Origin of the sequence: uncultured Sphingomonas sp. (assembly GCF_964237335.1) — a bacterium.
Lineage (GTDB): Bacteria > Pseudomonadota > Alphaproteobacteria > Sphingomonadales > Sphingomonadaceae > Sphingomonas.
In genome coordinates, this window is sequence record NZ_CAXSHM010000003.1 from 55,653 (window position 1) to 110,987 (window position 55,335).

The window sequence follows — 55,335 nt, forward strand, 5'->3', positions numbered from 1 at the left end:
CCGCCGAGGCTTCGGGCTCGATCGGCCGCTATCCGATCGCCGACTTCTACCTCACCAACGCGGTCTGCCGCGCGAGCCCCACCATGCAGCGCTGCTCGGCGGAGATCGTCCACGGCGACACGTTCGCGGAGGCGGCGGAATAGCGATGGGGCTCGTTTACCAGCATATCCGTATCGCGAATGCGGCTCGACCCGAGTTGGAAGAGGTCGATGCCAAAGCCTTGGTCGATTCGGGCGCGGCGGAACTGTGTATATCCCGCCTCATCCAGTTACAGCTGAAGTTGGAACCGTTGGAGCAGCGAGTTGTAACCTACGCAGACGGTCGCAAGGAGAACGTCGATTACGTTGGCCCGATACGGGTCGAGGTGTTCGGCCGGCACGCATATACCGGTGCCATGGTCGTTCCGGGTGATACGGTTCTTCTGGGCGCGGTACCGATGCAGGTGATGGACGTATTGATCGATCCTGCACGGCATCAACTGATCCCCAATCCCGACTATCCCAACGTTCCCGGCGCGCTTGCGATGGGCTTCAGGACCGACCCCGCATGACTTCATGGTTCACCGGCTTCGCGCCGTTCAGCGTCGCATGGACGATCGCGACGATCATCGACATCCTCGTCATCGCGTTGCCGCTGATGCTGGCGGTTGCGATGATCATCTACGCCGATCGCAAGATCTGGGCGGCGATGGCGCTGCGACGTGGGCCCAATGTCGTCGGGCCCTTCGGCCTGATGCAGAGCTTCGCCGACGGGCTTAAGGTGTTCTTGCAGGAGACGATCATCCCGACCGCGGCCAATCGCGGCCTGTTCCTGATGGCGCCGATCATCACCTTCACCGTCGCGCTGATCGTGTGGGCGGTGGTGCCCTTCTCCGGCGGTGCGGTGCTGGCGAACATCAACGTCGGGCTGCTGTACATCCTGGCCGCGTCGTCGCTCGGCGTCTACGGGATCATCCTCGCGGGCTGGGCGTCCAACTCCAAATACCCCTTCTTCTCCGCGATCCGCGCGGCGGCGCAGATGATCAGTTACGAGGTCGCGATCGGCTTTGTGCTGATCTCGGTCGTGCTGTGGTCGGGCAGCTTCAACCTGCGGACGATCGTGGAGGCGCAGCGGGGTCAGTGGTTCGGCGCAGTAAACGGTTTTGGATTCAACCCGTTGTTGTTTCCAATGGCGGTGGTGTTCCTGATTTCATCGCTTGCCGAAACGCAGCGCGCGCCGTTCGATATCGCGGAAGCGGAAAGTGAACTAGTTGCAGGGTATCAGACCGAATATAGCTCGATGAGTTTTGCCCTATATTGGTTGGGTGAGTATGCCAACGTCATTCTGATGTGTACGTTGAACGCGACGCTATTTTGGGGTGGTTACCTCGCCCCAATAAATATCCCCTTCCTTTTGTTTTTTCCGCACATTGTTGTTCCCGGCATCCTCTGGCTATTCGTGAAGATGCTGTTCTTCTTCTTCGTCTTTTCGTGGATCAAGGCGACGGTGCCGCGCTATCGCTACGACCAGTTGATGCGGCTTGGCTGGAAGATATTCCTGCCGCTGTCGCTGTTCTGGGTCTTCCTCGTCTCGGGCGTCCTGATGTGGATGCGCGTCGGAGTTTCCACATGAGTCCTGCACAGATCATCAAGTCGTTCACCTTGTGGGAGTTCGTGAAGGCGCACGCGCTGACGTTGCGATACTTCTTTAAGCCCAAGGCGACGATCAACTATCCGTTCGAGAAGAACCCGATCTCCCCCCGGTTCCGCGGCGAGCATGTGCTGCGACGCTATCCGAGCGGCGAGGAGCGGTGCATCGCGTGCAAGCTGTGCGAGGCGATATGCCCGGCGCTGGCGATCACGATCGAGTCCGAGCCGCGCGACGACGGCAGCCGCCGCACGACGCGCTACGACATCGACATGACCAAGTGCATCTTCTGCGGCCTGTGCCAGGAAGCGTGCCCGGTGGATGCGGTCGTGGAGAGCCCGAACCTCGATTATTCGACCGAGACGCGCGAGGAGCTGATCTACAACAAGCAGAAGCTGCTCGATAATGGCGATCGTTGGGAAAGCGTGGTCGCCGCGAACCTTGCCGCCGACGCGCCCTATCGCTAGGCGGCGCGGCATGGGGTGCGTGATGAGCTCGATATCAGTCATGCCAGCGAACGCTGGCATCGCCTCGCAAGCGGGGCACCGCCGGTCGCAAGAGATCCCGGCGTTCGCTGGATTGACAGCCAGAGGCGTGTGATGCAGGCGATCGCCTTCTACCTGTTCTCGATCATCGTGCTCGTGTCGGGCGCGCTCGTCATTACGTCGCGCAACCCGGTGCATGCCGTGCTGTGGCTGATCCTGGCGTTCTTCAACGCCGCCGGGCTGATGGTGCTGGTCGGCGCCGAGTTCATCGCGATGCTGCTCGTCATCGTCTACGTCGGCGCGGTCGCGGTGCTGTTCCTGTTCGTGGTGATGATGCTCGACGTCGAGTTCTCGACGTTGCGCGGGCGTGTGTCGGGCTATCTGCCGGTCGGATTGGTGCTCGCCGTCGCGCTGGCGGCGGAGGTGGTGATCGGCGTCAATGCCTATGATGCGGGCGGACTCCAGATCGCGCACCGTGCGGCGCCGATCGCTGGCGCGACGCCCAACATCCAGGCGCTCGGCAATATCCTCTACACTCGGTACCTGTTCGTGTTCGAGGCGGCGGGTCTCGTGCTGCTGGTCGCGATGGTCGGCGCGATCGTGCTGACCCACCGCCAGCGCGGCGGTGTCCGGCCGCAGAACGTCAGCCGCCAGGTTTCGCGCCGGCCGCAGGATGCGACGCGCAACGTCAACCAGCCCGTCGGTGAGGGAATCAAATTATGAGCCTCATCCGTCATCCCAGCGAACGCTGGGATCGCGTGCCGGTCAGCCGTTTGCTCTTTCAACGAGACCCCAGCGTACGCTGGGGTGACGACATGAGGACTGGTGCATGATCGGCCTCGTCCACTATCTCGTCGTCGCGGCGATCCTGTTCGCGCTCGGCGTGTTCGGGATCATCATCAATCGCAAGAACCTGATCGTCATGCTGATGGCGGTCGAGCTGATCCTGCTGGCGGTGAACCTGAACTTCGTGGCCTTCTCCGCCGCGCTGCACGATCTGGTCGGCCAGGTGTTTGCGATGTTCGTGCTGACCGTCGCGGCGGGTGAGGCGGCGATCGGGCTGGCGATCCTCGTCATCTATTTCCGCGGGCGCGGCACGATCGCGGTCGACGACGCCAGCCAGATGAAGGGATAAGGCGCGCGTGACCTCGATCCTGTTCATCGTCTTCCTGCCGCTGCTCGCCGCGATCGTCGCCGGGTTCGGCAACAAGTCGCTCGGCGCGGTGCCGGCCAAGGTCGTGACGACGGCGATGCTGTTCGTCGCGGCGGCGCTGAGCTGGGGCATCTTCGCAGGCTTCCTTGCCGGCTCGTCGCCCGCCACCGTCATACCCGTGCTGCACTGGATGACGTCGGGCGACTTCACCGTCGACTGGGCGCTGCGCGTCGATGCGCTCACCGCGGTGATGCTGGTCGTCATCACCAGCGTCTCGGCGCTCGTCCATCTGTATAGCTGGGGCTATATGGACGAGGATCCGGACCAGCCCCGGTTCTTCGCCTATCTGTCGCTGTTCACCTTCGCGATGCTGATGCTGGTGACGGCGGACAACCTCGTCCAGATGTTCTTCGGCTGGGAAGGCGTCGGACTCGCGAGCTATCTGCTGATCGGTTTCTGGTTCCGCAAGCCGTCCGCCAACGCCGCGGCGATCAAGGCGTTCGTCGTCAACCGCGTCGGCGACCTCGGCTTCATGACTGGCATCTTCGGCACGTTCCTGGTGTTCGGCACCGTCTCGATCCCGGCGATCCTCGCGGCCGCGCCGCACGTGGCGGGCCATTCGACGATCGGCTTCCTGTGGTTCCGCGCCGACACGATGACGGTGCTGTGCCTCCTCTTGTTCGTCGGTGCGATGGGCAAGTCCGCGCAGATCGGCCTCCACACCTGGCTGCCCGACGCGATGGAGGGGCCGACGCCGGTCTCCGCGCTGATCCACGCGGCGACGATGGTCACGGCGGGCGTGTTCATGGTGTGCCGCCTGTCGCCGATGTTCGAGACGAGCCACACCGCAATGACGGTGGTGCGCTTCGTGGGCGCGGCGACTTGCCTCTTCGCGGCCACGATCGGGCTGGTGCAGACCGACATCAAGCGCGTGATCGCCTATTCGACCTGTTCGCAGCTCGGCTACATGTTCTTCGCCGCGGGCGTCGGTGCCTATGGCGCGGCGATGTTCCACCTGTTCACCCACGCCTTCTTCAAGGCGCTGCTGTTTCTGGGCGCGGGCTCGGTCATCCACGCGATGCACCACGAGCAGGACATGCGCTATTACGGGGGTCTGCGGAAGAAGATCCCGATCACCTTCTGGACGATGATGGCCGGTACGCTGGCGATCACCGGCGTCGGCATACCGGGCGTGTTCGGCCTGCCTGAGATCGGCTTCGCGGGCTTCCATTCGAAGGACGCGATCATCGAGCTGTCCTACGCCGCCGGCCAGCCGGGTGCCTGGTTCGTCGGCGTGCTCGTCGCGTTGCTGACGAGCTTTTATTCATGGCGGCTGATGTTCCTGACCTTCTGGGGAACGCCGCGCTGGGCCGCGTCCGAGCATATTCAGCACGCGCTGCATGCCCATGACGATCATGGCCACGACCATTCGGAGGAGGGCCATGGCGCGCCGGTGCCGGAGGCGGAGGATGCGGGCGACGCACCCTCGATCCATGGCCCGGCGCAGCAGGACCTGCCGGCGGGCACCGGCGGCTATCATCCGCACGAGAGCCCATGGGTGATGACGGTGCCGCTGGTCCTGCTGTCGCTGGGGGCGGTGTTCGCCGGCTACCTCTTCCACACGACCTTCGTTGGCGAGGCTGCGGGCGCCGACTTCTGGCACGGCGCGATCGCGTTCAACCAGCGGCTGATGGCGTCGATCGAGGGCATTCCGCTGTTCGCCAAGCTCGGCGCGTTCGTCGCCATGCTGTTGGGGTTCACCGGTGCATGGCTCGCCTACATCCGCACGCCATCCTTGCCCTCGGCGGTGACGGAGCAGTTCGAGGTTGGTTACCGGTTTCTGCTCAACAAATGGTATTTCGACGAGCTGTACCAGCTGCTGTTCGTCCGCCCGGCCTTCGCGATCGGCCGGCTGTTGTGGCATCGCGGCGACGAGCAGACGATCGACCGCTTCGGGCCCAACGGCTCGGCCGCGGTGGTCGCGGCGACGAGCCGGCTCGCGGTGCGCTTTCAAAGCGGCTACCTCTACACCTATGCGTTCGTGATGCTTTTCGGGCTGACGGCGGCGCTCACTTGGGCAATCACGCGATGAGCGGCTTTCCGATCCTGTCCATGATGCTGCTCGTGCCCGCCGTCGGGGCGTTGGCCTGCCTGTTCGTATCGCCGCAGGTCGCGCGCTGGACGGCGCTGATCGCGACGCTGATCGACCTTGTCCTCGGTGTCGTGCTGTGGAGCGGGTATGACATCGGCGGCGCGCAATGGCAGTTTACCGAATATTCGCCGATCTTCGGCAGCTTCGCCTGGGCGCTCGGGATCGACGGGTTCGCGCTGATGCTCATCATGCTCAGCGTGTTCCTGATGCCGATCTGCATCGGCGCGAGCTGGAACGCGATCACCACCCGCGTGCCGGAATATATGGCCGCGTTCCTGCTGACCGAGACGCTGATGGTCGGCACGTTCGCGGCGCAGGACCTGTTCCTGTTCTACGTCTTCTTCGAGGCGGGACTGATCCCGATGTTCCTCATCATCGGCATCTGGGGCGGCGCGAACCGGATCTACGCGAGCTACAAGTTCTTCCTGTACACGCTGCTCGGCTCGATCGTGATGCTGATCGCGATGCTGTACATGGCGCATGATGCGGGCACGACGAGCATCCCGGTGTTGATGGCGCACGATTTCCCGCGCGGCGTGCAGCTATGGCTCTGGCTCGCCTTCTTCGCCTCGTTCGCGGTGAAGATGCCGATGTGGCCGGTCCACACCTGGCTGCCCGACGCGCACGTCCAGGCGCCGACCGCGGGATCGGTGATCCTGGCGGGTGTGTTGCTGAAGCTCGGCGGCTACGGCTTCCTGCGCTTCTCGCTGCCGATGTTCCCGGATGCGTCGTCGCGGCTGTTCCCGCTGATCTTCGTGCTGTCGGCGATCGCGGTGGTGTACACCAGCCTCGTCGCGCTGGTGCAGAACGACATGAAGAAGCTGATCGCCTATTCGTCGGTCGCGCACATGGCGATCGTCACGATCGGCCTGTTCGCCTTCAACCGGCAAGGCATCGACGGCGCGATGATGATGATGCTCAGCCACGGCCTCGTCTCGGGCGCGCTGTTCCTGTGCGTGGGCGTGATCTACGACCGGCTGCACACGCGTGAGATCGCGCGCTACGGCGGGCTGTCGATCACCATGCCGCATTATGCGATCTTCTTCCTGCTGTTCACGATGGCGTCGATCGGCCTGCCGGGCACCAGCGGCTTCGTTGCCGAGTTCCTGTCGCTGATGGGCAGCTATCAGCTCTCGACCTGGGCGGCGTTCATCTGCACCACGAGCATCATCCTGGGCGCAGGCTATATGTTGTATCTGTACCGGCGCGTCGTGTTCGGCGAGATCCGGTCCGACGAGGTTCGCGCGATGCCCGACGTCTCGCGGCGCGAGCTTGCGCTGCTGATCCCGATCGCGGCGGTCGTGATGTGGATGGGCATCTACCCTGAAAGTTTCATGGCCCCGATGCGGAAGGATAGTGCGACGCTGATCGCGCGGCTCGACCGCAGCCGGCCGACGGGCGACGCGTCGCCGACCGGGCGCCGCGTGGAGACGGCCGCCCTCGCCCGGCCCACCGTCGGCGGGGAGGCACGCTGATGGGCCTCGCTTCCCAGTTCGCGATGGTCCTGCCCGAAGAGGTGCTGTCGCTCGGCGCGATCGCGTTGATGCTGGTCAGCGCCTGGGGCGGTGCGGCATCGACACGGATCGTATCCTGGGCGGCAGTGGCGGTGCTCGCGGGCGCCAGCATCGCGCTGCTCGGGCCGGCGACCGGTGGCGGCGCGGCGTTCGGCGGCCTGATGCGCGCCGACGCGTTCGCCGGGTTCGCGAAGGTCGTGATCTTCTTCGCATCTGCAGCCGCCATATTGATGGCACCCGACTTCTTCGCGCGTACCGCGGGAGACGATCTGAAGCCCGAATATCCCGTGCTGATCCTGCTATCGGCGGCGGGCATGTCGATCATGGTGTCGGCGGGCGACCTGCTGACGCTGTACGTCGGCCTGGAGCTGCAGAGCCTCTCGTCCTACGTGCTGGCGAGCTTCATGCGGCGCGACCGGCGCTCGGCGGAGGCTGGACTCAAATATTTCGTGCTCGGCGCGCTGGCGAGCGGCATCCTGCTCTACGGCATCAGCCTGGTGTACGGGTTCGCGGGATCGACGCTGTTCGGGCAGATCGCCCAGTCGTTCGCCGCCGCGCCGCATGGCAGCGCGGCGTTCCTGGGGCTGACGATCGGGCTCGTGTTCGTCTTCGCGGGCCTTGCGTTCAAGATGTCGGCGGTGCCATTCCATATGTGGACGCCCGACGTGTATGAAGGTGCACCGACGCCTGTGACGGCGTTCTTCGCTTCCGCCCCCAAGATGGCGGCGATCGCCTTGGCGGTCCGCGTCGCAATGGTGGCGATGGGGCCGGCGGTCGGTGAATGGCGGCAGATCGTGATCTTCGCCAGCCTCGCGTCGATCCTGCTCGGTGCCGTGGCGGCGATCGGCCAGACCAACGTCAAGCGGCTGCTCGCCTATTCGTCGATCAACAACGTCGGCTTCGCGCTGATCGGTCTGGCGGCGGGAACGCCGCAGGGCGTCGCCTCGGTGCTGCTGTATCTGACGGTCTATATCTTCATGACGCTCGGCGCGTTCCTGGTGGTGCTCCAGATGCGCGGGCCGGATGGCGAGCCGATCGAGGACATCGCCAGCCTGTCCGGCCTGTCGCGCACGCGGCCGGGCCTGGCGCTCGCGATGGCGATGTTCATGTTCTCGCTCGCCGGCATCCCGCCGCTGCTCGGCTTCATGCCCAAGTTCGCGGTGTTCCAGGCGGCCACGAACGCAGGGCTGCTCGGCTTGGCGGTCGCGGGTGCGGTCGCCTCGGTGATCAGTGCCTATTATTACCTGCGCATGGTCAAGACGATGTATTTCGACGATCCGGCGCCCGCGTTCGCGCCGTCGAACAGTGCGGTCGAGGGCGGGATGATGGCGGTCGCGGCAGTGGCGGTATCGCCGCTCGGCTATCTGGCGCTCCCGCTGCTCTACGGGTGGAGCACGGCGGCGGCGCAGTCGCTGTTCTGAGGCGACGACGCTGACTGCGGTTCGTACCGTCCCGGTCGCGGGATCGACCAACGCCGACCTGATCGCCCTCGCTCGCGCGGGCGAGCCGGAGGGCGACTGGTTGCGTGCCGAACGCCAGGAGGCGGGGCGGGGGCGTCAGGGGCGTGCCTGGTCGTCTCCGCCCGGTAATCTCTATGCAAGCACGATCATCCGCCTGCGTCCGAGCGACCCGTCGGCACCTTCGCTTGCCTTAGTTGCCGCCGTCGCGTTGGCCGAGGCCATCATCGTCGCGAGCGCGGGCAGCCTGCCGATCGGGCGGGACGGCCTCATCGTCCGCTGGCCCAACGATCTGCTGGTGGATGGCGCGAAGCTGTCTGGCATCCTGCTCGAACGGACGGACGACGCCGTCGTGATCGGCTTCGGCGTCAACGTCGCTCACCATCCCGAGCTGGCGGATCGCCCGACGACCGATCTCAAGGCGATCGGCATCACGACGACGCCCGAGGCTCTGCTGGCGTTGCTGGTGGAGCGGCTGGCCGCCTGGCTGGAACGCTGGCGGGGCGAGGGCACCGGCGCCGTGCAGGCCCGTTGGCTGGCGCTCGCTCAGCCGATCGGGACTCCGCTCACGGCGCGCCTGCCGGACGGGACGATGGTCGAGGGCGTGTTCGACGGCCTGTCGATCGATGGCGCGCTGCGGCTTGGCTTGGCCGACGGGACGTGCCGTGTCATCCACGCCGCCGACCTCACCTCGCTCTGACGGACACCGCCGCCATGCTGCTCGCCATCGACGCCGGCAACACCAACATCGTCTTCGCGCTCGTGGACGACGAGACGATCAAGGCGCGCTGGCGGATCGCGACCGACGCGCGGCGGACCGCGGACGAATATGCGGTGTGGCTGAGCCAGTTGCTCCAGCTCGAAGGATTCGAGCGTGCCGCCGTCACCCGCGTCATCATCGCAACGGTGGTGCCGCGCGCGCTGCACAACCTTCAGACGCTCGCGCGCAAATATTTCGCCACGGAGCCGTTGATCGCCGGCGTCGCGCCCGCCCTATGGGGCATCGCGCTCGACATCGACGAGCCGCAGAGCCTGGGCGCCGATCGCGCGGTGACGGCCATCGCCGCGCATGCGCGCCACCCGGGCGATCTGATCCTGATCGATTTCGGCACCGCGACGACGATCGACTGGATCGATTATCGGGGCGCCTACAAGGGCGGGATCATCGCGCCCGGCATCAACCTGTCGCTCGACGCGCTCGTCAGCGCCGCCGCGAAACTGCCGCGGATCGCGATCGAGGCGCCCGCGACGACGTCGGTGATCGGCCGCAACACTGCCGATCAGATGTTGATCGGCATCTATTGGGGCTATGTCGCGCTCATCGAAGGATTGGTGGAGCGGATGCGCGGCGAGATCGGGCGACCCGCGACGGTGGTCGCCACCGGCGGCCTCGCCATCCTGTTCGAGGCACATACGAGCGTGTTCGACGTCGTGGAACCCGACCTGACGATCACGGGGCTGGCGATCCTGGCCGCGCGCGCCCATATATAGGCGGACATTTCTGCGGGCATCGCCCGCATCTTCCGCATCATTCCGCCCCACCGGGGCTTTCTGACCCGCAAAGCTGGGGCAATCACGCTAGGACATCAATGACTTCCAAGAACGAACTGCTCTTCTGCGCGCTCGGCGGCTCGGGCGAGATCGGCATGAACGTCAACCTGTACGGCTATGGCGGCAAGTGGGTGATGGTCGATTGCGGCATCACCTTCGCGGACGCGGCTTATCCCGGGATCGATGTGATCCTGCCCGACCTGCAATTCATCGAGGAGCGGCTGGACGACCTCGTCGGCATCGTCCTGACCCACGGGCATGAGGATCACATCGGCGCGCTGCCCTATCTCGCCGAAGATCTGGGCGTGCCGTTGTACGCGACGCCGTTCACCGCTGGCCTGATCCGCGGCAAGCTGGAAGAGGAGCGGATCGCCGATCGCGTGAAGCTGAGGATCGTCGAGACGGGCAAGCCGTTCAAGGTCGGCCCGTTCGACTTCACCATGGTGGCGATGTCGCATTCGATCCCCGAATCAAGCGCGCTCATCATCGACACGCCGGTGGGCCGGGTGTTCCATTCGGGCGACTGGAAGCTAGATGCCGCGCCGATCATCGGCAACCCCGCGAACGAGGCCGAGCTGACCGCGATCGGCGACGCCGGCATCGACGTGCTGATGTGCGATTCCACCAACATCTTCAACAAGAACGCGTCCGGCTCCGAGAGCGAGGTGCGAAAGGGGATCGAGGAGGTCGTGCGCGCCGCGCGCGGCCGCGTCCTGGTCACCAGTTTCGCCTCCAATGCCGCCCGGCTGTCGACGCTGGGCGAGGTGGCGCGCGACACCGGCCGCGCGATCTGCGTCACCGGCCGCTCGCTCGACCGTATCCTGAAGGTCGCCAAGGCGACGGGCTACCTCAAGGATTTCCCGGAGACGATCGATCCCGAGACGGCGATGCGCATGTCGCCGTCCAAGGTGCTGATCGTCGCCACCGGCGGCCAGGGCGAGGTGCGCGCGGCGCTGGCGCGGGTCGCGGACGGGTCGCACACGATCAAGCTGAGCCTGGGCGACACCGTGATCTTCTCGTCCAAGGAGATCCCGGGCAACGAGGTCGCAATCGGCCGTATCCAGAACATCCTGGCCGGCAAGGGCGTTCATATCGTCACCGAGCGTCAGGCTCCGGTCCATGTCTCGGGCCATCCGGGTCGCCCGGAACTCGCGGCACTGTACCGCTGGCTTCGGCCCGACCTGCTGATCCCCGTCCATGGCGAGATGCGCCACCTGACCGAGCATGCGCGGTTCGCGCGCAGCGAGGGGGTTCCCCAAGCGCTCGTGCAGACCAACGGCGATATCGTCCGGCTGCTGCCCGGCGATGCGGCGAAGGTCGGCGATGCGGCGGTCGGCCGGCTCGTCCTCGATGGCGACGTGATCCTGCCGGCGGACGGCACGACGATCAACGAACGGCGCAAGCTCGCGCTAAACGGCCAGATCTCGGTCGCGCTGGCGGTCGGCCGTGACGGTCGTCCCGTCGGCCAACCGCAAGTGCGATTGCAGGGCATACCAGTGGAAGAGGACCGCGAGCCGTTCATCGCCGACGTCGTCGAGGCGGTGGCGGAGGCCTCGCGTGGGCGGGACAAGGATCGGGTGCGGGAGAACATCCGCCAAGCCGTGCGCCGCGTCGCGACGCGCTGGACGGGCAAGAAGCCGATCGTCGACGTGCTGATCGTCGGCTAGGGGGTCTGCCATGCGGTGGACCTCGGCGGTGGCGATCTACTTCCTGTTCTGGGCGATGTCCGTCTTCCTCGTGCTGCCGTTCGGGGTACGCACGCACGAGGAGGCGGGCGCGCGCCGTGTACCGGGACAGGCGGACAGCGCCCCGCACGAGTTCCGCCCATGGCTGATCGCCCGGCGGGTGACGATCGTCGCCACGGTGCTGTTCGCGCTGTTCCTGCTGAATTATTACGCCGGCTGGATCACGCCCGAGATGTTCATGATAACCAACGTCTAGGTCAGCGCAGCCGCTCGATTGCCTGCGCCAGCGCGACGTACAGCTTGCCCATGTCCGACGACAGCAACGTCACGCCGAGCGGCGAGCCGTCGCGTTGCGCCAGGATCGTGCGCAGCATGGCCTCGAAATCATGGATGTAGCGGTTTACCTGGTCGCGGAAGTCCGGCCGGTCGTCGTACAGCCGCGCGATCGACCGCGCGTCGCCCGCGTCCAGCAGGCGGACGGCGCGGCGGGTGAAGACGCCGCGGTCGCCCTTCAGATAAGCGGCCCAAGCGCTGTCCGACACTTCGGGGGCGAAGCTGGCAGCGATGTCGATCGAGGCGGAGTTCAGCGACTCGATCAGCAGCGACACGCGTCGCGAGAAGCTGTCCCGGTCCGCGACCTCGCGTGCCGCCCGCGCATCCTCCAGCCGCGTCTCGACGAGCGCGGTCGCGTCGTCGAGTTCGCGCAGCCGTTCGGCGAGGCGGCCCGACGCGCGATCGGAGGCGGCGACCGCCGCGTCGGCGGCGGCGGTAATGGCGCTTACTTGCCGGTCGACCGTGCCGCCCGCCGCCCGCGCCAAGGCGGCGGCGCCCTCGGCCTCCAGATGGTCCGCCGCGTCGGCGATCACGGTCGTCAGCGTCGCGCGGGCCTTGTCCGCGGCGGCCGACGCGGTGTCGCGGACCCGCAGCATCGCCTCCACAAGCCGTGGCGCGGCCTCGTCGGCGAAGCGATTGGCGCGCGCGACCGTCTCGTCCACGACCATGCCGAGCGCGTCCGCCTTCGCGCGCCCGCTCGCCAGCGTGTCCAGCAGCGTCCCCGATAGTTGATCCACCGTCGCGCGCTGGCCGGCGATCACCTGCGCGATCGCCTCGATCGCGTCGTGGGTGCTTTCGGCGGCGGTGACGAGCGCCAGAAGCTCGGGCCGAGACTGGACGACGACGCGCTGGCTGGCGACGATCCGCGCGTCGAGCCGATCGAGCGCGTCGGGCAGCGTCTCGTCGACCTCGCGCGTCGCGGCGTCCAGCGCGGTCAGCAGCGTCTCCGCCGTGCCGATCGCGCGCCCGGCCATTGCGTCGCCGGTCCGCAGCGCCTCGGTCATCGCATCCGCCGAGCCGCCCAGCGCGCTGATCGACGCGGCGAGCAGCTGCGACCGGTCGACACCCTGGGCATGCAGCCGATCGAGTCGATCGCCGACGCGCGCGATCCCGCTTTCCAGGCCATCGACCAGCTCTTCGCCAGCTCCGCGCTGCGCATCGAGACGCCGTGCGATCCGCTCGATCACCAGCTCGATCACCTCGACCCGGGCAGCCAGCGCTTCCGCGCTCTCGCGCGCGGCCTGGTCAAGCGTGTGCTGGTGCGTGCGGACCATCGCCAGCATCGCGTCGCCCTGCGCCTCGATCCCGCGGCGGGACTGGTCGACGGCATCGGCGGTGCGCCCGAGCAGCGCGTCGACCGAGGCCGCCATCGCGGAGGTCACCGCCTCCAGCCGTGCGCCGGCCGTCTCGCCGGTCGCCTCCATCCGCTCGATATGCGCCGCCAGCCGCCGCGCCGCGCCATCGGCGAGGTCGTCCGCCGCCTGGCCGCGCACCGCGAGCGCCGCGACCTGAGCGTCGAGGGCGGCGACCTGGTGGCTCGTGTCCGCGCTGATCCGGTCGAGCCGTTCGGCCGCCTCCGCGATCTCGGCCCGTGCGCGCGGCAACGTGGCGAGCAGGACGCCCAGTCGCGCCTGAGCCTCACCGGTCGCACTGGCGAGCGAGGCGGAATGGGTGTTGGCCTCGGCGATCTCCTCAGCGAACCCGCGCCCTACCGACGCCAACCGGTCGGCGGTGCCGTCGCCGATCGCGGCCAGCGCGTCGGCCTGTTCGGCGAGCTTGATGCGGCTGGTGTCGATGGTGGCCGCAAGCGTCGCGACGGTCCGCTCCAGGCTCGCCGCTTCCGCGCGCATCGCGGCCGCCGTATCGCCGAACCCGCGCGCCTCCGCCAGGCTGCTCCGGCGCAGGACCAGCCAGCCGATGCCGACCAGCGCCGGCACGGTCGCGAGCGCGGCCACGAACTCGACCACGCCTGCGCCATCCATCCGCGCGAGCGCGTCCTGCGCCGCCCAGAGCGCCACGCCGATCCACGCCAGGACGCCAAGCCCAACGGCGGCGGGCGCGACCCACGGCGTTCGATTCGGCGTGTCGGACCATGACGCCGACCACGGCTCGTCGCGGTCGGGCGCGAGCATCGTGTGCGCGGCGAGATCGAGCGGTCGTCCGTCGTCGCGGGCGCCGTCCTGCCCGGTGCCGTCCGGCTCCACGCGCCAGTCCCTGATTGACGAACCCCCGTTCATGGCGGGGGGTGTATCATGTTTCCCGCCAACCGGAAGCGGCAGATCGTAACCTCGTCTTCACCTTCCGCTTCCTACCATGCGCCATGGCCTATGATCCCGGTGCGATCGATGCGACGTTGGCGGCGGCCGTCGGGGACGAGCCGGCGCTGATCGCGGAGTTGCGCCTGGCGTTCCTGGAGAGCGCGCATCGCGCGTTCGCCGCACTGGAGGCTGCCCACGACGACGAGGCGTGGCGTGTGGCCGCATCGCGGCTCAAGGGCCTCGCCGCGAGCTTCGGCGCGGTGCGGCTTATGGCGCTGGCCGGCCTGGCGAGCGAGGCGCCGTCGTCGCCTGACATGCTGCGCAAGATCGCCCGCGCCATCGATCGCCTGTAGAGCGGCTTTCCGACGGACGCGGGACAGGCTTTGCCAAGCCGCCCGGCCTTCCCTAAGCCCCGCCGATGCTCGCGGGCCTCCTCTTCGCCACTCATGAGGCGATCGATCGCCCCGGAACGCTGACGGCGACGTTGCCGCTCGGCGGCACCACGCTGATCGAGGCGCAGGCGCGGATGCTCGTCGAGCTCGGCGCGTCGCAGATCGTCGTCCTGGTCGCGCGCGTCACGCCCGAGCTGCTCGGCGCGCTGGGACGGATCGGCCGGCGCGGCGTCGCGGTCGATCCGGTGCGCTCGGCGGCGGAAGCGGCGGAGAAGCTGCATCCCCTGTCGCGCGTGCTGGTCCTGGCGGACGGCCTCATCAGCTCGGCGGGCATGATCGCGCCGCTGGCGGGCGAGGGCGGCGACGCGCTGCTGGTGGTGGAGGCGGACACGGCGCCCGCGGGGTTCGAGCGGGTCGGCGGCAACGCCGCCTGGGCGGGTGTCGCGCGGCTCGATCCGGCGCGGGTCGCCGAGGCGGCACGGCTGCCGGCCGACTACGACATCCAGTCGGCGCTGGTCCGCGTCGCGTCCCAGGCACAGGCGGCACACATGCTGCTCGCCCGCGGCGGGCTGGCGGACGGGCACGGGATCGAGCATCGCGCGGCGGCGATCGGCGCGCATGGCCGGGCGCTGCTCGCCGCCAGCGTCGCGCACCGCACCGCCTGGTTCGACCGCTGGCTGGTGGCACCGCTCGCCCGCCGAGCGCTGCCGACGCTGGTCGAACGCGAAGCGCCGACGATCTCGCTGGTCGTCGGCGCGGTGGCGCTGGGGCTGGGCGGGGTCGGCGCGCTGCTCGCGGGCTGGCCGACGTTCGGGCTCCTGCTGTTGCTGGCGGCGATCTTCCCGCTGTCGCTGGGCGCGACGCTGTCGCGGTTGCGCGAGGAGGACGGCCTCGCGGTCGGTCAGGAGGGTGCGGCGGCGGTGCTCGCGGCATGCGGCGCGATCCTGCTCGGGCGAGGGTTGGCCGGTGCCGGTCCGACCAACACACTGGTCGTAGCGCTGGGGCTTGTGGTGCTCGCGGGCCTTGGCGAGCGTGCGGCACTGCCACGGTTGCGGCGGCGCGGGTGGGGAACGCCCGCCGCCTATCTCGCCGTCCTCGCGCTGTTCACCGTGGCCGGGCATCCGGTACTGGGCCTGGCGGTGGCCGCCTGCTATGCCGCCGCGACGGTGGCCGCCGCCGTCGAGGCGCTTCGCCGTCAGGCTTAGCTTGCCTTTAACGACGACGCGGTAGGGCGTGCCTATGTCGGCCTATTTCCAGTCCCCTGATCCGTCTGCCGACGCGGCCGACGCGCTGCTGCGGGCCGGGACGGCGGCGATGGCGCGGGCCGGCGACCACGAGCGTGGCGTGCTGCGCGACCTTGCCATGCCCGATGACCATCGGCTCGACGAGCAGACTGTAGCCCGCCTTCGCCAGCGTCTCGCGGTCGCAGTCGCGCCGGTCGAGCGGGGGCTGCGGCTCGGCGCGGCGGCCCGGCTGGCGGCGATGCAGGCGCGTGATGCGGCCGAGCGGCTGCTCGACGATGCCGAGCCGGTGTCCGCCCGACTGACTGTCCTCGCGGCCGACGACGACGCGGCGATCCTGATCGAACTGCTGGCGGTCCTCCGGCTTGAGATGCTGGCGCAGTCGCTTCCCGCTGCCGCGACGTCTGGCGCGGACCGTCCCAGCCTTCTCGTCCGCCTCGCGACCTGTCCCGAGCCGGCGATCGCGGCGGCGGCGGCGGCAATGCTGGCGGCGCAGAACCGGCAGTCACCGTCGGCACCGCCCCCACTCGCGGCGGCGATGCGCGAGCAGATCGTCTGGTGGGCGGCGGCGCTGCTTCGTGATCGCCTGGGCGACGATCCCCGGCACGACCATGCGCTTGTCGAGGCGGCGGCCGAGGTCATGGCAGAACTGCCCGCCGACAGGTCGCCCGCCGAGGCGGCGACGGACCTGGCGGCGCTGCTGCGTGCGCGACCCGACGAGCTTCCGGCGTTGTTGCTGGAGGCGCTGGGCGATCGGCAGCCGGTGCTGTTCGTCGCGCTTCTGGCGCAGGCGAGCGGGCTGGACTTCGACGCCGCGCGATCGGCGGTGATCGATCCGGCCGGCGATCGGCTATGGCTGCTGCTCCGCGCGCAGGACCTCGATCGGACGACCATCGCGCGGATCGGCGTCGCGCTGGCGGATGCGGACCCACGTCGCGACCTCGATCGGTTCGCCACCGCGCTGGACGCGGCAATGGCGATCGCGCCCGAACGCGCGGCGCACGTGTTCGCCATCGCCATCCTGCCGGTACCCTATCGCGACGCGCGTGCCGCGCTGGCGGCGCTTCGATGATCGAGCGGGGCACCGTCCGCGCCGCGATCGATCGCGAGGGCTTGCTGGTGGGCGCGGACGAGGCGCTACTGGCGCTCAACGCGCGGGCGGGCGGCGCGATCGGGCGCCCGATCGCCGTCAACCAGATCGCGACGCTCGCGCGGCTGGCGGGCCGGCTCGGCGTGCTGATCTCCCGCGGGGTGACGGTCGCGGACGGCGATGCCGATCTCGACCTGTGGGTCCGTGCCCAGCCCGGTGCGGACGGCGTGGCGTTGACGATCGCCGACTGGCGAGAGCGTCAGCCATGGCGCCAGATGCTGCGCGCATCGGGCGGGCCGGGCCGGGTCGAGACGCTGCTCGTCGGCGGCGACGGACGATTCGAGACGGACGCGGCGATGCGGTTGACGGCGGTGTCGCCCGAGGCGGGCGAGCGGTTCGGCTTCGATCCGGCCGCGTCGCTCGGACGCCCGTTCACGCACTTGTTCCGGCTGACGGAGGATGCCGCTGGCGACCTGCCGGTGCTCGCCGCGCTTGCGCAACGCCAGGGGTTTGCGGGCCAACGCGCGACCGTGCGCGGCCTCGAACGACCGGTGGTGCTGTCGGCCGAAGCCAGGCTCGACTCCGCGGGCGCCTTTGCCGGGTTCGCAGGCACGATCACCGCCGATCCGGTCGCGCCCGACGCGGCGAGCCTGACGGAGGCGTTCAGCAGTCGCCTGGATACCGTGCTGCGGCGACCGTTGGGGTTGATCGTCGCCAACGCTGACTCGATCCATGCGCAGGCGGAGGGGCCGTTGCGCGCCGACTATGTCGATTATGCCGCCGACATCGCCAGCGCCGGCCGCCACCTGATTGGGCTGATCGACGATCTGGCCGATCTTCAGGCGATCGAGCGGCCCGATTTCACGATCCTGCCCGAGCCGCTCGATCTCGCCGACGTCGCGCGCCGTGCCGCCGGCCTGCTGGGGGTCCGCGCCGCCGATGCGGGCGTGCGCATCGACCGGCCCGCGCCCGACGAGATGCTGCCCGCGACGGGCGAGTTCCGGCGTGCGTTGCAGGTGCTCGTCAACCTCGTCGGGAACGCCGTGCGCTATTCGCCGGAGGCCGGGACGGTATGGGTCCGGGTCGAGCGGGATGCCGGTCATGCGATCGTCGTGGTGGCGGACCAAGGCAAGGGGATCGCGGCGGAGGATCAGGCGCGCATCTTCGAGAAGTTCGAGCGGGTCGATCGGTCCGAGCCGGGCGGCAGCGGCATCGGCCTGTACATCGCCCGCCGGCTCGCGCGCGCGATGGGCGGTGACCTGGTGGTGGACAGCGCGCCGGCGCAGGGCGCGCGCTTCGTCTTCTCGCTGCCCTCCGCCTAGTCCCAGGTCAGCGTCGGACCAGTCGCCCGCCCGCCACCCAGAGCCCGATTCCCGCCACCGCCAGCAATGCGCCGCGGACCGCCCAGGGCCGCTCGTCCAGCATGAAGCTGGACGCGGGCCAGTGGATCAGCCCCAGTCCCTGCCCGACCCACAACAGCCCCATGGCGACCATCAGGACGGCCACGATGCGGACGGCGGCGGCAAGCGCCTGCATCAGCGCGATGCGACCGGCGCGTATGCGCGCTGCGTCGGCCCCGTGTAGAGCTGGCGCGGGCGGCCGATCTTCTGATCGGGATCGGTGATCATCTCGTTCCATTGTGCCACCCATCCCACGGTACGGGCCAGAGCGAAGAGAACGGTGAACATCGACGTTGGGAAGCCCATCGCCGACAGGATCACGCCCGAATAGAAGTCCACGTTCGGGAACAGTTTCTTCTCGCGGAAATAATCGTCGTTCAGCGCCATTTCTTCGAGCTGGAGGGCGACGTCGAAGACGGGGTCCGTGACCTGCATCTCCTTGAACACCTCGCGCACCGTCTGCTGCATCACCGTCGCGCGGGGATCGTAGTTCTTGTACACGCGGTGGCCAAAGCCCATCAGGCGGAACGGATCGTTCTTGTCCTTGGCGCGCGCGATGAACTCGGGGATACGGTCGGGCGTGCCGATTTCGTACAGCATGTTGAGCGCCGCCTCGTTCGCGCCGCCATGCGCCGGGCCCCACAAGCAGGCGATGCCCGCCGCCATGCACGCGAACGGGTTCGCGCCCGACGAGCCCGCGAGCCGAACCGTGGAGGTCGACGCGTTCTGCTCGTGATCGGCGTGCAGGATGAAGATCCGGTCGAGCGCCTTCTCGATCACCGGGCTCACCTCATAAGGCTCGGCCGGAACGCCGAACGTCATGCGCAGGAAATTGCCCGTGTAGGACAGCGAATTGTCCGGATAGAGGAACGGCTGGCCGACACTGTACTTGTACGCCATCGCCGCGATCGTCGGCATCTTGGCGATCAGGCGATGCGATGCGATCGTGCGCTGCTGCGGATCGTGGATGTCGGTCGAGTCGTGGTAGAAGGCGGACAGTGCGCCGACGACGCCGCACATGATCGCCATCGGATGCGCGTCACGACGAAAGCCGCGGAAGAACGTCGCGAGCTGCTCGTGCACCATCGTGTGGCGCGTGATAGTGTAGCGGAACTGCTCGAACTCCTGCGACGTCGGCAGCTCGCCGTTCAGGAGCAGATAGGCGACCTCCATGAAGCTCGACTTCTCGGCCAGTTCGCCGATCGCATAGCCGCGATGGAGCAGCACGCCCTCGTCGCCGTCGATATATGTCAGATTGGACTGGCAGCTCGCAGTCGAGGTGAAGCCGGGATCGTAGGTGAAGGCATCGGTCTGCGCATAGAACTTGCGGATATCGACCACGTCGGGCCCGACGCTGCCCTTGAGCACCGGATAGTCTAGCTGCTTGTCACCCAGGGAAAGCTTCATCGTGTCGCTCATCTCTTGTTGTCCTTCCCGTCAGGCGGCCATGCGGTCCGCGATGCGGCCCAGGCTTTCACTCCGCCCGAGCAGTTCCAGCACGTCGAAGATGCCGGGTGAGGTCCGCCGGCCGGTCAACGCCGCTCGAAGCGGCTGCGCGACCTGTCCCAGCTTAACGCCTGCCTCCTCGGCCACGCTCCTCACCGCACCGTCGAGATGCCCCGTATCCCAACGCTCCACCGCGTCAAGCGCCGCATGAGCGCGCGCGAGAAGCGATCGCGCATCGCCGGCGAGCAGCGACTCGGCGTCGGGCTCGATCGCCACCGGCCGGGCGGCGTCGAGGAAGCGTGCGCCCTCTGCCAGATCGTTGAGGTTCGCCGCGCGGACCTTGAGCACCGCCATCGCACGGGTGAGCAGATCGAACGCCGCGCCGCCGACGGCATGGCCGAGCCGCGGCGCGACCAGCGCCGCCAGCCGCGCGTCGTCCGCCTCGCGCAGATAGTGCCCGTTGAGGTTTTCGAGCTTCTTGAGGTCGAAGCGGGACGGGCCCTTGCCGACGTCGGCGATGTCGAACCACTGCGTCGCCTGCGCGCGGCTGATGATCTCGTCGTCGCCATGGCCCCAGCCGAGCCGAACGAGGTAATTGTCCAGCGCTTCGGGCAGGATGCCCATCTCGTCGCGATACGCCTCGATCCCGACCGCGCCGTGGCGCTTCGACAGCTTGGCACCGTCGCTGCCGTGGATCAGCGGGATGTGCGCGTAGACGGGATCGGGCCAGCCGGCATCGCCTGCCTTCCGGGCGACCTGATCCATTGCGCGGATGATCGGCAACTGGCGGAACGCGTTGTTGAGATGGTCGTCACCGCGGATCACATGGCTGACGCCCATGTCGTGATCGTCGACCACCACCGCGAGCATGTAGGTTGGCGTGCCGTCCGAGCGGAGCAGCACGAGGTCGTCGAGCTCGGCATTCTGGACGGTGACGTCGCCCTGGACCAGATCGGGGATCGTCGTCGCCCCCTCGCGCGGCGCGCGCAGCCGGATGACGTAGGGTGCGTCGGCGGGCGCCTCTTCGGGCGGGCGATCGCGCCAGCGCGCGTCATAGCGGATCGGCTGCCCCGCCGCGCGCTGGCTGTCGCGCAGGTTCGTCAGTTCCTCGGGCGTCGCATAGCAGCGATAGGCGTGGCCGTGCTCCACGAGCGTCCGGGCGACCTCGGCATGCCGCGCGGCGCGGGCGAACTGGTGGACCGCCTCGCCGTCCCAATCGAGGCCGAGCCAGCGCATCCCGTCGATGATCGCGTCGATCGCGGGCTGCGTCGATCGCGCGCGATCGGTATCCTCGATCCGCAGCAGGAAGCGCCCGCCGTGGTGCCGTGCGAACAGCCAGTTGAACAGCGCGGTGCGCGCGCCGCCCAGGTGCAGGAAGCCGGTGGGCGAGGGCGCGAAACGGGTCACGACTTGTTGCCCGGCGACTTCGCCGAATGGCTGTTGTCCAGCGACGCCGCGGGATGGCGTGCCGACGTTATCTGTTGCGCTCAACCGCGCTCGCTCCCAAGCTGCGGATCGTGATGGCCACGATCGCCGGCTTCGCCTCTAGCATGCGGCCCCGGCGCCTTCAAACCGGCGTGGCAGCGGCGTATGTCGACGTGCGAAGCGCAGTGGAGCGGTGGCTGGAGGCAGAGCGGGACCAGTTGCCATTGTGGCTGCCGGTGATGCTGGGACTGGGCGTGACGGCGTGGTTCGCGCTCCCGCACGTCGTGCAGTGGATCGCGGTGATGTTGGCGGGCCTTGCATTGGCGGCGGGGGCGCTGGCGATCGGGCGCGGCGGACGTGCGGGGGCGGCGCTCGCGGTGGCTGGCGTCGCGATCGCACTGGGCGTGGCGCTCGCCTGGTGGCGGGCGGAGCGGGTCGCGCAGCCGGTGCTGGCGCGGACGGCGGTGGTGTCGCTGCGCGCCCGTGTCGACCGTGTCGAGCCGCTGCCCGCGCGCGAGTTGGTCCGGCTGCGGCTCGCGCCGATCAAGCTCCTGCCGCGGGCCGATCCGGGCACTCCGCAAAGCCGGCATGGCCGTCCGGAGACGCTGGTCGTCCTGCCCCCGCACATCCGATCCGCGTCAACGTCGCCGTGGCGGACGTGCCTGCGGGCCTGTCGCGCGGTGCGATCCTGGAACTCGGCGTCCGGCTGATGCCGCCGCAGGGCGCGGGCGTGCCGGGCGCCTATGACTATTCGCGGCTCGCCTGGTTCGACGGCATCGGGGCGAGCGGCAAGGCGTTCGCGCCGGTCAAGCTGCTGAGCAAGCCCACAGATGCCGACGATGGACCACGCGTGCGCCTCACCCGCCACATCGAGGCGGCGCTGGCTGGCAGCGACGGCGGTGTGGCGGCAGCGTTCGTCACCGGCGACGTGGGCGCGATCAGCCTCGACGATTCCGACGCGATGCGGCGCGCGGGGCTTGCGCATCTGCTGTCGATCAGCGGCCTGCATATCACCGCGGCCGTCGCAGCGACGATGCTGCTCGTCAAACGCCTGCTCGCGCTTAGCCGGCGGCTGGCGCTGAGCGGTCTCGTGCCGGTTATGGCGGCGGGTGCGGGCGCGTTCGCGGCGATCGGCTACACCTGGCTCAGCGGCGCGGAGGTGCCGACGATTCGATCCTGCGTCGCGTCGCTGCTGGTGCTCGCCGCGCTGGCGCTGGGCCGGGAGGCGGTGACGCTGCGGCTGGTGTCGGCGGGGGCGACGATCGTGCTGCTGTTGTGGCCGGAGTCGCTCGCCGGACCGAGCTTCCAGCTGTCGTTCGCCGCGGTCACCGCGATCGTCGCGCTGCACGAGCATCCGCGCGCACGGGCGTGGTTCCTCAAGCGGGACGAGGGCTGGGGATGGAAGGCGGTGCGCGAGTTTGCGTCGCTGCTCGCGACCGGGCTACTGGTCGAACTCGCGCTGATGCCGATCGCGGTGTACCATTTCCACAAGGCCGGCGTGTACGGCGCGTTCGCCAACATCGTCGCCATACCGCTGTCGACCTTCGTCATCATGCCCGCGGAAGCGCTGGCGCTGGTGTTCGACGTCGTGGGACTCGGCGCGCCGTTCTGGTGGGCGACGGGGCGGGCGGTGGCGCTGCTGCTGTGGATCGCCCGCACCGTCGCGCACATGCCCGGCGCGGTGACGGTGTTGCCGACGATGCCTGACGCCGCGTTCGCGCTGATGGTTGTTGGCGGCCTATGGCTCGCGCTGTGGCGGACGCGGTGGCGGCGGCTTGGACTTGCGCCGCTGGCCATCGGGGCGGCCTGGGCGTTGCTGACACCGCCGCCGGACCTGCTGGTCACCGGCGACGGGCGCCACGTCGCGATCCGCACGCCGACGGGCATCGCGTTCCTGCGTGACCGGGTGAGCGACTATACGCAGGACATGCTGACCGTGAACGCCGGGTTCGAGGGTACACCGGGCCTGTTGTCCGAACAGTCCGATGCAAGATGCAGCCCCGATTTGTGCCTGGCCACGCGTACGACGGGTGGGCGGCAATGGCGCATCCTGGCGACGCGCAGCGGCTACAACCTGCCCGCACCCGACCTGACGACCCTTTGCGGGCAGGTCGACATCGTCGTCAGCGACAGGCGGCTGCCCAAGAAGTGCCTGCCCCGGTGGCTGCTGCTGACGCCCAAGATGCTGTCGCGGACCGGCGGCCTCGCGCTGACGCTATCGAACGGCCGAATGCAGACCGTACTCACACCGGGTGACGAGCACCCTTGGGCCTTGGCGCGCTCGGTCGCCCGGCCTGCCTTTAGTCGTAGCGGCGGAGCAGGCCGGAGAGCTTACCCTGCACACGCACCTGGGAAGGAGCATAGCGCTGGGGATCGTAGGAGCGATTGGCGGGATCGAGACGGATCATCGCGCCCTCGCGACGGAAGTATTTGAGCGTCGCCTCCGCCTCGTCGATCAGCGCTACGACGATCTCGCCGTCGCGCGCCGTCTCGGTGCGGCGGATCAGCGCATAGTCGCCGTCCAGGATGCCGGCCTCGACCATCGAGTCGCCCGACACCTCCAGTGCGTAATGCTCGCCTGAACCAAGCAAAGCGGCGGGGACGGGCAGGGTGGCCTGACCCTCGAATGCCTCGATCGGCATGCCCGCGGCGATCCGGCCGTGCAGCGGGATCTCCACCACGTCGTTGGCGGGCTGAAGCGGCGGCTGCGGCGTGGACACGGGCGCAGGCTTCGCCGTACGCGCAGTCACCACCTTCTTGTCCGGACGGTCGGGCATGCGCAGCACTTCAAGGGCGCGGGCGCGGTTGGGCAGGCGGCGAATGAACGCGCGCTCCTCGAGCGCGGAGATCAGGCGATGCACGCCGGACTTTGACTTGAGCTCCAGCGCCTCGCGCATCTCCTCGAACGAGGGCGACACGCCGGTTGCGCGCAACCGATCGTCGATGAAGCACACCAGATCGTGCTGCTTGCGAGTGAGCATCGCGGGTTCTCCGTCCGAACAGACGAGGAACGACTAAGGAACGTATCGGATCAAGTCAAGCGATCATGAGGACTTCTGCCGAGTCGCCGGCCATGGCCGGCGCCGCTCCCGCCGGACGGACCACGAGACAGTCCGCTCGTGCCAGCGCTTGCAGCATCGAGCTGTCCTGCAACCCCGTCGAGAACACCAACCCGTCGCGCAGCTCGGCGCGGACATAGTCCTGCCGGCCGCCGTTGGCTGCCAGCGGCTCGCCCAGCGTCGCGCGGGTCGTGCGGGGCAGCGGATCGGCGGCATGCGACAGGTGAGCGATCAACGGCTTGAGGAACAGCAGCGTCGTCACGAACACCGACACGGGATTGCCCGGCAGGCCGACGACCGTCCCGTCGCCCAACCGGCCCGCGATCATCGGCTTGCCGGGCCGAAGCGCGACCCGCCAGAAATCGAGACTGCCGCCCGCCGCCTCCAGCGCGGGCCGGACGAGGTCGTGATCGCCGACCGACGCGCCGCCGGTGGTGACGAGCACGTCCACATCGGCACCGGCGAAGGCGTCGCGCAACGCGTCCAGCCGGTCGGGCAGGATGCCGATGTCGACGATGTCGACCGGCAGATCGGTCAGCAGCGCGCGCAGCATCGTCGTGTTGGACTCAGGGAGTGACAGGGCGTCGATCGCGCTCCCCGGCGGCACCAGCTCGTCCCCCGTCGCCGCCAGCGCGACCCGGACGCGCCGCGCGACCGCCAGCGCGCCATGGCCGCCCGTCGCCGCCAGCGCCAGCCGCGCCGCCGTCAGCCGCTCGCCGCGCGCGATCAGCCGGTCGCCCTCGGTGAAGTCGAGCCCGCGCCGCCGCGTGTTGCGGGCGAGTGCGAGCGGGCCCTCGCCGGCGAGCAGCACGTGGTCACCATCGCGCGCCGCTTCCTCCTGCACCAGCACCGTGTCGGCGCCATCGGGCATTGCGGCGCCGGTGAAGATGCGCGCGCACTCGCCCGGGCCGATCGGGCCCGCGAACGGGCGCCCGGCGGCGCTCTCGCCGACCATCGTCCAGGGGCCGGGCAGGTCGGCGAAGCGGATCGCATAGCCGTCCATCGCCGACAGCGTCGCCGCCGGCTGGGTGCGCCGCGCATGGACGTCCCCGGCCGCCCAGCGGCCGATCGCCTGCGCCAGCGGGACGTTCTCGACGGGAAGCGGCGCGGCCAGCGCGAACAACCGCGCCTGCGCCTCGAGAATGGAAAGAAGGCTCATCGTCTGCGTCGACTACGAACTGCGGGACCGCGCGGCAACGTCCGGTGTTAGAACGAGACGGGTTCGATAGGGAGGATCAATGGCGACACTGAAGGTCTTCCGGACCCCGATTGGCTTCCACGATGCCTATGTCGCCGCGCCCAGCCGCAAGGCCGCGCTGGCGGCGTGGGGCTCGGACGCGGACCTTTTCGCGCGCGGGATCGCAGAGGAGGTGACCGATCCCGCGCTGACTGCCGACGTGCTCGCGACACCGGGGACGGTCATCCGCCGCTCGCGCGGGACGGTGGCCGAACAGCTCGCCGCGCTGCCGCCCGATCCGCCACGCGCGAAGCGGGCACCGGCTGACGGCGGGATCGAACCCGCGCGTCCCCGCACGCCGCCGCGTCGAGGAGCGACATCGACGAGGACCGCGAAGCCCACGTCCGCGCCGAAACCGCCCCGTCCGCCCAAGCCGAGCCCGGATGCGATCGACGTCGCCGAGGCGGCGCTGGCCGAAGCGTCGCGCCGCCACCGTGCCGCGCTCGCCGACCTGGCCGACCGCGAGAAACGTCTGGCCCGCGAGCGCCGCGACCTCACGCAGGCGCAGGCGGACGAGGCGGCGGCGCTGAACCAGGCGCGCGACACGGCGCGAGCGTCGTACGACGCGGCCCTGCGCCGCTGGCGCCGCTGGCGCGGGTGGGAGACCGACGCCGATCGCTGACGGCACCCGGGTGGGAGCAGGCGATCCTACCGCTGGCTGGCATCCTCCGCGGCATCCAGATGATCGAGGTTGGCGGCGGGGTCTGCAGGCTGGGCCATGCGGGAGGCTTCGGGATCGGGGCGGGACGGGAGGAGCGGGTTGTCGCGGCGCTGCTCCTCCAGAAGGCCGATCACCTTGGCGATCTTCTTCTCGCTCAACATCGCGATGTGCAGCGTCAGCCGGGCGCGCCGCTCGGCGAGTTCCTCCTCATGCCGCTGCGTCGTCAGGATCAGCAGCGCCACCAGCAGCGCCGCGATCGTGGCGATGAAGTCCAGGTCGGGAAAGGGAAACTCCTCCAGCGCGCGCGATCCCACAAAGCGCGCGGCGGTGTTGCCGATCGTCCAGGCGATCACCAGGGTGACGATCACCGCCAGCGACCCCGGCCGGCTGAGCCCGGCCGTCAGGCGGTTGGCGAAGCGCTGTACCGGCCCGGTCCGTTCCTGGTGCCGCTCGTACAGCAGCGCGAGCTGCGCGACCGACGCCTCCGTCTCGTCGCGGTCGGGTTCGGAGCGGGGCTTGGGTTGGGATTCGGTGGACGCCATTCCCGGCGCGTAGCACGGTCGGCGCACATCCACGCCCTACTTGTGTCTACGTCGTGCCGGTCAGTCCCTGTCGGCGCGCCAGTCGCCCGACTTGCCGCCGCTCTTGGCCGACAGGTGGACATCGCCGATCGTCATGCCGCGGTCGATCGCCTTGGCCATGTCGTAGATCGTGAGCAACGCGACGCTGGCGGCGGTCAGCGCCTCCATCTCGACGCCGGTCTTGCCTGTCGTCACGCAGGTTGCGGTGACGGTGACGCCGTCCGCGTCGGGGGCAAGGTCGATGGCGACGCGGGTGAGGGGCAGCGGATGGCAGAGCGGGATCAGCTCGCTCGTCCGCTTCGCCGCCATGATCCCGGCGACGCGCGCCACCGCCAGCACGTCGCCCTTGGCCGCGGCGCCCGTGGCGATCGCCCGCGCCGCGGCCGCGGTCATCGTGATCCGTCCCGTCGCCACCGCCTCGCGCCGCGTGTCCGCCTTGCCGCCGACGTCGACCATGTGGGCGGCGCCCGCCTGGTCGAGATGAGTGAGGGTGTCGCTCACGGCGCCAAGCCGAGCAGCGCGCGCGTCGCGGCGGCGATGTCGTCCGCGCGCATCAGCGCCTCGCCGACCAGGAAGCAGCGGACGCCGTGGGCGGCCATCGCGTCGAGGTCCGTCCGGCTCGTCAGGCCGCTCTCCGCGACGAAGGTGCACCCGGCCGGTGCGCGGCGGACGAGATCGTAGGTGCGGGCAAAATCGACCGAGAAGTCGCGAAGGTCGCGGTTGTTGACGCCGATCAGGCGGCTTTCGAGCTTCAGCGCGCGGTCGAGTTCGCGCGCGTCGTGGACCTCGACCAGCACGTCGAGGCCGCATTCGATCGCGCACGCCTCGATCTCGCGCAGCTGCGCATCGTCCAGCGCGGCGACGATCAGCAGGATCGCGTCGGCGCCGATCGCGCGCGCCTCGGTCGCCTGCCAGGGGTCGATCGTGAAGTCCTTGCGCAGCACGGGCAGCGACACCGCCGCGCGCGCCGCCTCCAGATACGTGTCCGCGCCCTGGAACCAGTGTTCGTCGGTCAGCACCGACAGACAGGCGGCGCCGCCTTCTTCATACGCGCGGGCATGGGCCGCGGGCTCGAACTGCTCGCGGATCACGCCCTTGGACGGGCTGGCCTTCTTCACCTCGGCGATCAGCGCGTGGCCGGTCGCGGCGCGGGCGTCGAGCGCGGCGCGAAAACCGCGTGGGGCGCTCTGGTGGACGATCGCGCGGTCGAGATCGGCGAGGCTGGTGCACGCCTTGCGCGCCGCGACCTCCGCGCGCTTGGTTTCCAGGATGCGGGCGAGGACGTTCATCGGAAAGCGATCCAGCGATCGAGGAGGTGGCGGGGCGCGCCGTCGTCCAACGCGTCGGCCGCCATCGCTGCGCCCTCCCGCAAGGTCGGCGCGCGTCCGGCGACGACCAGCGCCGCCGCGGCGTTGAGTAGTACGGCGTCGCGGTACGGCCCCGCTTCGCCGGCCAGCAGCGCGCGGAGCGCCGCGGCGTTATGCGCCGGATCGCCGCCCCGGATCGCCGACACGGGGTGGCGGGGAAGGCCGGCGTCCTCGGGCACGATCGGACCGCGCAGGGTGAGGCTTCCCACCGGCATGGCGACGCTTGGCCCCGCGCCCGACAACTCGTCCAGCCCTTCCTCGCCCGACACCACCAACGCCGCCTCCGCGCCCAACTGCGACAGCGCCTCGGCATAGAGCGCGACATAGTCGGGGCGGGCGATGCCGATCAGCTGGCGCGTGACGCGCGCCGGGTTGGCCAGGGGGCCCATCAGGTTGAAGATCGTCCGCCGCGCGATCGTCCGCCTGATCGGCGTGATCCGCGCCATCGCGGGATGGTGGTTGGCGGCGAACAGGAAGCAGATGCCTAGCCGATCGAGCGTCTCTTCCGCCGCCGCGCCCGCGCGGTCCATGTCGAGGCCCAGCGCCTCCAGCGTGTCCGCCGCACCCGCCTTGCTGCTCGCCGCGCGGTTGCCGTGCTTGGCGACCGGCACGCCGCAGGCCGCGACCACCAGCGCCACCGCAGTGGAGACGTTGAGAGTATGACGCCCGTCGCCGCCGGTCCCGCACACGTCGATCGCGCCGGCGGGTGCCTCCACCGGTATCATCCGCTGCCGCAGCGCGCGCGCCGCTTCCGCGATCTCGACGCTGGTCTCGCCGCGATCGGACAAGCCGATCAGAAAGTCGGCGATCGCCGCGTCTGGAACCTGACCGTCGAGGATGTCGCCGAACGCCTGCGCCGCGGACTGGCGCGCGAGCGGCATCGTCGCATCGGGCAGGAGGGCGATCGTCGTCACGCCGGCACTCGCGTGCCCAGACCGGTCAGCGCCAGGAAGTTGGCGAGCAGCGCATGGCCGTGCTCCGTGGCGATGCTTTCGGGATGGAACTGGACGCCGTGAATCGGCAGCGCGCGATGGCGAAGCCCCATGACGGAGCCGTCGGGGGCGCTCGCGTTGACGACGAGATCGTCCGGCACGTCGCGCACAACCAGCGAGTGATAGCGGGTCGCGGTGAACGGCGAGGGCAGGTCCGCGAACACGCCGCTGCCGTCATGCTGCACCGGGCAGGTCTTGCCGTGCATCAGCCCGCCGCGCACCACCTGTCCGCCGAACGCTTGGCCGATCGCCTGATGGCCGAGGCAGACGCCCAGCAGCGGGCGAGCGGCGGCTGCACATGCGGCGACCAGGTCGAGGCTGACGCCCGCGTCGTCGGGCGTCTTGGGACCGGGCGAGATCAGAAAGCCTGCCGCATCGCTCGCCAGCGCCTCGTTGGCGGTGAGCGCGTCGTTGCGGACCACCTTCACCTCCGCGCCCAGCTCCATCAGGTAGTGGACGAGGTTCCAGGTAAAACTGTCATAATTGTCGATGACCAGAATCATGACTGAGCCAATGGGGGCAAGCGCCGGCCTGTGCAACGGTGCCGAGGCAGCAAGGCTTTGCGGCGCAACGAGGCGTGCGGAGAAAACGGCGTCGCCATACGTTGATCGGCGACAAGGAGTATTGACCCATGTCGCGTATCGCCGCCGCTGCCGTTGCCATCCTGATGTTGCCGTCGCTCGCGCTTGCCCAGGACCGGCAGGCGGAAACGGGACGGCCTCCGCAACGCATCCGCGACATCACGATCCAGGGTGCTCAGCCGTGTCCGAAGTCGACCGACAACGAGGTCGTCGTGTGCCATCGCAACGACGAGCCCTATCGTATTCCCAAGGCGCTGCGCGACGACGGACCGATCCCGGCCGCCAGCCAAAGCTGGGTGAACCGCGCGTCCACGGTAGACCAGGTCGGGCGCGAGGCGGGCGGGTTGCCCGACACTTGCTCGGCGGTCGGCACCGGCGGGCAGAGCGGCTGCTCGCTGCAGATCAACCAGCAATGGGCCGCAGAGCAGCGCGCGAAGCGGTCTGCGGATGCCGCGTTGCCGGCCGCCTCGGCCGCGGCGAGCGGGCATGGGACCGTCAGCGACGACGGTAGCAGCGCGAGCGGCAACAACCAGTAGGTCTCGTGAGGCGGGCATTAAAAGCTGTCCGCCTGAACGATGTGTCACCTAATTAAGATGACCATGGTCGATTACTGGCCGAACCCGGCGTTATCCGCCCGCGAGACTGCGTCGCGGGCGGCGGCGAGCAACGCGCTTGCCTTTGCCTCGCACTCGCGACCTTCCGCGGCCGGATCGCTGTCGGCCACGATCCCGGCGCCCGCCTGCACATGCATAACGCCATCCTTCACCACCGCGGTGCGCAGGACGATGCAGGAATCCATCGACCCGTCGGGCGAAAAATAACCGACTCCGCCAGCATAGGCTCCGCGCTTCTCCCGTTCCAGCTCCGCGATGATCTGGCAGGCGCGCACCTTTGGCGCGCCGCTGACGGTGCCGGCGGGAAAGCCGCCGAACAGCGCGTCCAGCGCGTCCTTGTCGGGCGCGAGGCGGCCGACGACGTTGGAGACGATGTGCATGACGTGGCTGTAGAACTCGACGCCATAGCTCGCCGTCACGCGCACGGTGCCGGGTGATGCCGCCCGGCCGACGTCGTTGCGGCCGAGGTCGAGCAGCATCAGATGCTCCGCGCGCTCCTTGGGATCGGCGAGCAGGCTGGCGCGGTTCGCCTCGTCCTCCGCCGCCGTCCTACCGCGGGGGCGGGTGCCGGCGATCGGGCGGATCGTCACCTCGCCGTCGCGCGCGCGCACGAGAATCTCGGGGCTCGATCCGGTCAGCGCGAAGCCTGGCAGATCGAGGTGGTAGAGGAACGGCGACGGGTTGATCCGGCGCAGCGAACGATACAGCTCGAACGGCGGCAATGCGAAGGGCGCGGTGAACCGCTGCGCCAGCACCACCTGGAAGATGTCGCCCGCGGCGATGTAGTCCTTGGCGCGCGCGACCATCTCACCATAGGCGCCGGGCGCGAGCACCGGCGTCAGCGTTGGTTCTGGCGTTTTGGCGACGCCTACCGGAGCCGGCAGGGCGGCGGAGGCCAGTCGCGCCGCGACCGCGTCGATCCGCTCCAGCGCTTCGGCGACCAGCGCTTCCGGCGTTCGGGCCGGGTCGGGCCAGGCGGGAGCGACGAGGAAAAGCGCGTCCGCGAGCCGGTCGAACACCAGCACAACCGTGGGCCGCACGAACAGCAGATCGGGCAGGCCGAGCGGATCGGCAGCGGGCGTCGGGAGCTTCTCGACCAGGCCCACGGTCTCATAGCCGAAATAGCCGACGAGGCACGCGAGCGCGCGCGGCAGGTCGGCGGGAACGTCGGCGCGGCACTCCGCCACCAGCGCGCGCAGCGCCGCGAGCGTCGGCCGCCCGGCGGGCTCGAACGCGTCATGGTCGGTCAGCCACGCGCGGTTGATCTCCGCCGCTTGGCCCTCGGCGCGGAACACGAGATCGGGCGCAAGGCCGATCAGGGAATGCCGCCCCCGGGTCGCGCCGCCCTCGACCGACTCGAGCAGAAAGTCGCCGCGGCCCGGCTTGATCAGTTTCAGCGCCGCGCCGACCGGCGTCTCGGTGTCGGCCACCTGCCGGCGCCACAGCAGCGCCGGGCGCCCGTTCGCCAGCGCGGCGTGCGCGTCGATCTCCATCACGTTACTGATCGGACCCGCCGGTGCCGCCCTGATTGCCGCCACGCCCGCTCAGGTCCGCCTTCAACTGCGCGATCGCGGCGGCATTGCGCTTGACGCCCACCTGCGCCTGCACGGCCTTGCTGAACTGCTCGTCATATTCGCGCCCGAACAGGCGGCGGAACTCGCCCTGCGTCGCCTCGACCGCGCGCGGCTCGGTGCGGACGTCGCCCGCGGTGATCGTGTCGAGCCGGACGACGTACCAGCCCGCGCCGTCGGGCGCCTCCAGCACGCGCGCGGTGCGGGGCGGCATCGAGAACATCAGCACCAGTGGCGGCGGCGCGGCGCGCTGTTGCGAGAGCTGCGCGCGGATCGCGGTCAGCGGCCTGACCGGCGGCAGGCTTGCTCCCGCCGCCGTCACCGCCTGAGCGATCGGAGTACCGGCATTCGTCTTGGCCAGTAGCTGGCCGGCCAACGCGCGGGCCGCCCGCTGCTGGCGTACCGCCGTCACGTCCTTCGCCACCTGCGCCTGCACCTGCGCGAACGGACGCGGGGCGGCGGGGACCACCCGGTCTAGCGCCACCACGGCGAAGCTGCCGTCGGCGCTGGTCTGCACCAGTTGCGGATCGTCGCCCGTCTCGGCGGCGAAGGCCGCGGCCAGCAGCGGCGCGAGCGACGGGTCGGGCCTGGCCTCGGGCTGGTCGGGATTGGCCCCGCCCGCGGTCAGCGGCGCGCTGGCGACCGGCGTCAGCTTCGCGTCGGCGGTCAGCTCGGCGACATTGGCGTGGCGGGCGATCCCGTCCTGCAGCGTGTCGTGGATGTGGCCGAGCGCGGCGACCGTCTTGGTCTGCGCCAGCGTCTTGACGAGATCGGGTCGCGCCTGGTCGAGCGACTTGCCTGCGACCTGCTCGATCGAGTCGACATGCGCGACGACGAAGCCGAGGGTGCCCCGCACCGGACCGACGACCGCGCCCTTCGCGGCGCCGAACATCGCATCGGCCAGCGCCGGCGTCGCCTGCTTGGCATAGTCGGCCTTCGTCGTCGCGGTCAGCACCTGCGGCGCCAGGCCCGCCGCGCTGGCCGCCGCCGCCACGGACGTGCCCGCCTTCACCTTGGCGGCGATCGCGTTGGCGGCCGCCTGATCCAGCACCGACACCTGCGTGATCGTGCGCTTCTCCGTCGGCAGGAACTCGGCCTTCCGCGCCTGGTATGCGGCGGCGATCTCCGCGTCGCTCGGCGTCGCCTGCGCCGCGACGGTCGCGGGCGTGACGAGCGCGTAGCGGATCGCGCGACGCTCGGGCACCAGATACCGTATGCGGTGCGCGGCATAGTAGCTTTGCAGCTCCGCCGGGCTCGCCGCCGCGCCGGCCGGCATCGCGGCCGCGGGCACGAAGGCGAGCGAGCCCTGCCGCTTCTCCAGCAGCAAGGAGGCATAGGGCATCACCAGCCCGTTCGGCACCTGGGTGGCGCCGACCGTCGGCGCCACGAGCTGCTGCGCAATCGTCTGGCGGGCGATGTCGGCGCGGATCTGACCGTCGGTCAGCCGACGCGCGCGCAGCAACTGATCGTAGATCCTGGGATCGAACTTGCCGTCGGGACCCTGGAGCGACGGGATGCTGGCGATCTGCCCGTCGGCGGCCTTCTTGCTGACCGCCATCTTCTGCCCGTGCCCGAACGTCTCCAACGCCAGTCCGGCGATCGCGCGTTCCACCGCCGCATCGACGCCGCCGCCGTCCACGAACTGCGCGATCGTCAGCGTCGGCTGCTCCGCCTGTGCGGCCTGGAACTCGCCGTCGACGGTACGGCGCATCTCGCCCGACGCGAGGTCAGTACCACCGACCGACGCGACCGAGCTGCCCGCCACGCCGCCGCCGCCGCTCATGAATCCGGTCACGTCACCAAGCCCGAACAGGATCGCGATCAGCACCAGCCCGCCGAAGGTGACGATCACGCCGACGCGGGAGGAGACGATCCGCCGGAAGAAGGAGAGCATGAGGCAGGAAACCGATCTGGCTGGCTGACGGAGACGACGAGGCGTGCCTTACGGGCGCGGCGGCATGGCATCAAGCGGGGCCGCCCGACGCCTGCCCGACGAGGATAAGTGCGTCCGCCACGCCCGGTGACGCTTGCGCGACGCGTCATCGCCGCTAACCAAGCCCGGACGGGAACGGGCGGGAGACGGTGATGCGGCGCAAGCTGGTGGCGGGCAATTGGAAGATGAACGGCAGCCTGGCCGCGCTGGCGGAGCTGGACGGCATCGCCGCCGCCGCCGCGGCGTACCCCGGTGTCGACGTCGCGGTGGCCGTGCCCGCCACGCTGATCGCCCCGGCGCATGCGCGCGCGCCGGGCCTGGCGATCGGGGCGGAGGACATCCACCCGGCGCCGTCGGGCGCACACACCGGCTGCCTGTCGGCGGCGATGGTCGCCGAGGCCGGAGCGACCTTCACGATCGTCGGCCACTCCGAGCGCCGCATCGAGCAGCGGGAGTCCGGTCAGGACGTGTGGGCCAAGGCGGAGGCCGGGCATCGCGGCGGGCTGGGCGTCATCCTGTGCCTGGGCGAGACGGACGTGGAGCGCGCATCGGGCCGCGCCGAGCGCGTCGTGTCGTCGCAGCTCGAGCGGGCGCTCCCCGGCGACGCGACCGGAGACTGGTTGACGATCGCCTATGAACCGCGTTGGGCGATCGGGACGGGGCTCACGCCGACGCCTGGGGACGTGCAGGCGATCCATGGCGCGGTGCGGGCCAAGATGGTCGATCTGCTGGGCGATGCGGGCCATGCGATCCGCATCCTGTACGGCGGATCGGTGACGGGCGAGAATGCCGCGAGGATGTTCGCGCTGCCCGACGTCGATGGCGCGCTGGTCGGCGGCGCCAGCCTGACGGCCGCCAAGTTCGTGCCGATCATCGCCGCGGCGGCCGGGCTTTAGCGACGTCGACCGTCGTGATCGAGTGATCGCGCGAGCCATCGCCACCACGCCGAGCCCGCGCGCACTTGATCCGCACTCCTGGCGATCAATTGCGGCGAAAGCGCTCTCGCCGGCGGCAAGGTGAATGGAACCGTACTTTGTCGCACGTGTTCAGAAAAATGCTGCGCCACAGCATCAGGCGTTGACTCATTCGTTCGATCGAACTAGCGCGCCCCCATGGCGACCTCCAAGCTCCTCGATGTGGCGATTCGCGAGTTCGGTCAGCGCGGGCTGGATGGCGCATCGACTCGCGGGATCGCGGCGGCGGCCGGAACAGCGATGTCGTCCATCACTTATCATTATGGCGGCAAGGAAGGACTGTATGCGGCGGCGGTGAAGCATCTGGATGCCGACATGGCCGAACAGCTCGCCTCCGTCCTGCCTTCGGGGTCGGCGTCGATCCCGGCCGAGCCGGCGATGGCGCGCCAGGAGATCCGGCTGCTGCTCGACCGGCTGATCGAGCGGTTCTTGCGTGACGAGGATGCCGAGCGCTCGCTGTTCATCATGCGGGAGCAGATGTGTCCGTCCGCCGCCTTCGATCATTTCTACCAGGGTGCGATCGGGCGAATGGCGGAGCGGCTGGTCGCGTTGGTGCAGACCGCGAGCGGCGTGAGCACGACGGATGCGCGCATCACCGCGCTGGCGCTTTTCGGTCAGGTCATGGTGTGGCGGACATCGCGTGCGCTGGCGGACCGCGTGCTCGGCATCCCGATCGACGAGGATTGTACCACAGCGATCCGTCGCCAGATCGCCCGCAACACCGACAGCATTCTCGATCGGCTGAGCGCCGACCAACAGGAGCCGCAATGAGCGACCAGCGCAACCGGGACGAGCATGACGATCCGCGCAAGAACGACGTGTCCGTCGATCATCGGGCAAGGTCCGATGATGGCGATCAGTCGGGCAAGAGCGACGAGAACGGGTCGGACGATGACGATGACGGCGGTGACGATGACGCCGGTCCGAAGACGAAGAAGAGATCGCTGTTCCGCAAGCCGCTGTTCTGGATCATCCTGATCCTGGTGATCGCCGCGCTCGTGATCGGAGGCCTGATCTATTACGCTCATGCCCGCCAGTATGAATCGACGGACGACGCCTTCGTCGATTCGCACATCGTCCGCGTGGCTCCGCAGGTCGGCGGCACGCTGATCCAGGTCGGCGATTACGATAACCGGCACGTCGAGGCGGGGCGCCTGCTGGCGGTGATCCAGCCCAACGGCCCGCAGGCGCAGCTCGCGCAGGCGCAGGCCGGCGTCGTCCAGGCGCAGGCGCAGGTCGGTCAGGCGCAGGCGCAGGTCGGCGCAGCGCAGGCGGCGGAGGCACAACAGGCGGCGGCGGCACGCTCACCGCTAGCGGCCGCGGTGAAGGCGCAGCAGGACCTTGCCCGCTATCTCCAGCTCCAGCGGCTCGATCCCGCCGCGGTCTCCGGGCAGCAGCTCGACCAGGCGCGCAGCCAGGCCCGGCAGACACAGTCCGATGCGAGTGCCGCGCAGCGGCAGATCGAGAACGCCGCCGAGCAGGTCCGCGTCGCCCGCCGCCAGGTGCAGGTCGCCCGCGCCGGGATCGCGGCGCAGCGCGCGCAGGTGGCGCAGGCCAACGTGACGCTGGGCAATCTGCGCCTGAGCGCGCCCGTGTCGGGCCAGGTCGTCAACCGTCAGGTCAACCTCGGCTCCTATGTCGGGCCCGGCACGCAGCTGATGGCGATCGTGCCCGACAGCATGTGGGTAACGGCGAACTTCAAGGAAACGCAGCTCGCGCACATGCGGATCGGGCAGGGCGTGACGATCTCGGTGGACGCGTTCCCCGACGTCACCTTCCTCGGCCATGTCGATTCGGTGCAGCGGGGTGCGGGCCAGGCGTTCGCCCTGTTGCCGGCGCAGAACGCGACAGGCAATTACGTGAAGGTGGTTCAGCGCGTGCCGGTGCGGATCACGTTCGACATCAAGAACGGCCCGAACCCGCGCGATTACAACATCGGGCCCGGCATGTCGGTCGTCCCCACCGTCAAGGTCCTCGACTGATGGCCAGCGCCGCCGCCGGTCATGGCTGGACACCCGATCGTTCCGCCGCGGGACCGTACAACCCGTGGCTCATCATCGCGATCATCTCGATCCCCACCTTCATGGAGGTGCTGGACACGTCGATCGCGAACGTCAGCCTGGAATATATCGCCGGCGGCCTGTCGATCTCGAACGATCAGGCGACCTGGGTGTTGACGACCTATCTGCTCGCCAACGCGGTCATCATCCCGATCAGCGGATGGCTGTCCGACGTGATCGGCCGCAAGCGGTATTTCATGATCTCGATCGCGCTGTTCACGATCAGCTCGTTCCTGTGCGGCATCGCCCCCAACCTGACCTTCCTGATCCTTGCGCGACTGTTCCAGGGGATCGGCGGCGGCGGGCTCGCGCCGGTCGAGCAGTCGATCCTTGCGGATACCTTCCCGCCCGAGAAGCGCGGCATGGCCTTTGCTGCGTTCGCGATCGTGGTGGTGGTGGGCCCCGTCCTGGGGCCTACGCTGGGCGGCTTCATCACCGAATATTCGAGCTGGCACTGGGTGTTCCTCATCAATGTGCCGGTCGGCATCATCGCGCTGTTCATGGTCCAGATCTTCGTCGACGAGCCCAAGGCGGTGAAGGCGGACCGCGCGAAGAAGCTGAAGAAGGGCATCAACGTCGATTACATCGGCATCCTGTTGATCGCTCTGGGCCTCGGCTGTCTCGAGATCGTCGCCGATCGCGGCGAGCGGCTGAACTGGTTCTCCAGCTCCGTCATCCTGACGGCGGCAATCGTCTCGGTCTCCTCTCTGATCGCGCTGGTGATCTGGGAACTGGAGCATCCCGATCCCGTCGTGGACTTTCGGATGATGAAGAACCGCAACTTCGCGATGGTCCTGATCGTCATGATGATGACGGGCGTGGTGCTGTTCGCGACCACGCAGTTGATCCCGCAGATGCTGCAGACGGTACTTGGCTACAGCGCGCTCGACGCGGGACTGGCGATGACGGCGGGCGGCATCGCGACGCTGATAGCGGTGCCGTTCGCCGGGCAGCTGACCGGCAAGGTGGACGTCCGCATCCTGTTGATCGGCGCCTTCCTCGTCCAGGCCGCGGCGCTCTGGTACATGAGCCACCTCAACGCCGAGATCACGTTCCGTCAGGCGGCCGAGGCTCGGCTGATCTCAGCGGCGGGCCTGCCATTCCTGTTCGTGCCGATCAACGCCGTCGCCTATATCGGCCTGCGCCAGAACCAGACTTCACAGGCGTCCAGCCTGCTCAACGTGTTCCGCAATCTGGGCGGAACGCTGGGCATCGCGACCGCGCAGACGCTGCTCGCGCACCAGGAGCAGATCCATCAGTCGCGCCTCGTCGAGTTCGCGCAGCCGCTCAATCCCAACTACAACGACTGGGTCAGCCGTGCGTCGGGCGCGCTGGGTGGCGGCAGCAGCGCCGGTAGCGGCGGCGGCGATGCCTCGACGACGACGCTCGGCGTCCTGTACCAGACCGTCCAGCGACAGGCGTCGATGCAGGCGTTTCTCAGCGTGTACCACTCGCTGATGGTGATCGTGCTGGTCGTGACGCCGCTGGTGCTGCTGATGCGCAGCGGCACGGGCGGCCAGGCCAAGAAGGGAATGGGACATTGACGCGCTCTCGGCTTCTCCTTGCGAGCGCGGCGGCCGCGACGCTGGCGCTCCCCGGCTGCACCGTGGGGCCCAATTACGTGGCGCCACAACTGCCGACACCGCCTGCCTTCGTCTCGCCCCAGGCCGCACCGCCGCCAGGGCAGGCGATCGATCCCGCGCAATGGTGGTCCGCGTTCGGCGATCCGATCCTGGATCGACTGGTCACGCGTGCGCTCGCCAACGGGCCCGACATCCGGACCGCGACGTCGCGCGTGCGCGAGGCGCGGTACCAGGAGATCGTCGCCGGCGCCGTCAACAAGCCGACCGTCAGCGGGCTCGCCGGCTACAGCCGGCTGTCGTTCAGCAACAACGTCGGCTTCGGCGGGGGTGCGAGCGGCGCTTCGGCTGGCGGCAGCAGCGCCGGCGGGGCAAGCGGATCGAGCGGATCGAGCGGCGGGGCGCTGTCCGGCAGCTCGATCGGCGTCTTCTCGCTCGGCTTCGACGCGAGCTGGGAGCTCGACCTGTTCGGCGGTGGCCGACGCCAGCGCGAGGAGGCCCGCGAGCAGACCGAGGCGGCCGTCTGGAACCGCCGGGACGCGGCGGTGACGCTCGCGGCGGAGGTCGCCAACGGCTATTTCATGCTGCGCTCCGACCAGAGCCAGCAGGCCATCATCAACGACGAGCTCGTCCGCCAGCGACGCGCGCTGGAGATCGCCGGCAATCAGGCGCTCGTCGGGCTGACGCCGCAGGTGGACGTGGTGCGGCAACGTGCGGCCATCACGTCGACCGAAGCGCGGATCGAGCCGCTGCGTGCGGACGAGCAGGTACGCATCCATGCGATCGCGATCCTGCTGGGCGCCGCGCCGGGCGACCTGACCGGAGAACTGAGCGCACCCGCCACGGAGCTTGGCGCCGCGCCGGCGATCCCGGCGGGCTTGCCGTCGGACCTGCTGCGCCGCCGGGCCGACGTGCGGGCCGCGGAGCGCCAACTCGCCGCCGCGACCGCGGACATCGGCGTCGCGACCGCCCAGCTCTACCCGTCGCTGAGCCTGACAGGCCTGGCGACGCTGGCGTCGAGCGGCCTCAGCAATCTGATCAGCAGCAACAGCCTCCAGACCGTCGGGCTCGGCAACGCGATGTTCCCGGTCATCGACTGGGGCCGCCGCCGCGCCACCGTCGGCTTGCGCCGCGAGGAGCGTGAGCAGCGGTACATCTCGTATCAGCAGACGGTGCTGGGCGCGTTGCGCGATGTCGAGGACTCGCTCGCGCAATTGGACACCGAACGCCGCCGCAATGCGACCCTGCGCCGCGCGGTGGTCGACGCCGAGGAAACGGCGCGGTCCGTGGAGGGCCAGTACCGGACCGGACTGACCGCGCAGGACCCGTTGCTGAATGCCGAGGCAAATGTGCTGAGCGCGCGCGAACAAGTCGTGGGGAGCGACTCGCAACTGCGTCAGATGACGGCGTCGCTGTTCAAGGCGATCGGCGGCGGCTGGGAGACGCTGCCGGACGTTCCCGGAGCGGACAAGCGGCCATCACAGCCGCTGAGGTAGAAAAGACTGCAAGTCACGCAAAACCTGGAAGAAACTCGGCCCGGCCGGCCGGAGCGCTGAGACGCCAGCGCCCAACCGTAACGCCGGGCCGAACCACTGGTTACCAGGGGTTAACGTACGACCCGTAAACCAGTGCCAAGATCAGCGAGACCATGACTTTCTCCCTTGTTTTGCGCCTCACGACGCAAGGTTAGGGGTATCGTAACCATATCTGGGAGGCAATGCATCGGATGCGCCGTCTCTCGAAGTTCCATCGATTTTAAGCGATTGTTCAACACCTGTCGCTACTTTGACACGAGTGAGCCAGTCGAGCGAAATTCCCGTCAGCGACAGGCCGCCGTGCGCAACGACAGCCGAGGGAACGATGCCCGGCTGGCGTTTCCTTTTACTTATACGGATCAGTAACTTCGCCATCCTGCGGCGTCACGTCGGCAAGGCTCGCGCTGACCGATTGTCTCATGATCTGAAGGTTCGGATCGACCGAATCCTTCCATGTGCAAATTCGACCATTGATCGCCAAACGGTCGAAGCCGATTTGTTGGGCCATTCTCTAGCCGACGCCATGACAGCGTTAGAATGCGTAGCCGCCGCCTTCCGCGAGCCAATCGACGTCGATGGCGAATCGCATCGCGTCGATCTCGCCTTGGCGGCTGCGGCAGGTCCCGTGGGCGGCGTCGACGATGTGCGGCTGGCGGAGGAAGCGGAAGCGGCACTGGTCCAGGCACTGGCCGAGCATCGCCTTGTCGTACGGGACATCACCACAGTCTCCCCATCGATCGACCGGCTGTCGCTCTGTCGCGAGATGGAGAGTGCGATCGAACGCGATGAGGTGTTCCTACAATATCAACCCAAGATGCATGTCCGACGCCAGCAAGTCGCGAGCGCCGAGGCACTGGTTCGCTGGGAGCACCCCGACCGCGGCCTCATCCTGCCGAACGACTTCATCCCGCTGGCGGAAGAGACGCACCTTATCGGGCCTTTGACGCTCTGGACATTGCGCCGCGTGATTGCGGATCAGCAGATCCTGGTGGAGGACGGTCACGATCTCGTGATCTTCGTCAACATCTCGGGCCAGCTCCTGAGCGATCGTGCCTTCATTGATGCGGCGTGCGGCCTGATCACGGCCAATGGAGCCAAGATCGGGTTCGAGATCACCGAAACATCGATGATCCGTGATCCTGGAAGTGCCGTCGAGCATCTTAATATCGCGGCGGCGGCAGGCATACCGATCGCGATCGACGACTATGGCGCCGGACTGTCGTCCCTCGCTTACCTGAAGAAGCTTCCAGCGACCGAGTTGAAGATCGACAAGATGTTCGTCATGGAGTTGACGAGCAGCAACCGTGATCCGTTGATCGTGCGATCGACCATCGATCTCGCCCACGCGATGGAAATGGAGGTGACGGCCGAAGGGGTAGAAACGCCGGCCGCACTCGCGCTCCTCTCCGTCATGGGATGCGATCAGGTTCAAGGTTTCTTGCTCAGTCGCCCGCTTTCGCTGCCGGCGTTCCGACACTTCATGGCGACCGAAGCCCAACGTGGGATTGAACCACCGGCCTTCGCGCTTCGGCAGCCAGGAAGCTTTTGGAAGGCAGCGTGACGGTGAGAGGCGCTTCGCTTTTCATGCTTGCTTTGACCGTCGCGGCACCTAGCGCGTCCGTCGCGCGAAACACGTTGATCAGCGACAGGGAATTTAATGTTGATATCGCTGATGCGAAAGCCGCAATGACTTTCAGCCCTCTTATTGCGATAAGCAAAGCAGAACACGCGCAAAGAATCGCGCAGACATTCCCAAAAGAAGATCAAGCGTCCAAAATAGCAACTGCTGAGTGGCTACAGAGCGAAGCATATGTAAGGTTAAATAGACCGGGCAAAGCATCTCCTCTCATCAAAGATGCTTTATCACGGCTTAATATTGAACGAAAACCAACTAAGTTAAAGGGTAATGTACTATTATCACGAGGATGGCAGGAAAGCGAGGCTGGTCATACCGGTGAAGCTTTGAAGTATTATCAAGAGGCCTACAATACGTTCTTAGTTTTACACGATGATCGCAGCCGAGCTAGAGCATTAATTGATATCGGGGTGATATATGATGAGGCCTTTGACTATGAAAGTGCGCTCAAATATTATATTCAGGCTAGAGATATGTACAAAGTCGACGCTGGTCTGTCTTATTCTATCTATAGTAATATTGGTCAAACGCTAAAAGATCTAGGGCGGTTTGGTGAAGCAAAGGCTCAGACTCGCCAGGCTCTGATCCTCGCTCGCGTAATCGGCAACCCAGCGATGCTTGGGCATACTTTGCAGACCTTGGCCCGTCTTGACCTCGTCACCGGGCAACTCGGAAAGGCCGACCGCGAATTGGGGCAGGCGATACTCTTGGTTGTCTCCGATGATGATGAACGAAGTGCGGTGCTGGCCGCTCTAGCTCAAGCGGCGTTGCAACACCGGCGCCTATCGCAAGCGGTGTCGCTGATCAGGCGCAGCTTCGCCGGGGTCGACCCGATCCACACGCCGCTGGCCATGCGCGAGCGGCATGAGACGGCGTATGACATCTATCGCGCCGCCGGCGACAGCCGCAACGCGCTAATCCATCTCGCCGCGATGAAGCGGCTGGATGATGAGGCGACCAGGCTGGCGACCTCGACCAACACCGCCCTGATGAGCGCGCGCTTCGATTTCGCCAACCAGGAACTACGGATCGCGCAGCTGAAAGCGGATGAGGCCGCCCGCAGCCTGGCGTTCGAGCGCGCACAGGCACGGATCCAGCGGTGGCTGTTCGCCACCATCATCGCGGCGACGGCCGTCGTGATGGCGTTGCTCGCCATGGGACTGGCCAAGCTGCGCCGCAGCCGCAACGAGGTCGCCCGCGCCAACGTCATATTGGGCGAGACGAACACGGCGCTCGGCCGCGCGCTCGCCGCGAAGACCGAGTTCCTGGCGACCACCAGCCACGAGATCCGCACGCCGCTCAACGGCATCCTCGGCATGACGCAGGTGATGCTGGCGGATCGCGCGGTCGAGCCGACCCTTCGCGAGCGGATCGGCATCGTCCACACCGCGGGGCTGACGATGCGCGCGCTGGTCGACGATATCCTCGACGTCGCCAAGATGGAGACCGGGCACTTGACCGTCGAGGCGGCGCCGTTCGACCTCTGCGAGACGCTGGACGAGCTGGTGAAGCTGTGGCGCGAGCAGGCGCAGGCCAAGGGGCTGGTGTTCGATGCCGATCTGTCGGGCTGTCCCGCGCGGATCGAGGGCGACGCCGCACGGTTGCGGCAAGTCGTGTCCAACCTGCTGGGCAATGCGGTCAAGTTCACCGATGCGGGCACGGTGTCGCTGCGCGCCTGGCGCGTCGAGGGCGATGCGCGGCGATATCGGGTCGCGGTCACCGATACCGGCGTCGGCATTGCGTCCGACAAGCACGAGCTGATCTTCGAGTCGTTCCGGCAAGGTGACACGAGCACCACGCGCCGCTTCGGCGGCACCGGCTTGGGCCTCGCGATCAGCCGGCGCCTGGCACGCGCGATGGGGGGAGATGTGACGGTGACGAGCGGGCCAGGAACGGGAATGCAAACGGGAACGGTGTTCACGCTCGACCTGCCGATGGTCGAGGCCCCGCTTGTCGACGAGGCGTCGCCTGGCGCGGCGCCTTGGACGGCGATGCTGGTCGTGGAACGCAATCCGATCGCGCGCGGCATGTACAGGGCGCTGCTTACGCCCACCTTCGGCGACGTCGCGTTCGCCGCCTCGACGGCCGAAGCGGTCCGCCTGCTGGAGGCCGGGCCGGTCGGACACGTGCTTGCGGACGACGCGACGCTGCGCGCCGATGGCGGCCTGGAGGCCGCGGTGGCGGCGCTGGCGGCGAAGGGGAGCGTGCTGACCGTGCTGTGGACGCCGCAACCGGGCGAGCAGGGCGAGGCACTGGCGGCGCTCGGCGCGCAGCAGGTCCTGGCGAAACCGATCGCACGCGCGCACCTGCTGGAGGAACTTGCGGTGTTCGGGCACGAGACGCCCGGCATGCTTGAGCGCCAGGCCGCTTAGGGACTATAGTTTCTCGATGGTGATGGTCCGGCAGTCCGGTACGCGCATGCCGCAACGAGGATGAACGTGCTGTTCATCGAAGACGACCGGATGAACCGGCGCGTCGTTCGTGACATGCTCGACGTCGCCGGCGTCGCCATGACGGAAGCGGAAAGCGCCGAGGACGGGCTGGAACTGATCGAGGAACACGCCTTCGACATGATCCTGGTCGACCTGCGCATGCCCGGCATGGACGGCCTCACCGCGATCGGCCACATTCGCGGCCGCCATGATGCGAAGGCGCAGTCGCCGATCATCGTCGTGACCGCGGACACCGCCGGCGACCTGCGCGACCGATGCCTCGCCGCGGGAGCGGACGACGTGCTGTTCAAGCCGGTGGCGATGGATGCGCTGTTCGATGCGATCGGCCGGTTGATGGCGCGCGGGGGCGACGGGCTGATCGGCTGAGCATCGTCGTCACGGCGTCCGTATCGCGGCGAGCGCGGCGGCGAGCGAGGCGGTGCCGCTTCCCCGCCGCGCGGGCTTGGGCTGTTCGGTGGACGGGGACCAGCCTGCGAGGTGGACGATCGCGAACCGCTCCTCGGTGCGTCCATCCGGATCGGCACGCGCAGCAAACGCCGCCGCCGCGCGAGCGAGCGTGTCGCGGGACAGCGGCGAGCGGCCGGCGAGCAGGTTCGTCGCGGCCATGCCCCGCAGGTCGGTGAGCAGGCGGCCGAGCCCGGCGTAGCGGACCGTCAATACCTCCACATCGGCGACCGGCAGCGCGAAGCCTGCCCGCACCAGCAGGTCGCCCGCCGCGCGGACCTCCACCTGCGGATGGATGCGCGCCGCCGGCCGGTCCGCCTCGGCTTCCAGCAGCACGGATCGCAGCGTCGGCAGGCTGCCGGCGCCCAGGAACGCAGCCAGGAACAAGCCGTCGGGGCGGAGCGCGCGCCGCGCCAGCGTCAGCGCGCCGGGCAGGTCGCCGACCTGATCGAGCACGCCGGCGGACACGACGAGGTCGAACGCGCCGCCGGCGAAGGGCAGGCGGTCCTCGTCACCCTGCACGCCGCCGGCCCGCGCCGCGAACCGGAAGCCCGGATCGCATCGCGCGATCCTCGCTCCGGGCGGCGGCGGAAACCCGCCGTCGAAGCTGCCGAGATCGAGCACGTCGGTGAAGCGGCGCGTGACCGCATCCAGTCGCTCGGCGATGCCGTCCAGCATCTGCGCCCGCACGAAATCATGGGCGGCCCAGTCCGGCTGCGCCCGGTCGCGACGCCGGCGCCGCGCGGCACGGTCGAACAGCTCGGGCGGCGCCGAGGAAGGCTGGTCGGAGGGCATACCCTGCTTGTGGTGGCGCCGATCGCGGGCGACAAGGGCGCATGCGCTCGGCTATCTCGATCCTCCGGCCCGTCGCCGTCGCGATCGGCCTAGCGCTGCCGCCGCGCTGTGCTGGCTGCGGGAGTGTGGTGGGAACGGACCATCGTTTCTGCCCCGCCTGCTGGGCCTCGCTGCGGTTCCTGTCGCCGCCGTGGTGCGCCGCCTGCCATGTGCCCTTCAGCCACGATCGCGGCGAGGGCGCGCGCTGCGCCAGATGCCTGGCGCGACCGCCCCGCCATGCCGGCATCCGCGCGGCGGTCGCTTACGGCGATGTCGCGCTCACCTTGGTGCTGCGGCTGAAATACGGCGGCCGGCCGGCGTTCGCGATCACCGCTGCGCGGTTGATGGCCCGCTGGGTGCCGGAGCGCTGCGACCTGCTCGTGCCGGTGCCGCTCCACCGGTGGCGGCTGTGGCGGCGCGGGTTCAACCAGGCGGCGCTGATCGCGCAGGCGATCGGGCGCGGGCAGGGCGTCGCGGTCGATCCGCACCTGCTGGAGCGCTACCGCGCGACCCCGGTGCTGCGCGGCATGGGCGCGCAGGAGCGGGCGGCCGCCGTCCGCGCGGTGTTCCGCGTCGCACCGAACGGCCGCGCGCGGCTGAAGGGCCGGCACGTCGCGCTGGTCGACGACGTCCATACCAGCGGCGCCACCACCGACGCCTGCACGGCCGTGCTGCTGCGCGCCGGCGCGGCGTCGGTGACGATCCTGTGCTGGGCCCGGGTGCTTGGCGACGAGGGGGGCCGGTCCGGCTGACGCACCGCGATTGACAAGCGATGGTCGAGCCCACACCTCGCGGGGCATGGCCAAGGTCGAGATCTACACGAAGGCGTTCTGTCCCTATTGCTCGCGCGCGATGCGGCTGCTGACCGCCAAGGGCGCGGAGGTCGAGGAGATCGACATCACGATGGGCGGGCCTCGCCGGGCCGAGATGCTGGCGCGCGCCAACGGCCGTACGACGGTGCCGCAGATCTTCGTCGGCGATCGCCACGTCGGTGGCTCCGACGATCTGGCCGACCTCGACCGCGCGGGGGAGCTCGACGCTCTCCTGGCATGAGCGGGGTCGCATGAGGGCAGCGCTGCTCCAGATGACGGGCGGCATCGATCCCGCCGCCAATGCCGTCACGCTGGTCGAGGCGATCGGGCGGGCGGCGGACGGCGGCGCGGCGATGCTGTTCACCCCCGAGATGTCTGGCCTGCTCGACCGCGATCGCGCGCGCGCCGCCGCGAGCATCGTTGCCGAGGACGACGACCCTGTGCTTGCGGCCGTACGGGACGCGGCGGCCCGGGCCGGCCTGTGGGTAAGCCTCGGCTCGCTCGCGCTGCGCCGGCCGGACGGCCGCTACGCCAACCGTGGCTTCGTGATCGACGGCTCGGGCACGATCCGCGCACGGTACGACAAGCTGCATCTGTTCGACGTCGATCTGCCGACCGGGGAAAGCTGGCGCGAGTCGGCCGCCTATGCGCCGGGCGACGCGGCTTTGGTAGTCGACACGCCGCTCGGGCGGCTGGGCCTGTCGATCTGTTACGACCTGCGTTTCGCCGACCTGTATCGTGTGCTGGCTGACGCGGGCGCCGAGATGCTCGCGATCCCGGCGGCGTTCACCCGGCCGACGGGCGCGGCGCATTGGGAGGTGCTGATGCGCGCCCGGGCGATCGAGACCGGCAGCTTCGTGCTCGCCGCCGCGCAGGTGGGCGAGCATGCGGACGGCCGCGCGACCTGGGGCCATTCGCTCGCGGTCGATCCGTGGGGACGGGTGCTGGCCGACATGGGCGACGCGCCGGGGCTGGCGCTGGTCGATATCGACCGGGCGCCGGTGGCCGACGCGCGTGCCCGCATTCCGGTCCCCGCGCATCGCCGAGCGATCCCGGCGGTCACGCACCAGTGATCGGGGCGTGATCGTCTTCGACCTTCGCTGCGAGGCTGGCCATGTGTTCGAGGCGTGGTTCGGATCGAGCGCGGCCTATGAGGATCAGCGCGCCCGCTCGCTCGTCGCCTGCCCGATCTGCGACAGCCATGCGGTGGACAAGGCGGTGATGGCGCCACGGCTCGCCGCCAAGGCCAACGCCGCGCCGACGCAGGCGGAGGCCGCGAAGGTGAAGGCCGCGCTCAAGGGGCTGGCGGCGGCGCAGGCGAAGGCGCTGGAGCAATCGACCTGGGTGGGCAAGCGGTTCGCCGATCGTGCCCGGGCGATGCACGAGGGCGCCGAGCCGCAGGCGACGATCCATGGCCAGGCGACGCTGGCGGAAGCCAAGTCGCTGGTGGCGGACGGCGTTCCGGTCGCGCCGCTGCCGTTGCCGGTCGTGCCGCCCGAGCGGAGCAACTGACGCGCGGCGCTGGACGGGCTCTCGCCGGCTGCGTACAACCGGCACGGGACCCCGTAGCTCAGCCGGATAGAGCATCAGATTCCTAATCTGAGGGCCGCGCGTTCGAATCGCGCCGGGGTCACCACCGCTCCCGAAGCGCCTAGCGCGTCGTCAGCCGCGCGACGATCCGGGGCAGCAGCGGCGCGCAGAAGTCGATGCCGATGCCCGCGCCGTCGTTCCACGCCACCCGTCCGCTGATGAGGCTGGTGCCATCCAGCATCAGCGCGACATGGGTGGCAACCCGCAGATCGGTGACGATGCTCACGCGGCAGCCGCGTGCCGTGATGTCGGCGATCGTCACGTCGCGCGGATCGGCACCCTCGACGTGCAGCGTCGCGGGCACGGCGGTCGCCGCGCGCGGCTCCAGGCGGAGGCCGCTGGCAGGGGCGGTGCCGAAAGCGCGGCGGGCGGTGGGCTTCATCGCGCCCCCATGGCACGGCACCGACCAACGGAACGTTAAGCGGCTCGCCCGCCTACTGACCGTCGAAACCCGAGCAGCACGTTGCCTTCCGTGGTCAGATAGTTGCGCGCGTAATCGAAGCGCGGCGTGTCGGAGAACAGCAGATAGTAATATTTCATCTGCTCCGACCACCAATAGCCGGGGCAGTGATCCGCCTGTCGCTTGGGGTCGCTCGTCACGTCGGCGAGGTCTGTATAGCCATAGGCGGCCTTGTTCCAGCGCCGCATCGCCAGGAAGTGACCGCGGCCGATCGCGCGCCAGCGTGGGTTCCGGTCGAGCAGCCAGAGGTTGAACGCCGCATCCGCCAGCTCGGGGCGCAGCGCGTTGCCGCGCTGGGTGGGCTGGCCCGTCGCATAGTCAAAGCCTTCCGGCAGCACCCCGAACCGATCCTGCAGCGTCGCCCATGTCTGCGTCACCGCCGCGCCCGTCGCCCCCGCGCCGCCCTGCGCCAGCAATCCGCCATAGAAAGCGGCAAGCTCGTCCTGCTCGGTCGAGACCACCGCGCCCGTCTCGAAGTCGACGTCGGCGATCCACAGCCGGCCATCGCGGCGCACTTGCTGGTGGGCGAGGATCGCGGCGGTGCAGATGTCGTACATCCGCCGGCACTCGGCATCGCCGAGCAGCTGCAACGCGTCCCACAGATATTCGTAATAGCTGTCGGCATAGGAGCCGACCGTCGCGCGCCGATCAAGCCAGCGGCCGGTGACCGCGTCGATCCTCACCGCCAGCAGGTCGATCTTCGATCGCCGCTCGAACACTGCCACCACCGCGCGGCGGGCGGCGTCATGGTAGCGCGGATCGCCGGTCAGCCGGCTGAGCGTGCCCCATTCGGGCAAATAGCCGCCGACCTCAGCGGGGTTGGTGGCGGCATCGCGCACCGCGCCGGTCTTCAGGTTGACGAAGCGCATCGGCATGCCGGTCGGCGTCGCGAAGGCGGGGAGCAGCCGGTCGGCCAGGTCGCGCGCCTTGGCGAGCAGCACCGGGTCGCCACTGGCGTGATGCGCGGACAGCAGCCCGCCGACGAGCCGGATCGACGTCTCGAAGACCGACACCTCGCCGTCGACGTCGAAATCCAGCGTCGCCTTGACCCAGTCGACTCCGGCCTGGAACCGATTGTCGAGGCCCATCACCCACAAGGTGTCGAGCGCCTCGATCAGGCTGAGCCCCAGGTGATGGCCCTTCATCGGGAAGGTCGAGACGGTGGCGCTGATCGGCCGGATCTCGTCCTTGCCCCAGGCGTGGAGCCGATATTGGTCCCACGCCCAGGCCATCTCGGCCCGCACCTCGCCCGCCAGCGCGGGCCAATCGGTACGGCTCGCCGCCGGCAGCCGCCGGGCGAGGCCCGCGGCCAGCGAGCCGGCCAGTAAGCTACGCCGGCTCGTCGTCATCGCACCCCATCCTCCCGCCATCACCCCTCGTCTAGCACGATGGCGGCAGCTGGACAGGACGTCAGAACTTCGCCGCCAGCTCCAGCCCCCAGGTCCGCGGCGGGTTGAGGTTGCCGTAGTCGCCCAGGATGCCGCCGTAGCTGGTCGAGACCAGCGTCGTGCCGTTGTAGTTGTAGACCGGCGACGAGTTCGCGTCCGACCGGCGATAGATGTAGGTCCGGTTGAACAGGTTGCGGGTCCAGACCGACACGGTGACCTTGTTGCGATCGGTCACCGCGATGTCGGCCAGCGCCAGCCGCCCGTTCACGATGAAGCTCGGATCGGTCTTCGTCGGCTCGAGCTCGAAGCTGTACTGGCTGCCCGCATAGGCCGCATCGAGGTGGAGCCGGACGCTCGCGTCGCCGATCCGGATCGGCATCACATAGTCGATCGCGCCCGAGGCGGCGTTGCGAGGGGTGTAGACGATGTACAGCTGCTGCGGCAGGCCACCCGTGATCGGGTTCACGGCGCGCGGCGCATCCCAATAGGTGTAGGCGTAGGAGCCGCTGAGCGTCAGCTCGCGCGTCGGCCTGACGGTCAGATCAGCCTCGACGCCGCGGATGTGGCTGTTGCCCGCGTTGATGGCCTCCTCGAGATGGCTGCCGTTTGTCGGGCTCTGCGCGTTAGTGTCATATTGATCGAAGTCGAACTGCGTGTTCGCCCGGTTCATGATGTAGCCGGCGAGGTTCAGGCGCGCCTTGTGATCGAGGAAGTCCATCTTCGCGCCGATCTCGTACGACTTCACCGACTCGGGGCCAAACGAGCGGAAAATGCTCGATCGGTCATCCGCGCCGCCGGCGCGGAAGCCGGTCGAATATTTGGCGTACAGGTGGATGTCCTGCGTCGCGTCCAGCCCGACGTTGAACATGGGATCGAAGCGGCTGACGCTGTTCTGGAAGAGGAACGGCGACGCCACGCTGTTGGGTACGGGCGTGATCGGGTTCAGGTCGGTGCGGTTGTTGATGATGAACAATGTACCGTGCCGCTTGTCCTTGGTCCAGCGACCACCGGCAGTGACGTGCAGCGCGTCGAACCCGGCGGGCGTGTAGGTCAAGTTACCGAACAGCGAGTAATTGTGGTCGTTCGCGCTGCTGTCGCGCGTGATGAACTGGCAGCTGTTGGCGAATTGCGGCACCTGCGCCGCCAACGTGTTGGCGCAGGACGAGGCATATTGCTGATAACCCGAGTTCGCGCTGGTGACGGGACCGGTCACGATCGGACTGCGGATCGTGTAGGCGGTGCCGTCCACGTTCCACAGGTTGCTGAGCGGGGTCGCGGCATATTCGGTCGCGTGTTCGGTGTAGTAATAGGCGCCGACGACGTAATCGAACTGCGGGATGCTGCCGACCGCCTGGAACTCCTGGCTGAACTGGTGTTGGCGCAGGTATGACAGGCTGTAGCGGCTGAAGTTCGCGTTGGGCGCGAAGGTGCTGCGCTCCGGCCCGCCCGAATTGTCCCACTGATCGGTGCTGACGCCGCGCCAGGCGGTGATCGACCGCAGCTCGATCGAGGGGGCGAGCTTGTACTTCAGGTTCGCGGAGAAGCCGTGGGTGATGTCGACGCTCGGCTGCTGCGGCACGCCGACGTCGGCGACGGTCTGGCGGCCGGTGTGGACGCCAACCAGCGGCGCCTTGGGCGCGACGCAGATGTTGGCGGTGCCGCCCGCCGTGTTGCAGGGCGCCCCGTTGTTGGACAGGGTATAGGTCGTTCCGGCCGCGGTGGTCGTCGGGACGAACGTGCCGACCGCATAGTTGTTCGGGTTGTAGTCGAGCAGCTGGCTGAAGTTCGGCGTGTTGTCGTCCTTCGCATAGTCATAGGCGAAGTCGGCGGTCAGGCCCTCGATCGGCTGCCAGCGCGCGGCGACGCGGCCGCCCTTGCGGTCGTAATAGTTCCAGCCGGTCGAGCCAGACAGTGGGTCCTTCACCGTCGGGTCCTGGTGCTCGTAGACGCCGTCGAACTTGAGCGAGATGTTGTAGAAGGATGGCAGGTCCAGGTGGAGCTCGGTATTGCGGCTGCCGTAATTGCCGACGCCGGCGACGACGCGGCCGTCGAACTCGCCCGACGGCGCGCGGGTGACGAGGCTCAAGGCGCCGCCTTCCGTGTTGCGGCCGAACAGCGTCCCCTGCGGACCCTTGAGCACCTCGATCCGGTCGATGTCGAAGAGCGCGGCATTGAGCCCCTGCGTCTTCCCGAGCGACACGCCGTCGATGTAGACGCCGACCCCGCCGTCGCGTGCGGTCTGGTTCTGGTCGTAGGGGACGATGCCGCGGATGCCGATGGTCAGCGCGGACTGGCGCGCCTCGAACGTCGCGACACGCAGCGACGGGATGGTGCCGTCCGCGAGGTTGAACAGGCTGAGGACGTGGCGATCGGTCAGCGCCTGGGTGTTGAGCACGCTGATTGAGATCGGCGTCTTCTGAAGGTTCGTCTCGCGGCGGGTGGCGGTGACGATGACGTCGCCCAGGCCCGAGGTCGTGTCCGGCGCCGCCGCTTCGGGCGCGTTGGTGGGCGTGCCGCTCTGCGCGGTCGCGTCGCTCGTCACCGTACTTCCCTGGCCGGTACCGCTCTGTCCGGTCGTCGCGGACGCTGGCGGCGTCGTCTGCGCGAGCGCCGGCGCGGCGGCGAGGGGCAGCAGGACGCAGCCGAGCAGCAACTGGCGGCGAAGAGGTGTTCGGAAGCGCATCGTGTTTTCCCCAATCCTGGACTCGGGTCCGGGCCTATGAGGAGCGGGTAGTCGGCCGATGCGACAGTTATGTTACGGTCGAATAGTCATGAAGCTGTAATCGATACTTGTGGCGCGGCGGCAACAACTTGAATTTATCGTGGGCGATAGGCGATGGTGGCGGTGCCATTGGCCTGAAGCGGCAGGAACAGCCCGGAGCCGGTCGGCACGACTCGGCCGTGATCGACGCGGGTGATCGTCGCGGCCAGCACGAAATCGCCCTGCCGCCGCTCCTTGATCGCGCCGCGCGCGGACCCCAGGATGCGGGCGTAATCCTTGGCGAAATCCTGCGTCAACCCGTCCCGGATCGTGTCCAGCAGCGACGGCGTCCGGAACAGCGCGAGCAGCAGGTTGACCGAATGGCTGTCCGTGTTGCCCGTCAACTGCAGGTCGCGGATCTCGATCCGCTCGGAGCTGGGCGCGTTGTACGGCACGCCGGTCAGCCAGACCTCGCCGCTCGTGTCGCCGAGCACGCCGCTCTGCAGCCTGGCGCGGACCTGTACGCCCACCGCCAGCCGGCCGCCGTCGGTCGCGTACATCGTGACCTTGCCGAAGCGGGCATCGACCGGGCCGAGCTTGGGGATTACGATGCCCTTGCGCGCCAGCCTGCCGAGCGCGCGCGCCAGCACCGGCTCGAGCTGGGCATAGTCGGCGAGCACCGGCATCTGGAAGGCGAGCGCCGGGCTGTCGATGCGGCGCGCGAGCGAGGGCAGCGGCGTCGGCACCGGATCGGCCGGGCGCGGCCCGACGAACGTCTCCGTCCGCGCGAGCACGGAGGCGGTGAGGTTCAGCCGGCCGTCCGCGACGCGATAGCCGCCAAAGCCGAGCTGCTGCGGCGTGATGCGCAGCCACACCGGCGGATTGTCGCGGTTGAGCAGGATCGACGTGAAGCCCTGGCGCCACGCCGCCGCCACCTTGTCGCGCGCGTCGACCTTCCCGAGTTCGCGCGGCAGGTCACGTTCCAGCCCGGCGATCACGCCGGCGAGCTTGGCATCCGCCTTGTCGGTGAACGAGATGCGCTTGCCGAACAGCGTCACGCCGGGTGCGTCCGTCCAGTCATATGATATCTTCATCGTCGCCGCGGGCGTCCAGTCGGGGCGGACGGACAGATGGATGTCGGCATGGACGCGGGCGTCGTCGGTCGCGGTCTGTTGCTTGATGATGCCGCCGATGTCACGCGCGCTGACGACGGCGTGGACGGGCATGTCGAGCCTCAGCGTGTCGCCGTGGCCGCCCAGCGTGATGCGCCCGCGCGTCACCCGGCCGACGATCCGGCATGACAGGTCGGGCAGCACCTTCAGCTTTGCGCCGAACACCGAGACATGCTGCGCGGGTACGCATCGGGGCTCGACCCGGTCGATCGACCATAGCGCGCGCGGCACCTGATCGTCGATCGCCGCTGCGAGGTCCGACAGGCGCGCGGAGATCGGCACGACGATGGTCGAGGCGGCGTCGGGCAATCGGACGGGCGTGTCGACCTGGTGCGGTGCCGGGTCCGGGTGGCGTGCGCAGCCGGCGAGCGCGAGGAGGAGGGCGCCGCCGAGTGCACGCCGCGTCGACCGGACGCGCGAGGCGGGAGCGCGAACTGTGGCGATCAACTCGGGGCTGACGGGCGAACGCATCAAATGGCGCATCGCACGGGCTACCCCGCAGCACCAACATCGTCATTCCCGCTTTCGCGGGAATGACGATGTTGGGGGAATGTGAGTGTGGCCGCGCGAGCCGCGCCGTCTCAGCCGTTCCGGCCCCGCTCCAACGAGTCGAGGATACGCGCGGCAGCCATGAACACCGCGATCGGGGAGGCGGCGAACAACAGCTTGCCGCCGACGCCGGGATATTGCTGCATGTAGTGGACGCCCCGCTCGACGGCGCCGGTGCCGAGGCCATAGATGACGAGGAACGCCTCGAACTTCGTCTTGATGATGAACAGGCGGGAGAAGCGGATCCACATGGCAGGATCAGAGCAAGCGGTAGGCCAACGGGAGTTTTGCGTTGTTTTGGCTTCGGGATCGTGGTTACCTGTCAGTTAACCCGACAGGGTGGAGTCCTCAACGAGGCCCTTTCTCCGTTCGTCCTGAGCCTGTCGAAGCACCTGTCCGCGCCGCCTGTCCTTCGACAAGCTCAGGACGAACGGATGGTGGGAATGACCTTCAGAAACTATACGCCAGCCCCGCGCGGCTGGTCGTGTCCGTCGTCACCGATCCCGCCGTCGGGCGGCTTTCATATTGGACGGTGTAGGACAGGTTCGCCGACAGCGGCCCGAACAGCTTGGCGCTGAGCGACGACGCGGTCGAGAGGGTGCTACTGTTCCGCTCGGCATAGCCGGACGCGACTTCGGTGAACGACAGTCCGCGCACCAACTGCCACTTCACGTCCAGGCTGCCGCGCGCGGCGATGCTGCCGTGCTGGGTGTCGTCGGTGAAGGCGGCGTAGCGATAGGCGGGCCCGATCTCGAGATCGAGCTGGAGGCGCGGCCGCTTGATCGCGCTGTAGCCGATGCCCGCCGATCCCGAGGCGCGGTCGTAGAAGCCCAGCAACCGATCGCTCTCATATTGCACTTGGCCGTAGAGATAGTCGCGCGGGCCGATCTTGTAATTGGGCTCGTAGCTTGCGAGCCAATGGTCGCGGGTCACGACGCCCAGGTTTTCCTGATAGTCGAACTGGCCGTGGAACTTCTGCCGCCAGTCGATGCCCTCCCGCGTCGCGCTGATCGCGGCGGTGACGCCGGCGGTGTTTGAGTTGCCGGTCGTCAGGAAGCCGCCGAGCTCCGCCTTGCCGGTCCACAGGTCGAGGAAACGCGCATCGCGCACGCGTATCTCGTTGGCGGCGGTGCGCTCGTCATGCCAGCGCTGCGCGAGCGCCTGCACTGCATCGCCGCTCAGCGGATCGGCGGTGCGCGCGTATTTGACGATGGTCGCGACCTCGCCGTCGTTGCCCGACGCGAGCGCGGCGTCGAGCATCGCTCGGATCGGAGGAGGGATGGTCGCAGGGTCGGTCTGCGGATCGGTCGCACCCGGCGCCGGAGCCATGGTCGTCGCAAGCG

Annotated in this window: 53 protein-coding genes, 1 tRNA gene and 1 pseudogene (2 of these 55 running past the window's edge); 34 read left to right on the forward strand and 21 right to left on the reverse strand. The window is 68.7% G+C overall.

Annotated features, from left to right (window positions below; translation table 11 throughout):
- A protein-coding gene (gene nuoG, locus ACFE65_RS02835) for an NADH-quinone oxidoreductase subunit NuoG (protein WP_375380824.1) crosses the window boundary here: on the forward strand, positions 1-143 show its end. Its footprint begins 1,867 nt before the window's first position; 143 of the gene's 2,010 nt are visible here — the last part of the coding sequence; its start codon lies beyond the left edge, outside the window; its stop codon occupies positions 141-143.
- Between the two features lie 2 nt (positions 144-145).
- A complete protein-coding gene (locus ACFE65_RS02840; protein ID WP_375380825.1) occupies positions 146-550 on the forward strand; it encodes a hypothetical protein in 405 nt (134 codons plus the stop codon).
- Here ACFE65_RS02840 and ACFE65_RS02845 read toward each other — a convergent pair.
- Positions 531-659 carry a hypothetical protein gene (locus tag ACFE65_RS02845; protein ID WP_375380940.1) on the reverse strand — a complete coding sequence of 43 codons (129 nt, stop codon included), beginning with the start codon at positions 657-659 and terminating at the stop codon, positions 531-533. The genes ACFE65_RS02840 and ACFE65_RS02845 overlap by 20 nt on opposite strands.
- On the opposite strand from ACFE65_RS02845, the gene nuoH reads away from it, so the two are divergent.
- From nuoH to ACFE65_RS02900, 11 genes are all read left to right on the forward strand, one after another.
- Positions 607-1,611, forward strand: a complete 1,005-nt coding sequence (gene nuoH / locus ACFE65_RS02850; protein ID WP_375380937.1) for an NADH-quinone oxidoreductase subunit NuoH — start codon at positions 607-609, stop codon at positions 1,609-1,611. The two genes, ACFE65_RS02845 and nuoH, sit on opposite strands and share 53 nt — an antisense overlap.
- On the forward strand, positions 1,608-2,093 hold the full coding sequence (gene nuoI, locus ACFE65_RS02855; protein ID WP_375380826.1) for an NADH-quinone oxidoreductase subunit NuoI: 486 nt from the start codon (positions 1,608-1,610) through the stop codon (positions 2,091-2,093). The genes nuoH and nuoI overlap by 4 nt, the downstream gene beginning before the upstream one ends.
- Before the next feature lie 132 nt (positions 2,094-2,225).
- Positions 2,226-2,834: an NADH-quinone oxidoreductase subunit J gene (locus ACFE65_RS02860; RefSeq protein ID WP_375380827.1), complete on the forward strand. Its 609-nt coding sequence runs from the start codon at positions 2,226-2,228 to the stop codon at positions 2,832-2,834.
- A gap of 106 nt (positions 2,835-2,940) precedes the next feature.
- Positions 2,941-3,246 (forward strand): NADH-quinone oxidoreductase subunit NuoK, encoded by a 306-nt coding sequence (nuoK, locus tag ACFE65_RS02865; protein ID WP_375380828.1) that lies wholly within the window; start codon positions 2,941-2,943, stop codon positions 3,244-3,246.
- Between the two features lie 7 nt (positions 3,247-3,253).
- Positions 3,254-5,356, forward strand: a complete 2,103-nt coding sequence (nuoL, locus tag ACFE65_RS02870) for an NADH-quinone oxidoreductase subunit L (protein WP_375380829.1) — start codon at positions 3,254-3,256, stop codon at positions 5,354-5,356.
- Positions 5,353-6,891, forward strand: a complete 1,539-nt coding sequence (locus tag ACFE65_RS02875; protein WP_375380830.1) for an NADH-quinone oxidoreductase subunit M — start codon at positions 5,353-5,355, stop codon at positions 6,889-6,891. Before nuoL ends, ACFE65_RS02875 begins: the two co-directional genes overlap by 4 nt.
- Entirely contained in the window at positions 6,891-8,351 is a 1,461-nt protein-coding gene (gene nuoN / locus ACFE65_RS02880) for an NADH-quinone oxidoreductase subunit NuoN (RefSeq protein WP_375380831.1), read from the forward strand. Before ACFE65_RS02875 ends, nuoN begins: the two co-directional genes overlap by 1 nt.
- Before the next feature lie 10 nt (positions 8,352-8,361).
- The gene (locus ACFE65_RS02885) at positions 8,362-9,087 is read left to right on the forward strand and encodes a biotin--[acetyl-CoA-carboxylase] ligase (RefSeq protein WP_375380938.1); all 726 of its coding nucleotides are present in this window, start codon (positions 8,362-8,364) and stop codon (positions 9,085-9,087) included.
- Positions 9,088-9,101: 14 nt separating this feature from the next.
- Positions 9,102-9,878 (forward strand): type III pantothenate kinase, encoded by a 777-nt coding sequence (locus tag ACFE65_RS02890; RefSeq protein ID WP_375380832.1) that lies wholly within the window; start codon positions 9,102-9,104, stop codon positions 9,876-9,878.
- A gap of 98 nt (positions 9,879-9,976) precedes the next feature.
- Entirely contained in the window at positions 9,977-11,605 is a 1,629-nt protein-coding gene (locus ACFE65_RS02895) for a ribonuclease J (RefSeq protein ID WP_375380833.1), read from the forward strand.
- A gap of 10 nt (positions 11,606-11,615) precedes the next feature.
- Positions 11,616-11,879, forward strand: a complete 264-nt coding sequence (locus tag ACFE65_RS02900; RefSeq protein ID WP_375380834.1) for a DUF1467 family protein — start codon at positions 11,616-11,618, stop codon at positions 11,877-11,879.
- 1 nt (position 11,880) lies between these two features.
- On the opposite strand, the gene ACFE65_RS02905 is transcribed toward ACFE65_RS02900, so the two are convergent.
- Positions 11,881-14,193, reverse strand: coding sequence for a hypothetical protein (locus ACFE65_RS02905; protein ID WP_375380835.1), 2,313 nt, complete (start codon positions 14,191-14,193; stop codon positions 11,881-11,883).
- Between the two features lie 83 nt (positions 14,194-14,276).
- On the opposite strand from ACFE65_RS02905, the gene ACFE65_RS02910 reads away from it, so the two are divergent.
- The 4 genes from ACFE65_RS02910 (at position 14,277) to ACFE65_RS02925 (ending at position 18,259) form a co-directional block, all read left to right on the forward strand.
- Complete coding sequence (locus tag ACFE65_RS02910; RefSeq protein WP_375380836.1) at positions 14,277-14,567, forward strand: Hpt domain-containing protein; 291 nt, start codon at positions 14,277-14,279, stop codon at positions 14,565-14,567.
- Between the two features lie 65 nt (positions 14,568-14,632).
- Positions 14,633-15,811 carry a hypothetical protein gene (locus tag ACFE65_RS02915; protein ID WP_375380837.1) on the forward strand — a complete coding sequence of 393 codons (1,179 nt, stop codon included), beginning with the start codon at positions 14,633-14,635 and terminating at the stop codon, positions 15,809-15,811.
- Between the two features lie 34 nt (positions 15,812-15,845).
- Entirely contained in the window at positions 15,846-16,919 is a 1,074-nt protein-coding gene (locus tag ACFE65_RS02920) for a DUF2336 domain-containing protein (protein ID WP_375380838.1), read from the forward strand.
- The gene (locus tag ACFE65_RS02925; protein WP_375380839.1) at positions 16,916-18,259 is read left to right on the forward strand and encodes a sensor histidine kinase; all 1,344 of its coding nucleotides are present in this window, start codon (positions 16,916-16,918) and stop codon (positions 18,257-18,259) included. The genes ACFE65_RS02920 and ACFE65_RS02925 overlap by 4 nt, the downstream gene beginning before the upstream one ends.
- 7 nt (positions 18,260-18,266) lie before the next feature.
- Here ACFE65_RS02925 and ACFE65_RS02930 read toward each other — a convergent pair whose 3' ends face one another.
- The 3 genes from ACFE65_RS02930 to gltX are packed head-to-tail and all read right to left on the reverse strand — an operon-like array spanning position 18,267 to position 21,190.
- The gene (locus ACFE65_RS02930) at positions 18,267-18,473 is read right to left on the reverse strand and encodes a hypothetical protein (protein WP_375380840.1); all 207 of its coding nucleotides are present in this window, start codon (positions 18,471-18,473) and stop codon (positions 18,267-18,269) included.
- The gene (locus ACFE65_RS02935) at positions 18,473-19,756 is read right to left on the reverse strand and encodes a citrate synthase (protein WP_375380841.1); all 1,284 of its coding nucleotides are present in this window, start codon (positions 19,754-19,756) and stop codon (positions 18,473-18,475) included. Before ACFE65_RS02935 ends, ACFE65_RS02930 begins: the two co-directional genes overlap by 1 nt.
- Before the next feature lie 18 nt (positions 19,757-19,774).
- Positions 19,775-21,190 carry a glutamate--tRNA ligase gene (gltX, locus tag ACFE65_RS02940; RefSeq protein ID WP_375380842.1) on the reverse strand — a complete coding sequence of 472 codons (1,416 nt, stop codon included), beginning with the start codon at positions 21,188-21,190 and terminating at the stop codon, positions 19,775-19,777.
- Between the two features lie 143 nt (positions 21,191-21,333).
- Between gltX and ACFE65_RS02945 the strand changes: the two genes are divergently transcribed.
- Entirely contained in the window at positions 21,334-21,918 is a 585-nt protein-coding gene (locus ACFE65_RS02945; protein WP_375380843.1) for a hypothetical protein, read from the forward strand.
- Between the two features lie 251 nt (positions 21,919-22,169).
- Positions 22,170-22,913 (forward strand): annotated as a pseudogene (locus tag ACFE65_RS02950) (ComEC/Rec2 family competence protein); the annotation flags it as partial.
- Between the two features lie 595 nt (positions 22,914-23,508).
- On the opposite strand, the gene lexA reads toward ACFE65_RS02950, so the two are convergent.
- Together lexA and ACFE65_RS02960 are read right to left on the reverse strand one after the other, a co-directional pair.
- Positions 23,509-24,189 carry a transcriptional repressor LexA gene (lexA, locus tag ACFE65_RS02955; RefSeq protein WP_375380844.1) on the reverse strand — a complete coding sequence of 227 codons (681 nt, stop codon included), beginning with the start codon at positions 24,187-24,189 and terminating at the stop codon, positions 23,509-23,511.
- A gap of 55 nt (positions 24,190-24,244) precedes the next feature.
- Complete coding sequence (locus tag ACFE65_RS02960) at positions 24,245-25,426, reverse strand: molybdopterin molybdotransferase MoeA (protein WP_375380845.1); 1,182 nt, start codon at positions 25,424-25,426, stop codon at positions 24,245-24,247.
- 79 nt (positions 25,427-25,505) lie between these two features.
- On the opposite strand from ACFE65_RS02960, the gene ACFE65_RS02965 reads away from it, so the two are divergent.
- Positions 25,506-26,126, forward strand: a complete 621-nt coding sequence (locus ACFE65_RS02965) for a hypothetical protein (protein ID WP_375380846.1) — start codon at positions 25,506-25,508, stop codon at positions 26,124-26,126.
- A gap of 26 nt (positions 26,127-26,152) precedes the next feature.
- On the opposite strand, the gene ACFE65_RS02970 is transcribed toward ACFE65_RS02965, so the two are convergent.
- The 5 genes from ACFE65_RS02970 to ACFE65_RS02990 are packed head-to-tail and all read right to left on the reverse strand — an operon-like array spanning position 26,153 to position 29,608.
- Positions 26,153-26,707, reverse strand: a complete 555-nt coding sequence (locus ACFE65_RS02970) for a DUF1003 domain-containing protein (protein ID WP_375380847.1) — start codon at positions 26,705-26,707, stop codon at positions 26,153-26,155.
- A gap of 60 nt (positions 26,708-26,767) precedes the next feature.
- Entirely contained in the window at positions 26,768-27,247 is a 480-nt protein-coding gene (gene moaC / locus ACFE65_RS02975; RefSeq protein WP_375380848.1) for a cyclic pyranopterin monophosphate synthase MoaC, read from the reverse strand.
- Positions 27,244-28,035 (reverse strand): indole-3-glycerol phosphate synthase TrpC, encoded by a 792-nt coding sequence (gene trpC / locus ACFE65_RS02980; protein WP_375380849.1) that lies wholly within the window; start codon positions 28,033-28,035, stop codon positions 27,244-27,246. The genes moaC and trpC overlap by 4 nt, the downstream gene beginning before the upstream one ends.
- Positions 28,032-29,027 carry an anthranilate phosphoribosyltransferase gene (gene trpD / locus ACFE65_RS02985; RefSeq protein WP_375380850.1) on the reverse strand — a complete coding sequence of 332 codons (996 nt, stop codon included), beginning with the start codon at positions 29,025-29,027 and terminating at the stop codon, positions 28,032-28,034. Before trpD ends, trpC begins: the two co-directional genes overlap by 4 nt.
- Positions 29,024-29,608 (reverse strand): anthranilate synthase component II, encoded by a 585-nt coding sequence (locus ACFE65_RS02990; RefSeq protein WP_375380851.1) that lies wholly within the window; start codon positions 29,606-29,608, stop codon positions 29,024-29,026. Before ACFE65_RS02990 ends, trpD begins: the two co-directional genes overlap by 4 nt.
- A 128-nt stretch (positions 29,609-29,736) precedes the next feature.
- Here ACFE65_RS02990 and ACFE65_RS02995 point away from each other — a divergent pair, with 128 nt between their 5' ends.
- Complete coding sequence (locus tag ACFE65_RS02995) at positions 29,737-30,222, forward strand: hypothetical protein (protein WP_375380852.1); 486 nt, start codon at positions 29,737-29,739, stop codon at positions 30,220-30,222.
- A 71-nt stretch (positions 30,223-30,293) separates the two neighbouring features.
- Here the strand turns inward: ACFE65_RS02995 and ACFE65_RS03000 are convergent, their stop codons facing one another.
- Both ACFE65_RS03000 and ACFE65_RS03005 read right to left on the reverse strand, forming a co-directional pair.
- Positions 30,294-31,793, reverse strand: coding sequence for an anthranilate synthase component I family protein (locus tag ACFE65_RS03000; RefSeq protein WP_375380939.1), 1,500 nt, complete (start codon positions 31,791-31,793; stop codon positions 30,294-30,296).
- A 4-nt stretch (positions 31,794-31,797) separates the two neighbouring features.
- Positions 31,798-33,765 (reverse strand): peptidyl-prolyl cis-trans isomerase, encoded by a 1,968-nt coding sequence (locus ACFE65_RS03005; protein ID WP_375380853.1) that lies wholly within the window; start codon positions 33,763-33,765, stop codon positions 31,798-31,800.
- Positions 33,766-33,956: 191 nt separating this feature from the next.
- Between ACFE65_RS03005 and tpiA the strand changes: the two genes are divergently transcribed.
- From tpiA to ACFE65_RS03045, 8 genes are all read left to right on the forward strand, one after another.
- Complete coding sequence (tpiA, locus tag ACFE65_RS03010; protein ID WP_375380854.1) at positions 33,957-34,700, forward strand: triose-phosphate isomerase; 744 nt, start codon at positions 33,957-33,959, stop codon at positions 34,698-34,700.
- A gap of 216 nt (positions 34,701-34,916) precedes the next feature.
- Entirely contained in the window at positions 34,917-35,549 is a 633-nt protein-coding gene (locus ACFE65_RS03015) for a CerR family C-terminal domain-containing protein (RefSeq protein ID WP_375380855.1), read from the forward strand.
- Positions 35,546-36,760, forward strand: a complete 1,215-nt coding sequence (locus tag ACFE65_RS03020; RefSeq protein ID WP_375380856.1) for an HlyD family secretion protein — start codon at positions 35,546-35,548, stop codon at positions 36,758-36,760. The genes ACFE65_RS03015 and ACFE65_RS03020 overlap by 4 nt, the downstream gene beginning before the upstream one ends.
- Positions 36,760-38,382: a DHA2 family efflux MFS transporter permease subunit gene (locus ACFE65_RS03025; protein ID WP_375380857.1), complete on the forward strand. Its 1,623-nt coding sequence runs from the start codon at positions 36,760-36,762 to the stop codon at positions 38,380-38,382. Before ACFE65_RS03020 ends, ACFE65_RS03025 begins: the two co-directional genes overlap by 1 nt.
- Entirely contained in the window at positions 38,379-39,914 is a 1,536-nt protein-coding gene (locus tag ACFE65_RS03030) for an efflux transporter outer membrane subunit (RefSeq protein ID WP_375380858.1), read from the forward strand. The genes ACFE65_RS03025 and ACFE65_RS03030 overlap by 4 nt, the downstream gene beginning before the upstream one ends.
- Positions 39,915-40,278: 364 nt before the next feature.
- Complete coding sequence (locus tag ACFE65_RS03035; RefSeq protein ID WP_375380859.1) at positions 40,279-41,514, forward strand: EAL domain-containing protein; 1,236 nt, start codon at positions 40,279-40,281, stop codon at positions 41,512-41,514.
- A gap of 74 nt (positions 41,515-41,588) precedes the next feature.
- Entirely contained in the window at positions 41,589-43,961 is a 2,373-nt protein-coding gene (locus ACFE65_RS03040; RefSeq protein WP_375380860.1) for an ATP-binding protein, read from the forward strand.
- 60 nt (positions 43,962-44,021) lie between these two features.
- Positions 44,022-44,408: a response regulator gene (locus tag ACFE65_RS03045; protein WP_375380861.1), complete on the forward strand. Its 387-nt coding sequence runs from the start codon at positions 44,022-44,024 to the stop codon at positions 44,406-44,408.
- 9 nt (positions 44,409-44,417) lie between these two features.
- On the opposite strand, the gene ACFE65_RS03050 is transcribed toward ACFE65_RS03045, so the two are convergent.
- Positions 44,418-45,281 (reverse strand): methyltransferase domain-containing protein, encoded by an 864-nt coding sequence (locus ACFE65_RS03050; protein WP_375380862.1) that lies wholly within the window; start codon positions 45,279-45,281, stop codon positions 44,418-44,420.
- 41 nt (positions 45,282-45,322) lie between these two features.
- Here ACFE65_RS03050 and ACFE65_RS03055 point away from each other — a divergent pair, with 41 nt between their 5' ends.
- The 5 genes from ACFE65_RS03055 (at position 45,323) to ACFE65_RS03075 (ending at position 47,768) form a co-directional block, all read left to right on the forward strand.
- On the forward strand, positions 45,323-46,072 hold the full coding sequence (locus ACFE65_RS03055; protein WP_375380863.1) for a double zinc ribbon domain-containing protein: 750 nt from the start codon (positions 45,323-45,325) through the stop codon (positions 46,070-46,072).
- Positions 46,073-46,118: 46 nt separating this feature from the next.
- Positions 46,119-46,373, forward strand: coding sequence for a glutaredoxin 3 (gene grxC / locus ACFE65_RS03060; protein ID WP_375380864.1), 255 nt, complete (start codon positions 46,119-46,121; stop codon positions 46,371-46,373).
- A 10-nt stretch (positions 46,374-46,383) separates the two neighbouring features.
- The gene (locus ACFE65_RS03065; protein ID WP_375380865.1) at positions 46,384-47,205 is read left to right on the forward strand and encodes a carbon-nitrogen hydrolase family protein; all 822 of its coding nucleotides are present in this window, start codon (positions 46,384-46,386) and stop codon (positions 47,203-47,205) included.
- A gap of 7 nt (positions 47,206-47,212) precedes the next feature.
- Positions 47,213-47,644, forward strand: coding sequence for a DUF1178 family protein (locus ACFE65_RS03070; protein ID WP_375380866.1), 432 nt, complete (start codon positions 47,213-47,215; stop codon positions 47,642-47,644).
- A 47-nt stretch (positions 47,645-47,691) separates the two neighbouring features.
- Positions 47,692-47,768 (forward strand) — tRNA-Arg (locus ACFE65_RS03075).
- A 15-nt stretch (positions 47,769-47,783) separates the two neighbouring features.
- On the opposite strand, the gene ACFE65_RS03080 is transcribed toward ACFE65_RS03075, so the two are convergent.
- The 6 genes from ACFE65_RS03080 to ACFE65_RS03105 all read right to left on the reverse strand — a co-directional run.
- Positions 47,784-48,104, reverse strand: a complete 321-nt coding sequence (locus tag ACFE65_RS03080) for a PilZ domain-containing protein (RefSeq protein WP_375380867.1) — start codon at positions 48,102-48,104, stop codon at positions 47,784-47,786.
- 35 nt (positions 48,105-48,139) lie between these two features.
- Positions 48,140-49,531 carry a glycoside hydrolase family 47 protein gene (locus ACFE65_RS03085; protein ID WP_375380868.1) on the reverse strand — a complete coding sequence of 464 codons (1,392 nt, stop codon included), beginning with the start codon at positions 49,529-49,531 and terminating at the stop codon, positions 48,140-48,142.
- A gap of 61 nt (positions 49,532-49,592) precedes the next feature.
- On the reverse strand, positions 49,593-52,253 hold the full coding sequence (locus ACFE65_RS03090) for a TonB-dependent receptor (protein ID WP_375380869.1): 2,661 nt from the start codon (positions 52,251-52,253) through the stop codon (positions 49,593-49,595).
- 134 nt (positions 52,254-52,387) lie between these two features.
- A complete protein-coding gene (locus ACFE65_RS03095) occupies positions 52,388-53,926 on the reverse strand; it encodes a DUF4403 family protein (protein WP_375380870.1) in 1,539 nt (512 codons plus the stop codon).
- 98 nt (positions 53,927-54,024) lie between these two features.
- Complete coding sequence (locus ACFE65_RS03100) at positions 54,025-54,243, reverse strand: hypothetical protein (protein WP_375380871.1); 219 nt, start codon at positions 54,241-54,243, stop codon at positions 54,025-54,027.
- Positions 54,244-54,442: 199 nt separating this feature from the next.
- On the reverse strand, positions 54,443-55,335 hold the 3' portion of the coding sequence (locus ACFE65_RS03105; protein WP_375380872.1) for a YdiY family protein. Its footprint extends 46 nt past the window's final position; 893 of the gene's 939 nt are visible here — the last part of the coding sequence; its start codon lies off the right edge, out of view — the gene reads right to left on this strand; the stop codon is at positions 54,443-54,445.

Excerpts from the sequence above, each read along its gene's own strand:
- ACFE65_RS03025 (WP_375380857.1), top strand. The coding sequence starts at position 36,760 with ATGGCCAGCGCCGCCGCCGGTCATGGCTGGACACCCGATCGTTCCGCC.
- ACFE65_RS02920 (WP_375380838.1), top strand. The coding sequence starts at position 15,846 with ATGTCGGCCTATTTCCAGTCCCCTGATCCGTCTGCCGACGCGGCCGAC.
- ACFE65_RS02990 (WP_375380851.1), bottom strand. The coding sequence starts at position 29,608 with ATGATTCTGGTCATCGACAATTATGACAGTTTTACCTGGAACCTCGTC.
- ACFE65_RS03095 (WP_375380870.1), bottom strand. The coding sequence starts at position 53,926 with ATGCGCCATTTGATGCGTTCGCCCGTCAGCCCCGAGTTGATCGCCACA.
- ACFE65_RS02905 (WP_375380835.1), bottom strand. The coding sequence starts at position 14,193 with ATGAACGGGGGTTCGTCAATCAGGGACTGGCGCGTGGAGCCGGACGGC.
- lexA (WP_375380844.1), bottom strand. The coding sequence starts at position 24,189 with ATGCTCACTCGCAAGCAGCACGATCTGGTGTGCTTCATCGACGATCGG.
- ACFE65_RS02875 (WP_375380830.1), top strand. The coding sequence starts at position 5,353 with ATGAGCGGCTTTCCGATCCTGTCCATGATGCTGCTCGTGCCCGCCGTC.
- ACFE65_RS02910 (WP_375380836.1), top strand. The coding sequence starts at position 14,277 with ATGGCCTATGATCCCGGTGCGATCGATGCGACGTTGGCGGCGGCCGTC.
- ACFE65_RS02900 (WP_375380834.1), top strand. The coding sequence starts at position 11,616 with ATGCGGTGGACCTCGGCGGTGGCGATCTACTTCCTGTTCTGGGCGATG.
- ACFE65_RS03045 (WP_375380861.1), top strand. The coding sequence starts at position 44,022 with ATGAACGTGCTGTTCATCGAAGACGACCGGATGAACCGGCGCGTCGTT.
- ACFE65_RS02930 (WP_375380840.1), bottom strand. The coding sequence starts at position 18,473 with ATGCAGGCGCTTGCCGCCGCCGTCCGCATCGTGGCCGTCCTGATGGTC.
- tpiA (WP_375380854.1), top strand. The coding sequence starts at position 33,957 with ATGCGGCGCAAGCTGGTGGCGGGCAATTGGAAGATGAACGGCAGCCTG.
- ACFE65_RS02960 (WP_375380845.1), bottom strand. The coding sequence starts at position 25,426 with ATGAGCCTTCTTTCCATTCTCGAGGCGCAGGCGCGGTTGTTCGCGCTG.
- ACFE65_RS03015 (WP_375380855.1), top strand. The coding sequence starts at position 34,917 with ATGGCGACCTCCAAGCTCCTCGATGTGGCGATTCGCGAGTTCGGTCAG.
- ACFE65_RS02860 (WP_375380827.1), top strand. The coding sequence starts at position 2,226 with ATGCAGGCGATCGCCTTCTACCTGTTCTCGATCATCGTGCTCGTGTCG.
- ACFE65_RS02935 (WP_375380841.1), bottom strand. The coding sequence starts at position 19,756 with ATGAGCGACACGATGAAGCTTTCCCTGGGTGACAAGCAGCTAGACTAT.
- ACFE65_RS02925 (WP_375380839.1), top strand. The coding sequence starts at position 16,916 with ATGATCGAGCGGGGCACCGTCCGCGCCGCGATCGATCGCGAGGGCTTG.
- ACFE65_RS02970 (WP_375380847.1), bottom strand. The coding sequence starts at position 26,707 with ATGGCGTCCACCGAATCCCAACCCAAGCCCCGCTCCGAACCCGACCGC.
- trpC (WP_375380849.1), bottom strand. The coding sequence starts at position 28,035 with ATGAACGTCCTCGCCCGCATCCTGGAAACCAAGCGCGCGGAGGTCGCG.
- ACFE65_RS02845 (WP_375380940.1), bottom strand. The coding sequence starts at position 659 with ATGATCATCGCAACCGCCAGCATCAGCGGCAACGCGATGACGAGGATG.
- ACFE65_RS02915 (WP_375380837.1), top strand. The coding sequence starts at position 14,633 with ATGCTCGCGGGCCTCCTCTTCGCCACTCATGAGGCGATCGATCGCCCC.
- nuoI (WP_375380826.1), top strand. The coding sequence starts at position 1,608 with ATGAGTCCTGCACAGATCATCAAGTCGTTCACCTTGTGGGAGTTCGTG.
- ACFE65_RS03020 (WP_375380856.1), top strand. The coding sequence starts at position 35,546 with ATGAGCGACCAGCGCAACCGGGACGAGCATGACGATCCGCGCAAGAAC.
- ACFE65_RS02890 (WP_375380832.1), top strand. The coding sequence starts at position 9,102 with ATGCTGCTCGCCATCGACGCCGGCAACACCAACATCGTCTTCGCGCTC.
- ACFE65_RS03080 (WP_375380867.1), bottom strand. The coding sequence starts at position 48,104 with ATGAAGCCCACCGCCCGCCGCGCTTTCGGCACCGCCCCTGCCAGCGGC.
- grxC (WP_375380864.1), top strand. The coding sequence starts at position 46,119 with ATGGCCAAGGTCGAGATCTACACGAAGGCGTTCTGTCCCTATTGCTCG.
- ACFE65_RS03065 (WP_375380865.1), top strand. The coding sequence starts at position 46,384 with ATGAGGGCAGCGCTGCTCCAGATGACGGGCGGCATCGATCCCGCCGCC.
- ACFE65_RS03090 (WP_375380869.1), bottom strand. The coding sequence starts at position 52,253 with ATGCGCTTCCGAACACCTCTTCGCCGCCAGTTGCTGCTCGGCTGCGTC.
- ACFE65_RS03005 (WP_375380853.1), bottom strand. The coding sequence starts at position 33,765 with ATGCTCTCCTTCTTCCGGCGGATCGTCTCCTCCCGCGTCGGCGTGATC.
- ACFE65_RS03100 (WP_375380871.1), bottom strand. The coding sequence starts at position 54,243 with ATGTGGATCCGCTTCTCCCGCCTGTTCATCATCAAGACGAAGTTCGAG.
- ACFE65_RS03085 (WP_375380868.1), bottom strand. The coding sequence starts at position 49,531 with ATGACGACGAGCCGGCGTAGCTTACTGGCCGGCTCGCTGGCCGCGGGC.
- ACFE65_RS02840 (WP_375380825.1), top strand. The coding sequence starts at position 146 with ATGGGGCTCGTTTACCAGCATATCCGTATCGCGAATGCGGCTCGACCC.
- ACFE65_RS02895 (WP_375380833.1), top strand. The coding sequence starts at position 9,977 with ATGACTTCCAAGAACGAACTGCTCTTCTGCGCGCTCGGCGGCTCGGGC.
- ACFE65_RS02995 (WP_375380852.1), top strand. The coding sequence starts at position 29,737 with ATGTCGCGTATCGCCGCCGCTGCCGTTGCCATCCTGATGTTGCCGTCG.
- ACFE65_RS03000 (WP_375380939.1), bottom strand. The coding sequence starts at position 31,793 with ATGGAGATCGACGCGCACGCCGCGCTGGCGAACGGGCGCCCGGCGCTG.
- ACFE65_RS03050 (WP_375380862.1), bottom strand. The coding sequence starts at position 45,281 with ATGCCCTCCGACCAGCCTTCCTCGGCGCCGCCCGAGCTGTTCGACCGT.
- ACFE65_RS03035 (WP_375380859.1), top strand. The coding sequence starts at position 40,279 with ATGCCCGGCTGGCGTTTCCTTTTACTTATACGGATCAGTAACTTCGCC.
- nuoN (WP_375380831.1), top strand. The coding sequence starts at position 6,891 with ATGGGCCTCGCTTCCCAGTTCGCGATGGTCCTGCCCGAAGAGGTGCTG.
- ACFE65_RS02945 (WP_375380843.1), top strand. The coding sequence starts at position 21,334 with ATGCGGCCCCGGCGCCTTCAAACCGGCGTGGCAGCGGCGTATGTCGAC.
- ACFE65_RS02965 (WP_375380846.1), top strand. The coding sequence starts at position 25,506 with ATGGCGACACTGAAGGTCTTCCGGACCCCGATTGGCTTCCACGATGCC.
- nuoK (WP_375380828.1), top strand. The coding sequence starts at position 2,941 with ATGATCGGCCTCGTCCACTATCTCGTCGTCGCGGCGATCCTGTTCGCG.
- ACFE65_RS03055 (WP_375380863.1), top strand. The coding sequence starts at position 45,323 with ATGCGCTCGGCTATCTCGATCCTCCGGCCCGTCGCCGTCGCGATCGGC.